Source organism: Streptomyces sp. NPDC057565, from assembly GCF_042801455.1.
GTDB classification, from domain to species: domain Bacteria; phylum Actinomycetota; class Actinomycetes; order Streptomycetales; family Streptomycetaceae; genus Streptomyces; species Streptomyces yanii.
Map to the genome: position 1 here is coordinate 1 of NZ_JBHVFU010000043.1, position 55,603 is coordinate 55,603.

At 69.0% G+C, this 55,603-nt stretch carries 56 protein-coding genes and 5 pseudogenes (1 of these 61 cut by a window edge); 38 read left to right on the forward strand and 23 right to left on the reverse strand.

Annotated elements, in window-relative coordinates; translation table 11 throughout:
- The coding region (locus ACFU8W_RS38995) for a DNA-directed RNA polymerase subunit alpha C-terminal domain-containing protein (protein ID WP_384048120.1) at positions 1–405 on the forward strand (405 nt) is incomplete at its 5' end.
- 748 nt (positions 406–1,153) lie between these two features.
- On the opposite strand, the gene ACFU8W_RS39000 is transcribed toward ACFU8W_RS38995, so the two are convergent.
- Positions 1,154–1,897, reverse strand: a complete 744-nt coding sequence (locus ACFU8W_RS39000) for a helix-turn-helix domain-containing protein (protein ID WP_384048122.1) — start codon at positions 1,895–1,897, stop codon at positions 1,154–1,156.
- A 238-nt stretch (positions 1,898–2,135) separates the two neighbouring features.
- Between ACFU8W_RS39000 and ACFU8W_RS39005 the strand changes: the two genes are divergently transcribed.
- From ACFU8W_RS39005 to ACFU8W_RS39015, 3 genes are read left to right on the forward strand one after another with little or no spacing between them, the layout of a single operon-like run.
- On the forward strand, positions 2,136–2,801 hold the full coding sequence (locus ACFU8W_RS39005; protein ID WP_384048125.1) for a DUF4097 family beta strand repeat-containing protein: 666 nt from the start codon (positions 2,136–2,138) through the stop codon (positions 2,799–2,801).
- Between the two features lie 27 nt (positions 2,802–2,828).
- Positions 2,829–3,809 (forward strand): ATP-binding cassette domain-containing protein, encoded by a 981-nt coding sequence (locus ACFU8W_RS39010; RefSeq protein ID WP_384048128.1) that lies wholly within the window; start codon positions 2,829–2,831, stop codon positions 3,807–3,809.
- Positions 3,806–4,582 carry an ABC transporter permease gene (locus ACFU8W_RS39015; protein WP_384048132.1) on the forward strand — a complete coding sequence of 259 codons (777 nt, stop codon included), beginning with the start codon at positions 3,806–3,808 and terminating at the stop codon, positions 4,580–4,582. Before ACFU8W_RS39010 ends, ACFU8W_RS39015 begins: the two co-directional genes overlap by 4 nt.
- A 289-nt stretch (positions 4,583–4,871) precedes the next feature.
- Here the strand turns inward: ACFU8W_RS39015 and ACFU8W_RS39020 are convergent, their stop codons facing one another.
- Both ACFU8W_RS39020 and ACFU8W_RS39025 read right to left on the reverse strand, forming a co-directional pair.
- Complete coding sequence (locus ACFU8W_RS39020) at positions 4,872–5,519, reverse strand: hypothetical protein (protein WP_384048135.1); 648 nt, start codon at positions 5,517–5,519, stop codon at positions 4,872–4,874.
- 195 nt (positions 5,520–5,714) lie between these two features.
- A complete protein-coding gene (locus ACFU8W_RS39025) occupies positions 5,715–6,125 on the reverse strand; it encodes a hypothetical protein (protein ID WP_384048138.1) in 411 nt (136 codons plus the stop codon).
- Here ACFU8W_RS39025 and ACFU8W_RS39030 point away from each other — a divergent pair.
- Positions 6,103–6,297 (forward strand): annotated as a pseudogene (locus ACFU8W_RS39030) (hypothetical protein); the annotation flags it as partial. The gene ACFU8W_RS39025 and the pseudogene ACFU8W_RS39030 overlap by 23 nt on opposite strands.
- A gap of 74 nt (positions 6,298–6,371) precedes the next feature.
- Here the strand turns inward: ACFU8W_RS39030 and ACFU8W_RS39035 are convergent.
- The 3 genes and pseudogenes from ACFU8W_RS39035 to ACFU8W_RS39045 all read right to left on the reverse strand — a co-directional run.
- Complete coding sequence (locus tag ACFU8W_RS39035; protein WP_384048141.1) at positions 6,372–9,365, reverse strand: carboxypeptidase regulatory-like domain-containing protein; 2,994 nt, start codon at positions 9,363–9,365, stop codon at positions 6,372–6,374.
- Positions 9,366–9,684: 319 nt separating this feature from the next.
- Entirely contained in the window at positions 9,685–10,386 is a 702-nt protein-coding gene (locus ACFU8W_RS39040) for a class I SAM-dependent methyltransferase (protein ID WP_384048144.1), read from the reverse strand.
- 129 nt (positions 10,387–10,515) lie between these two features.
- Positions 10,516–10,755: pseudogene (locus ACFU8W_RS39045) on the reverse strand (AIR synthase-related protein); the annotation flags it as partial.
- A 40-nt stretch (positions 10,756–10,795) separates the two neighbouring features.
- On the opposite strand from ACFU8W_RS39045, the gene ACFU8W_RS39050 reads away from it, so the two are divergent.
- Positions 10,796–10,996 carry a rhodanese-like domain-containing protein gene (locus ACFU8W_RS39050; protein ID WP_384048147.1) on the forward strand — a complete coding sequence of 67 codons (201 nt, stop codon included), beginning with the start codon at positions 10,796–10,798 and terminating at the stop codon, positions 10,994–10,996.
- A 195-nt stretch (positions 10,997–11,191) separates the two neighbouring features.
- On the opposite strand, the gene ACFU8W_RS39055 is transcribed toward ACFU8W_RS39050, so the two are convergent.
- Entirely contained in the window at positions 11,192–11,794 is a 603-nt protein-coding gene (locus ACFU8W_RS39055) for a VWA domain-containing protein (protein ID WP_384048150.1), read from the reverse strand.
- Here ACFU8W_RS39055 and ACFU8W_RS39060 point away from each other — a divergent pair.
- Both ACFU8W_RS39060 and ACFU8W_RS39065 read left to right on the forward strand, forming a co-directional pair.
- Entirely contained in the window at positions 11,793–13,169 is a 1,377-nt protein-coding gene (locus tag ACFU8W_RS39060) for an ATP-binding cassette domain-containing protein (protein ID WP_384048291.1), read from the forward strand. The two genes, ACFU8W_RS39055 and ACFU8W_RS39060, sit on opposite strands and share 2 nt — an antisense overlap.
- Before the next feature lie 288 nt (positions 13,170–13,457).
- The gene (locus ACFU8W_RS39065) at positions 13,458–15,503 is read left to right on the forward strand and encodes a M4 family metallopeptidase (protein ID WP_384048153.1); all 2,046 of its coding nucleotides are present in this window, start codon (positions 13,458–13,460) and stop codon (positions 15,501–15,503) included.
- Between the two features lie 235 nt (positions 15,504–15,738).
- On the opposite strand, the gene ACFU8W_RS39070 is transcribed toward ACFU8W_RS39065, so the two are convergent.
- The 6 genes from ACFU8W_RS39070 to ACFU8W_RS39095 form a co-directional block, all read right to left on the reverse strand.
- Positions 15,739–16,260, reverse strand: coding sequence for an integrase core domain-containing protein (locus tag ACFU8W_RS39070; protein ID WP_384048156.1), 522 nt, complete (start codon positions 16,258–16,260; stop codon positions 15,739–15,741).
- A 58-nt stretch (positions 16,261–16,318) separates the two neighbouring features.
- Positions 16,319–16,714: a hypothetical protein gene (locus tag ACFU8W_RS39075; protein ID WP_384048159.1), complete on the reverse strand. Its 396-nt coding sequence runs from the start codon at positions 16,712–16,714 to the stop codon at positions 16,319–16,321.
- A gap of 32 nt (positions 16,715–16,746) precedes the next feature.
- Positions 16,747–17,415 carry a hypothetical protein gene (locus ACFU8W_RS39080; protein ID WP_384048162.1) on the reverse strand — a complete coding sequence of 223 codons (669 nt, stop codon included), beginning with the start codon at positions 17,413–17,415 and terminating at the stop codon, positions 16,747–16,749.
- Positions 17,412–17,888 carry a hypothetical protein gene (locus ACFU8W_RS39085; protein WP_384048315.1) on the reverse strand — a complete coding sequence of 159 codons (477 nt, stop codon included), beginning with the start codon at positions 17,886–17,888 and terminating at the stop codon, positions 17,412–17,414. Before ACFU8W_RS39085 ends, ACFU8W_RS39080 begins: the two co-directional genes overlap by 4 nt.
- On the reverse strand, positions 17,773–19,380 hold the full coding sequence (locus ACFU8W_RS39090) for a hypothetical protein (RefSeq protein WP_384048165.1): 1,608 nt from the start codon (positions 19,378–19,380) through the stop codon (positions 17,773–17,775). The genes ACFU8W_RS39085 and ACFU8W_RS39090 overlap by 116 nt, the downstream gene beginning before the upstream one ends.
- A gap of 710 nt (positions 19,381–20,090) precedes the next feature.
- Positions 20,091–20,615, reverse strand: coding sequence for a hypothetical protein (locus tag ACFU8W_RS39095; protein WP_384048294.1), 525 nt, complete (start codon positions 20,613–20,615; stop codon positions 20,091–20,093).
- Positions 20,616–20,727: 112 nt separating this feature from the next.
- Here ACFU8W_RS39095 and ACFU8W_RS39100 point away from each other — a divergent pair, with 112 nt between their 5' ends.
- Positions 20,728–22,383, forward strand: coding sequence for an ISL3 family transposase (locus ACFU8W_RS39100; RefSeq protein ID WP_384048297.1), 1,656 nt, complete (start codon positions 20,728–20,730; stop codon positions 22,381–22,383).
- A 30-nt stretch (positions 22,384–22,413) separates the two neighbouring features.
- Here the strand turns inward: ACFU8W_RS39100 and ACFU8W_RS39105 are convergent, their stop codons facing one another.
- Positions 22,414–22,980, reverse strand: coding sequence for a hypothetical protein (locus ACFU8W_RS39105; RefSeq protein ID WP_384048168.1), 567 nt, complete (start codon positions 22,978–22,980; stop codon positions 22,414–22,416).
- A gap of 230 nt (positions 22,981–23,210) precedes the next feature.
- Here ACFU8W_RS39105 and ACFU8W_RS39110 point away from each other — a divergent pair.
- Together ACFU8W_RS39110 and ACFU8W_RS39115 are read left to right on the forward strand one after the other, a co-directional pair.
- Positions 23,211–23,458, forward strand: a pseudogene (locus tag ACFU8W_RS39110) (hypothetical protein); the annotation flags it as partial.
- Positions 23,455–23,604: pseudogene (locus tag ACFU8W_RS39115) on the forward strand (AAA family ATPase); the annotation flags it as partial. The pseudogenes ACFU8W_RS39110 and ACFU8W_RS39115, both read left to right, overlap by 4 nt.
- A 77-nt stretch (positions 23,605–23,681) precedes the next feature.
- Here the strand turns inward: ACFU8W_RS39115 and ACFU8W_RS39120 are convergent.
- Together ACFU8W_RS39120 and ACFU8W_RS39125 are read right to left on the reverse strand one after the other, a co-directional pair.
- Positions 23,682–23,816, reverse strand: a pseudogene (locus ACFU8W_RS39120) (IS630 family transposase); the annotation flags it as partial.
- 49 nt (positions 23,817–23,865) lie between these two features.
- Complete coding sequence (locus tag ACFU8W_RS39125; RefSeq protein WP_384048171.1) at positions 23,866–24,768, reverse strand: hypothetical protein; 903 nt, start codon at positions 24,766–24,768, stop codon at positions 23,866–23,868.
- 102 nt (positions 24,769–24,870) lie between these two features.
- Here ACFU8W_RS39125 and ACFU8W_RS39130 point away from each other — a divergent pair, with 102 nt between their 5' ends.
- From ACFU8W_RS39130 to ACFU8W_RS39155, 6 genes are all read left to right on the forward strand, one after another.
- Positions 24,871–25,233 carry a hypothetical protein gene (locus tag ACFU8W_RS39130; RefSeq protein WP_384048174.1) on the forward strand — a complete coding sequence of 121 codons (363 nt, stop codon included), beginning with the start codon at positions 24,871–24,873 and terminating at the stop codon, positions 25,231–25,233.
- A gap of 150 nt (positions 25,234–25,383) precedes the next feature.
- Positions 25,384–26,337 (forward strand): transposase family protein, encoded by a 954-nt coding sequence (locus ACFU8W_RS39135; RefSeq protein ID WP_384048177.1) that lies wholly within the window; start codon positions 25,384–25,386, stop codon positions 26,335–26,337.
- 72 nt (positions 26,338–26,409) lie between these two features.
- Positions 26,410–27,762, forward strand: coding sequence for a tetratricopeptide repeat protein (locus tag ACFU8W_RS39140; protein ID WP_384048180.1), 1,353 nt, complete (start codon positions 26,410–26,412; stop codon positions 27,760–27,762).
- 123 nt (positions 27,763–27,885) lie between these two features.
- Complete coding sequence (locus ACFU8W_RS39145) at positions 27,886–28,044, forward strand: hypothetical protein (RefSeq protein WP_384048183.1); 159 nt, start codon at positions 27,886–27,888, stop codon at positions 28,042–28,044.
- Positions 28,041–28,223 carry a hypothetical protein gene (locus ACFU8W_RS39150; RefSeq protein ID WP_384048186.1) on the forward strand — a complete coding sequence of 61 codons (183 nt, stop codon included), beginning with the start codon at positions 28,041–28,043 and terminating at the stop codon, positions 28,221–28,223. The genes ACFU8W_RS39145 and ACFU8W_RS39150 overlap by 4 nt, the downstream gene beginning before the upstream one ends.
- An 83-nt stretch (positions 28,224–28,306) precedes the next feature.
- On the forward strand, positions 28,307–28,966 hold the full coding sequence (locus ACFU8W_RS39155) for a histidine phosphatase family protein (RefSeq protein ID WP_384048189.1): 660 nt from the start codon (positions 28,307–28,309) through the stop codon (positions 28,964–28,966).
- Between the two features lie 297 nt (positions 28,967–29,263).
- Here ACFU8W_RS39155 and ACFU8W_RS39160 read toward each other — a convergent pair whose 3' ends face one another.
- A complete protein-coding gene (locus tag ACFU8W_RS39160; protein ID WP_384048192.1) occupies positions 29,264–29,389 on the reverse strand; it encodes a hypothetical protein in 126 nt (41 codons plus the stop codon).
- A 227-nt stretch (positions 29,390–29,616) separates the two neighbouring features.
- Positions 29,617–29,955 carry a winged helix-turn-helix transcriptional regulator gene (locus ACFU8W_RS39165; RefSeq protein ID WP_384048300.1) on the reverse strand — a complete coding sequence of 113 codons (339 nt, stop codon included), beginning with the start codon at positions 29,953–29,955 and terminating at the stop codon, positions 29,617–29,619.
- Between the two features lie 149 nt (positions 29,956–30,104).
- On the opposite strand from ACFU8W_RS39165, the gene ACFU8W_RS39170 reads away from it, so the two are divergent.
- Positions 30,105–30,455, forward strand: coding sequence for a DoxX family protein (locus ACFU8W_RS39170; protein WP_376664839.1), 351 nt, complete (start codon positions 30,105–30,107; stop codon positions 30,453–30,455).
- A gap of 415 nt (positions 30,456–30,870) precedes the next feature.
- Here the strand turns inward: ACFU8W_RS39170 and ACFU8W_RS39175 are convergent, their stop codons facing one another.
- Entirely contained in the window at positions 30,871–31,851 is a 981-nt protein-coding gene (locus tag ACFU8W_RS39175; RefSeq protein WP_384048195.1) for a GlxA family transcriptional regulator, read from the reverse strand.
- Between the two features lie 128 nt (positions 31,852–31,979).
- Here ACFU8W_RS39175 and ACFU8W_RS39180 point away from each other — a divergent pair, with 128 nt between their 5' ends.
- The 4 genes from ACFU8W_RS39180 to ACFU8W_RS39195 all read left to right on the forward strand — a co-directional run bounded on the left by ACFU8W_RS39180 (position 31,980) and on the right by ACFU8W_RS39195 (position 34,905).
- Complete coding sequence (locus tag ACFU8W_RS39180) at positions 31,980–32,945, forward strand: NADP-dependent oxidoreductase (protein WP_376664904.1); 966 nt, start codon at positions 31,980–31,982, stop codon at positions 32,943–32,945.
- Positions 32,946–32,975: 30 nt separating this feature from the next.
- A complete protein-coding gene (locus ACFU8W_RS39185) occupies positions 32,976–33,296 on the forward strand; it encodes an NIPSNAP family protein (protein ID WP_376664841.1) in 321 nt (106 codons plus the stop codon).
- 65 nt (positions 33,297–33,361) lie between these two features.
- Positions 33,362–33,808 carry a heme-binding protein gene (locus ACFU8W_RS39190; RefSeq protein ID WP_384048198.1) on the forward strand — a complete coding sequence of 149 codons (447 nt, stop codon included), beginning with the start codon at positions 33,362–33,364 and terminating at the stop codon, positions 33,806–33,808.
- Positions 33,809–34,230: 422 nt separating this feature from the next.
- Positions 34,231–34,905: an MOSC domain-containing protein gene (locus tag ACFU8W_RS39195; protein WP_376664843.1), complete on the forward strand. Its 675-nt coding sequence runs from the start codon at positions 34,231–34,233 to the stop codon at positions 34,903–34,905.
- Between the two features lie 356 nt (positions 34,906–35,261).
- Here ACFU8W_RS39195 and ACFU8W_RS39200 read toward each other — a convergent pair whose 3' ends face one another.
- Positions 35,262–36,029 (reverse strand): SDR family oxidoreductase, encoded by a 768-nt coding sequence (locus ACFU8W_RS39200; RefSeq protein ID WP_384048203.1) that lies wholly within the window; start codon positions 36,027–36,029, stop codon positions 35,262–35,264.
- Positions 36,030–36,218: 189 nt separating this feature from the next.
- Here ACFU8W_RS39200 and ACFU8W_RS39205 point away from each other — a divergent pair, with 189 nt between their 5' ends.
- Positions 36,219–37,091: a helix-turn-helix transcriptional regulator gene (locus ACFU8W_RS39205; protein WP_384048206.1), complete on the forward strand. Its 873-nt coding sequence runs from the start codon at positions 36,219–36,221 to the stop codon at positions 37,089–37,091.
- A gap of 455 nt (positions 37,092–37,546) precedes the next feature.
- Here ACFU8W_RS39205 and ACFU8W_RS39210 read toward each other — a convergent pair whose 3' ends face one another.
- Positions 37,547–38,533 (reverse strand): SMP-30/gluconolactonase/LRE family protein, encoded by a 987-nt coding sequence (locus ACFU8W_RS39210; RefSeq protein ID WP_384048209.1) that lies wholly within the window; start codon positions 38,531–38,533, stop codon positions 37,547–37,549.
- Between the two features lie 122 nt (positions 38,534–38,655).
- Here ACFU8W_RS39210 and ACFU8W_RS39215 point away from each other — a divergent pair, with 122 nt between their 5' ends.
- The 15 genes from ACFU8W_RS39215 to ACFU8W_RS39285 all read left to right on the forward strand — a co-directional run bounded on the left by ACFU8W_RS39215 (position 38,656) and on the right by ACFU8W_RS39285 (position 53,290).
- Complete coding sequence (locus ACFU8W_RS39215; protein WP_384048211.1) at positions 38,656–39,054, forward strand: hypothetical protein; 399 nt, start codon at positions 38,656–38,658, stop codon at positions 39,052–39,054.
- An 18-nt stretch (positions 39,055–39,072) separates the two neighbouring features.
- Positions 39,073–39,636: a hypothetical protein gene (locus ACFU8W_RS39220; protein ID WP_384048214.1), complete on the forward strand. Its 564-nt coding sequence runs from the start codon at positions 39,073–39,075 to the stop codon at positions 39,634–39,636.
- A gap of 312 nt (positions 39,637–39,948) precedes the next feature.
- A complete protein-coding gene (locus tag ACFU8W_RS39225) occupies positions 39,949–40,992 on the forward strand; it encodes a hypothetical protein (RefSeq protein WP_384048217.1) in 1,044 nt (347 codons plus the stop codon).
- Between the two features lie 586 nt (positions 40,993–41,578).
- Positions 41,579–42,064 carry a DUF4265 domain-containing protein gene (locus tag ACFU8W_RS39230; RefSeq protein ID WP_384048220.1) on the forward strand — a complete coding sequence of 162 codons (486 nt, stop codon included), beginning with the start codon at positions 41,579–41,581 and terminating at the stop codon, positions 42,062–42,064.
- A gap of 247 nt (positions 42,065–42,311) precedes the next feature.
- The gene (locus tag ACFU8W_RS39235; RefSeq protein ID WP_384048303.1) at positions 42,312–42,563 is read left to right on the forward strand and encodes a tetratricopeptide repeat protein; all 252 of its coding nucleotides are present in this window, start codon (positions 42,312–42,314) and stop codon (positions 42,561–42,563) included.
- A gap of 366 nt (positions 42,564–42,929) precedes the next feature.
- A complete protein-coding gene (locus ACFU8W_RS39240; RefSeq protein ID WP_384048224.1) occupies positions 42,930–43,577 on the forward strand; it encodes a hypothetical protein in 648 nt (215 codons plus the stop codon).
- An 11-nt stretch (positions 43,578–43,588) separates the two neighbouring features.
- Positions 43,589–44,530 carry a phosphotransferase gene (locus ACFU8W_RS39245; RefSeq protein WP_384048227.1) on the forward strand — a complete coding sequence of 314 codons (942 nt, stop codon included), beginning with the start codon at positions 43,589–43,591 and terminating at the stop codon, positions 44,528–44,530.
- Positions 44,445–45,620 carry a dTMP kinase gene (gene tmk / locus ACFU8W_RS39250; protein WP_384048230.1) on the forward strand — a complete coding sequence of 392 codons (1,176 nt, stop codon included), beginning with the start codon at positions 44,445–44,447 and terminating at the stop codon, positions 45,618–45,620. The genes ACFU8W_RS39245 and tmk overlap by 86 nt, the downstream gene beginning before the upstream one ends.
- A gap of 92 nt (positions 45,621–45,712) precedes the next feature.
- The gene (locus ACFU8W_RS39255) at positions 45,713–46,090 is read left to right on the forward strand and encodes an NUDIX domain-containing protein (protein WP_384048306.1); all 378 of its coding nucleotides are present in this window, start codon (positions 45,713–45,715) and stop codon (positions 46,088–46,090) included.
- Between the two features lie 241 nt (positions 46,091–46,331).
- On the forward strand, positions 46,332–48,272 hold the full coding sequence (locus tag ACFU8W_RS39260) for an ABC transporter ATP-binding protein (protein ID WP_384048233.1): 1,941 nt from the start codon (positions 46,332–46,334) through the stop codon (positions 48,270–48,272).
- A complete protein-coding gene (locus tag ACFU8W_RS39265; RefSeq protein ID WP_384048237.1) occupies positions 48,269–48,844 on the forward strand; it encodes a class I SAM-dependent methyltransferase in 576 nt (191 codons plus the stop codon). Before ACFU8W_RS39260 ends, ACFU8W_RS39265 begins: the two co-directional genes overlap by 4 nt.
- A 38-nt stretch (positions 48,845–48,882) precedes the next feature.
- Complete coding sequence (locus ACFU8W_RS39270; RefSeq protein WP_384048240.1) at positions 48,883–50,091, forward strand: NUDIX domain-containing protein; 1,209 nt, start codon at positions 48,883–48,885, stop codon at positions 50,089–50,091.
- Positions 50,092–50,266: 175 nt separating this feature from the next.
- On the forward strand, positions 50,267–51,625 hold the full coding sequence (gene fxlM / locus ACFU8W_RS39275; RefSeq protein WP_384048242.1) for a methyltransferase, FxLD system: 1,359 nt from the start codon (positions 50,267–50,269) through the stop codon (positions 51,623–51,625).
- Between the two features lie 207 nt (positions 51,626–51,832).
- Positions 51,833–52,060, forward strand: a complete 228-nt coding sequence (locus ACFU8W_RS39280) for a hypothetical protein (RefSeq protein ID WP_384048245.1) — start codon at positions 51,833–51,835, stop codon at positions 52,058–52,060.
- 60 nt (positions 52,061–52,120) lie between these two features.
- Positions 52,121–53,290: a hypothetical protein gene (locus ACFU8W_RS39285; RefSeq protein WP_384048248.1), complete on the forward strand. Its 1,170-nt coding sequence runs from the start codon at positions 52,121–52,123 to the stop codon at positions 53,288–53,290.
- A gap of 168 nt (positions 53,291–53,458) precedes the next feature.
- Here ACFU8W_RS39285 and ACFU8W_RS39290 read toward each other — a convergent pair whose 3' ends face one another.
- Complete coding sequence (locus tag ACFU8W_RS39290; protein WP_247470271.1) at positions 53,459–53,896, reverse strand: hypothetical protein; 438 nt, start codon at positions 53,894–53,896, stop codon at positions 53,459–53,461.
- Positions 53,893–55,603, reverse strand: partial view of an integrase gene (locus ACFU8W_RS39295; protein WP_384048252.1) — the 3' portion only. It continues 314 nt past the right edge of the window; 1,711 of the gene's 2,025 nt are visible here — the last part of the coding sequence; the start codon falls outside the window, past its right edge; the stop codon is at positions 53,893–53,895. The genes ACFU8W_RS39290 and ACFU8W_RS39295 overlap by 4 nt, the downstream gene beginning before the upstream one ends.

Below are 55,603 nucleotides of genomic sequence, written 5' to 3' on the forward strand. Positions count from 1 at the left end.
CGTGACGCCATGGCGTCGGCCGGTAAGACCCTGGTCGAGCTGTTCGGTCTGGCCCGCGAGCTCAACATCGACGCCGAGGGCATCGACATGGGCCCGTCGCCGACGGACGCCGCGCTCGCCGCCGATCTGGCGCTGCCGATCGAGGAGCTGGAGCTCACGGTCCGCTCGTACAACTGCCTCAAGCGCGAGGGCGTCCACACGGTGGGTGAGCTTCTCGCCCGCTCCGAGGCGGACCTGCTCGACATCCGCAACTTCGGTGCGAAGTCGATCGACGAGGTCAAGGCGAAGCTGGCCAGCATGGGCATGAGCCTCAAGGACAGCCCGCCCGGATTCGACCCGATCGCCGCCGCCTTCGGCGCCGACGACGACGCGGACACGGGCTTCATCGAGACCGAACAGTACTGAACGCTGCGCCGGATCGAGCGGAGCCGGGGGTCGCCTCCCGGACCCCCTCACCGTTGTTCGCACCGTCTACATCTGACTGCCCACACACAAGCGGTCCCTGCCCCCAGGTACTCCTGGGGGACAGGGACCGCTTTTGTGTTGGAGGCTGTCACACCACAGCTGACTCCTGAACACCCGTGCTCTGGTCGTCACCAAGCCTGTCCAGGAGCGGCTCCGCGACCGCAACCAGATCTGGCTGCGAGAGATGAGCGACTAGAGCGTCCATCACCTCGGTCGGTGACGCCGATGGGCTGACCACCAGCTCAGCGCGAACATGCCCCGCTCCCCCACCATTAACGGCGTTACGTAACGTTCGGAGCAGCCGAGCTCGCACTCGTCTGCTCCGGCACTTGGGTATTAACAACGTTCGCGGTTTCTTCGCTGTCCCTCTGAGACTGCACCCGGCGAGTCATCGAGCGGGCACACGAGCGGGCCAGCGCCACCGTGCTGCTCCCCTGCCCCCTGACCGCCTTCGGTGCGACGCCACCCGCCCCGGCGGGCGATGTCCCGGTTGACCGCGCGGTCTTCAACTGACCAGCGCACACCCGAAGCGGCCCCGCCCCAGGGAAAACCCCGGGACCGGGCCGCTTCTCGCGTTGGAGCGTAGGCATGTCAGACCGCACTGGAGTTCGCTGACAGATCTTCGCCTCGTGCCTTCATACACAGAAGGCCGCACTCGCATCCGGAGCGGGCCTTCTGGTACTGCATGTCAGGGCGCCTTGGTAGTGCCGTCTGAGGTTGTTTCGGGTTTGGTGTGGAGGATCTCGCGGGCCTGGTCCGCGGCGCGGGCGATGCTCTCGGAGACGAAGTCGAGGAAGCGGGCGATGTTCTCCAGGCGGGCGGCGGCCGGGGTGTGGGGGCCGAGGATGCCGACGCCCTGCCGTGCAGTCTCGACGAGCTGGGCGGTGGAGCGGGCGCTGGCCATCATCGACTGGTAATAGACGTCGTCGTCGACGACGTAGCGCTCGCGGCGGCGTTCGTCGCGTTCCCTGCGGACCATGCCCTGGCTCTCGAGGAACGCGATCGCTTTCGAGACGGATGCCGGGCTGACCTGGAGGCGCTGGGCGAGTTCGGACGCGGTGAGGCTGCCGGCGTCGGTGAGGGTGAGGCAGGCCATCACCCGGGACATCATCGTGGGCATGCCCGACGCCATGATGACGGTGGTGAACAGTTCCTCGTACTCGCGCACCGCCTCGACGTCGCGCCCGTGGGGCTGCGTGGGCGTCTGCGGGTCCCGGGGCGCGGGCTGCCTGCGGCGGTGGGCGCGGCGTTCGGTGGCGCGGTGGGCCAGGTCGGCGCGGTAGGTGGTGGGGCCGCCGTTGCGCATCACCTCACGCGTGATCGTCGAGGTCGGACGGTCGAGGCGTCGGGCGATCTCGGCGTAGGGGAGGCTGTCGGCCAGCCCCAGCGCGATCTGCTGGCGTTCCTGCTGGGTGAGCCTGCCTCCCGGCATCGCGATCTCCTTGGTGATCCTTCGTCGTGGTCCCTGATCTCCCGACTATAGCGTTCACTTCTCATCCATTGCAATGATCAGAACAGTGATCGTTGCGTTACTCCCGACACTGTTGCAACAGTTTCTCGCTCTCTACCTGCGAGATTGAGGATTCTGTGCAACAGGTGTGTTGTCGGTATCTGGAAAGCAACGTAGCGTTTCCAGCATCAGAAACAGCAGACGAGCACGGGAGAGCACGATGCAGAAGTTCGACACCCCCGCCCCGATCTCCGCAGTCCTGGACATCCCCGCCGGACGCATCCAGTTCATCGCCGCCGACCGTGCCAACACCACCGTCGAGGTCCTGCCCGCCGACCCCTCCAAGGGCCGCGACACCAAGACCGCCGAGCAGACCACCGTCGCCTACGCCGACGGCGTCCTGCGGATCACGGCCTCGGCCCCCGACAGCCAGCTCTTCGGCCCCTCGGGATCCCTGGAGGTCACCGTCCAACTGCCCGCCGGCTCCCACATCGAGGCCAAGGCCGCCAGCGCCGAGCTCCGCGGCGTCGGACGCCTCGGCAACGTCGCCTTCGAAGGCGCGTACCGCCAGATCAAGATCGACGAGGCCGCGAGCGTCCGCCTCACCGCGATCGACGGCGACGTCGAGGTCGGCCGGCTCAGCGGCCCCGCGGAGATCAGCACCACAAGGGGCGACATCCGGATCACCGAGGCCGTGCGCGGCACAGTCGTGCTCCGCACCCAGTCCGGCAACATATCGGTCGCCGCCGCCGCCGGCATCTCAGCCGCCCTGGACGCCGACACCGACTACGGCCGCATCAGCAACGCCCTCAAGAACGATGGCACCGCCGAACTCGACATCCGCGCCACCACCTCCCACGGCGACATCACCGCCCGCAGCCTGTAACCCGCAGCGTCTTAAGGAGTACCCCTCATGACCAACCTGGCCATCGCGGCGAACGGGCTGCACAAGTCGTACGGCGACAAGGTCGTGCTCGACGGCGTCGACCTGGCCGCCCCCGAGGGAACGATCTTCTCCCTGCTCGGCCCGAACGGCGCCGGCAAGACCACCGCCGTCAAGATCCTCTCCACCCTCATCTCCCCCGACCCCGGCTCCGGCGAGATCCGTGTCGGCGGCCACGACCTGGCCACCGCCCCGCAGGCGGTGCGCGCCGCGATCGGCGTCACCGGGCAGTTCTCCGCCGTCGACGGGCTGATCACCGGCGAGGAGAACATGCTCCTCATGGCGGACCTGCACCACCTCTCCAAGCGCGAGGGGCGGCGCACCGCCGCCGAACTGCTGGAGCGCTTCGACCTGGTCGAGGCGGCGAAGAAGCCTGCCTCCACCTACTCCGGTGGCATGAAGCGCCGCCTCGACATCGCCATGACGCTGGTCGGCAACCCGCGGATCATCTTCCTCGACGAGCCGACCACCGGCCTCGACCCGCGCTCCCGCCACAACATGTGGCAGATCATCCGCGAGCTCGTCACGGGCGGCGTCACCGTCTTCCTCACCACCCAGTACCTGGAGGAGGCCGACGAACTCGCCGACCGCATCGCCGTGCTCCACGACGGGAAGATCGCCGCCGAGGGAAGCGCCGACGAGCTCAAGCGGCTGGTCCCCGGCGGACACGTGCGGCTGCGCTTCGCCGACCCGGCCGCGTACCAGAGCGCCGCCTCCGCGCTGCGCGAGGTCACCCGCGACGACGAGGCGCTCGCGCTGCAGATCCCCAGCGACGGCAGCCAGCGCGAGCTGCGCTCCATCCTCGACTGGCTGGACTCCGCCGGCATCGAGGCCGACGAGCTGACCGTGCACACCCCCGACCTCGACGACGTCTTCTTCGCCCTGACCGGCACCGCCCCGCAGCCCGGCCAGTCCAGCCTGCCCAGCCAGCCCAAGGAGGCTGTCCGATGAGCTCCCTCTCCCTCGCCGTACGCGACTCGTCCACGATGCTGCGCCGCAACCTCCTGCACGCGCGGCGCTACCCGTCCCTCACCTTGAACCTGCTGCTCACGCCAGTCATGTTGCTGCTGCTCTTCGTCTACATCTTCGGCGACGCGATGAGCGGCGGCGCGGGCCGCTCCGCCTACATCGCCTACATCGTCCCTGGCATCCTGCTCATGACCATCGGCTCCACCGTCGTCGGCACCGCGGTGTCCGTCTCCAACGACATGACCGAGGGCATCATCGCCCGCTTCCGCACGATGGCCATCCACCGCGGCTCGGTGCTCATCGGCCATGTCGTCGGCAGCGTGCTGCAATCGGTCGCCAGTGTGGTCCTCGTCGGCGCAGTCGCCGTGGCCATCGGCTTCCGCTCCACGGAGGCCACAGCCCTGGAGTGGCTCGCAGCATTCGGACTGCTCGTGCTCTTCGCCCTGGCGCTCACCTGGATCGCCGTCGGCATGGGCCTGATCAGCCCGAACGCCGAGGCCGCCAGCAACAACGCGATGCCGCTGATCCTGCTGCCGCTCCTCTCCAGCGCCTTCGTGCCCATCAACGCGATGCCGGGCTGGTTCCAGCCGATCGCCGAGTACCAGCCGTTCACCCCGGCCATCGAAACCCTGCGCGGTCTGCTGCTCGGCACCGAGATCGGCCACAACGGGTGGCTCGCCATCGTCTGGTGCCTGGGTCTCGCGGTGCTCGGCTACTTCTGGTCGGCCTCGAAGTTCAACAGCGACCCGAAGTAACCGCCGTGACAGCGCGGGCCGCCTCCCGTAACTCGTCCCGCCCCAGGGCGGCGTACTCCGACACCACGCCGGCGGGCGGCGTCCCTCGGCACTCCCGGCCGTCCGCCGACCCCGGGCATGGGCGGCCGGAAGGAGCCATCCGGCGGGCCGAAGCAGAAAGTGCGGCCGACCAGAGTAGTAGGCGAGCGGGGCCCGGCGATTGGAGGCCGCCCGCGCCGGCGGGCGGCGTCCCGATGCATCGCGCGACCTCATCAACCGGGACTACTCCACGGAGACGGCAGGCCGGGAGTCATTGAGAGCGCGCCGACACATCGGCGAACTCGGCCAGGTCGACCGTGCAGTCCGAGAGGCCGCGGACCAGCTGACTGGCGAGCACCCACCGCCCGGCGGGGTCGCCGTACTCGACGACGCCGGACGTCATCGGGCTTCCTGGCAGATAGCGGACTCCGTATATTCCGCTCACGTCCGACGACCCGACCCTTACGGCCACGCACCCAGAGCGCAGGTTGGGGCAGGAGCGGACAGCCTCCCGGGCGCACGGGACACACACCGGCGGGTGCGTCGTCAGTAGACCATTCGGCCAGCCTTCCCAGTCAGTTCGGTGGTCCTCCAGCAGCCAGAGCGTGCCCCGCTCGTCCTGGTCCGCCGGTCCGCCGCAGACCTGGCACAGCAGTCGGCGCATCACGCGCCGCTGCCGCAAGGGATGCACCCTGCCGAACTCCGGGCGCCCGCACCCCTGCTTGGCGGGTGCCCGTAGCCATAGGTAGCCGTCGGCGTCCCGGTCGTACGGGCCCTCGTCCTGGTAGGTGATGCCACCGCGCGGACCGATCACCACAGGGCTGCGGGCCTGCTCCGCCGACCATGACGCGATATACGGAACAACGAGCGGCCGCGGGAAGGACATCACCGGAACCGCCGCGGCTTGCAGTCGTCGCACAGAGGGATCGTCGTCCCCACGACGCTGAGGCTGGGAAGGCTGGTCGTACCGCAGCCGGCGCACCGCCGGCAGAGGCTCTGCCACGCGTCCTTCAGCCGACGCAGCTTCTCGCACGGACCGTCAACACTACAGTCGGCGTGGGTCATCGTGTGGCCCACGTAGGCGCGGTACGCCTCCTCAACACCCACTGTCGCCTTATCCATGACCGTCCTCGTCCGCCTCCGCCGCCAGGCGCTCCCCGAGGGCACGCTGATAACGGCCGTAGGCGACGAGCTGCGAGACCGCGTCCGGGCTGCACAGGGCCCCGGGGCCGTCCATCGGCACACACCAGTAGGACCGGAACTGCTCCGGCTCGGTCCGCTGCGGGCGCGGGACACCGAGGAAGCAACCGGACCCAAAACACTCCGCTTCCGGCACCTGACGGTCGGCCCATTGCGGTAGCCGTGACGCGCTCGCCGGTACGAGGGCGTAGTACCGCTGGGAGGACGTGTCGATGAAAACGGGGCCGTGGACCGCTTCGTCCAGATAGACACCGATGCGCTTGGGGTCCTCAGTGCCAGCGGCAGCCTGCACGATGCCGGCCATGCGCTGGGTGGAGGGGCTCATGGCCGGCACCCCCGACGGCGGCCGCGACCACGGCATGGACGCCCGTACCCGCACCTTCGTGACCCGCACTACGGAAAACCTCCTGCGCGCCTTCGCGGAGGGCCCCGCCGCACACCACCGTCCCGCACCGCGCGCGAACGTCGGCGAGTTGTACAAGAGGCGCGCGGTCTGAACGGCGACCAGCCGTTGAACGCGACGCGGGCCGGTCCCGAGGGACCGGCCCGCGCTGTTTTCACCGGAACTGGGTCACGAGACCTTCTTCAGCGTGAAGTTACCGGTGACGGTGCCCCCCTTCGCGAGCTTCACCGTGGTGGTCACCGGCTGGTAGCCGTCCTTGGACACGATCACCTTGATCGGGTTGAGGCGGCTGTCGAACCACAGGCCGTAGGTGCCGTCCTTGGTCGTCCGCAGGGTGTAGCTCGTCGTCGAGGTGTTGATCTGGATGGTCGCCCCGGCCAGCGGCATGGTGCCACCCTTGCCGTCCTCGCCGAGCACGGTGCCGGCGTACTTGCCCCAGTCCTTCGGCGGGTTGACGTGCATCTTCACGCCGACGTTGGCGACCGAGTATGGGGTGTCGGTCTGGGCGGTCAGCACCGCGGTGTAGTCGCCGGGCTGGGTGACTTCGGCGACCGTGGAGTCCAGGCTGACGGTGATCGTGGTGCTCTCCCCGGGCTGGAGCGTCACCTTGTCCTTGCTCGTGGACAGCCAGGAGACGTCCGAGGACTCGCTGCCCTGGTCGTAGCCGGGCAGCATCTCGACGGTGGACACCGGCGGCGTGCTGCTGCCGAGGGAGCCGCCGATCTTGTAGAAGCCGGTGGCAGCACCCACGCGGTAGACGCTGGTGTTGGCGTTGGGCAGGGCGGACCAGCTGCCGGCAGCCGGGTCGAAGGCGAAGCCCTGGTTGGTGATGGCGGAGCTGTTGTTGACGACACCGCTGGAGATCACCAGCTTGCCGCTGCCCACGCCGTACGCCGAGCCCCACAGGTCGGCGGGCATGTCGGCGATGGGCGACCAGCTGTCGGCGCCCGGATCGTAGACGTAGGCGTGCTTGGTCGAGCTGCTGCCGCCGTTGCCACCGGCGCAGTAGAGCTTGCCGCCGATACCGCCACAGGACTGCCAGGCGATCGGCTCCGGGTAGGAAGCGATCTGGGACCAGCTGTCGGACGACGGGTCGTAGACCGTGACGTCCGTGGTGCCGCAGGTGCTGGTGCAGCCGCCGACGACATACAGCTTGCCGCCGAGCACCGCGCTGCCCGAACCGGCGTACGGCTTGGGTGAGGACGCCTTGGTGGACCAGCTGTTCGAGGCCGGGTCGTAGACCTCCAGCTTGGCGTCGGGGGCACCGCTGGCACCCCAGCCGCCGACCACGTACAGCTTGCCGCCGATGAAGCCGTGGGCCGGATTGCCCTCACGGGTGTCGGCCGCGGAGGCCAGCTTGGTCCAAGTGCCGGCGCCGGGGTCGAGGGCGTACAGCGCGTTGCTGTCCGCGCTGCCGGTGTAGCCGAAGCCGGAGTAGACCTTGCCGTCGTAGACGGCACCGATGTTGTCCTGCACCGCGCCCGGCAGGTTGGCCACCGGCTGCCAGGCGTCACCCGCCGCGTTGGCGGCCGGAGCCGCATCCGCGGTCTTGCCCTTGCTGAGGGCCAGCGGGGAGTAGTCACCCTCCACCAGGTTGAGCGGCGCGCCGCCGTTGACCTGCTGGGTGAAACCGCCCGGCTGCTCGCCCAGGGTGAGGCTGGCAGGTGCCCCGCCAGTGTTCTTCACCGTCAGGTCCTGGGTAGCCTTCGCACCCCAGCCGACCGTCTTGTCGACCGAGTTGGAGGTGAACGCCAGCTTGCCGGCCTTCAGGCCGAAGTCCGCCTTGTTGGTGGTGTCCGCCGCCACGTCCACCGTCTTGTCCACGTCGCCGTAGTGCGACTTGGAGGCGGTGAACTTGTGGCTGCCGGTCTTGGACGTGAACATCCAGTAGAAGCTGCCGCCGAGCGCCGGGTCGTCCGGGGTGGCCGTGGTGGTGGCCTTGTCCTGCGGGGAGTCGGCGTTGACGACAGTGGCGCCGACGACGCCGTCGCCGGTGTTGGCGTCCTTCACCGTACCGGCCACCAGACCACCGTTGACGGGCTCGTAGGTCCGCTTGCCCACGAACACGTTGTCGAGCTCCCACCAGTAGCCGTAGCTACCCGTGAAGTGGAACCGCAGCTGCACGCCGGGCTTCCCGGCGTAGTCGGTCAGCGGAACCTCGACGTGGGCCGGGCCGGTCAGGGTGGTGGTGCGGTTCCAGACGTTGGTCCAGGTCGCACCGCCGTCGGTGGTGACGTCGATGTTGCCGGTCTGGTTGCTGAAGCTCTTGTAGTCGGTGTCGAACTCCAGCTGCGGGCTGTTGTTACCGGTCAGGTCGAAGACCGGGGTGATCAGCGAGCTGTCCTGCTTCTTGCTTGCGCCGATCTTGTCACTGTCGACCATGGCGAAGGCGCCGGAGCCGCCGGTCTTGTTGCCCCGGTTACCGATGTCGGTGAAGGACCAGCCGCCGGTGGTGCCGTCGGCATTGACGATGGTCCAGCCCGCGGGGGCGTCGGTGGTGGAGTCGAAGGGCTCGGTCGAGCCGGACCGCTTGACCTCGTAACCGGGCGCCTTGGCCTCCTGGGCGTCCGCCGGGACCGCGACGTTCACGGTCTGCGCCGCGTTGTCCACGGTCACCTGCTTGGTGACGGCCTTGTAGCCGGGGTACACGGACGTGAAGTTCAGGGTGTAGTCGTTACCCTCAGGAAGGTCGACGCTGTACTCGCCGGTGAACGGGTCGGTGAAGACCGGGGCGCCAGGCACGTCGTTAATGGTGATCTTCGTGTAGAGCGGCCAGCCGTGGCCGGAGCCATCGGTCACCTTACCGGTGACGGTCTGGTGGGGCACCGCGTCCAGCGCGAAGTTGGTCGTGACGGTACCGTCCGCGTCGACGACGACGCCGCGGACCTTCTTGGCCTTGTACCCGTAGCCGTACGCCGCCATGTCATAGGTGCCGGGCGGGATCGTCAGGGTGTAGTGACCCTGGGCGTCGGTGGTCGCCCGGTAGTCACCGGCCACGACGGAGGCGCCGGCGAGCGCCTTACCGGAGCTGTCGGTGACGGCGCCGGTAACCTCGCCGTGCGAGCCGATGGCCGCGGTTGCGGCGGTGCCCTGAGTGACTGCCGTGGCGCTGGTCGCCTGGGCGACGGGGAAACCCAGGACGGCGATGGCCGTCGCGGTCAACGCAGCCAACCGTGCGGAGTTCTTCCGCGCGGCCGGTCTGGAATACCTAGAAGTGCGCAATGTGTGACTCCCATGCTGCTGAGCTGGGGTCGACCCGTGCGCTGGTTCTCGGTCGACAGTGGATGGATTCATCCACCGAGATAACTAATGCATCATGGGCATGTCCTCGACAAGAGGGCCGTGCATGGCAAATGCATGACATGAACCCGCCAACGCGACGCGGAACCACCACAACCTGGTAGGCCGTACCCACAAGCGGCGGAGACTATTCACGCTCTCCTGGTGCAAGAAGTGCCGTCGTGGTCAGCGCGCGGCGGCGCTACCGCGGCCGGGTCTGGGTGCCGCGCCACAGATGGCGGGGAAGTCCGCCCTCCACGAAGGCGTGGACCTCGTTCGATTCCCAGCCGTCGGCGAGGGCGTCGACGAGATCCCGGGCGAAGAAGTGCACCGCGAAGCCACCGTTCTCCCAGATGCCGTCGCCGTGCCCGGTTCCGGCGCCGAAGTGGGCGTCGCCGGTGTGCCGCACGGTGTAGACGAACATGCCACCGGGTCGCAGGACCCGGCGCACCTCGTCGACCAGTGCGTGGATCTCCTCGGTGGACAGGGCCATGCAGAGCAGCATGTGGGCGAAGACCGCGTCCACGGAGGCGTCGGGCAGCGGCAGCGGCTCCCGCACGTCATGCACCGTGGTAGTCACCCGTCCCCGGATCCCCTGGGCGCGGGCGGCGCCCCGCAACTGCGCCAGGCCGATCGGGCTGAAGTCGACGGCCCGGACGGCGAAGCCCTCGCGCGCGAAGTACAGGGCGTCGCGGCCATGCCCGGCGCCCAGGTCCAGGACGTCCGCGGCCCCGGCCGAGCGGAACACCTGTGCGGCGTGGACGGCCGGGTCGGAGGGAGCGTCACCGTACATGCCGGGATGGGCGGCGTAGGTGTCCTGCCAGTGGCGCCGCTGCCCCTCGGCCAGCTTCCCGTCGTCTTCGGCCATGATCACTTCGCTCCCATCGAGCTCTGTGGTCAGCATAGGGTCCGGGATGCCGCCCCCGCCGTCCGCTCTTCCGCCGGGCGCCCGGCACCCCGGGACGGGCGGCGGCGCCGCTGTCCCGCCCAGGGGCCCGGCGGCGCGGGCCGGGCGCCCGCGGCTGGCCAACCCTCAGCAGATCCTCGGCAGTTGCTCCCCGATCGGCAGGTCGACCACCCGTGTGCCGCCCAGGCCGGTGCGAGCCACCACCATGCCCGGATGGTCCGCCACCACCTCTCCGATGACCCTCGCCTCCGTACCCAGCGGGTGTACCCGCATCGCGTCCAGGACGGCGTCGACGTGCTCGCGCGGTACGAACGCCACCAGCTTGCCCTCGTTGGCGACGTACAGGGGGTCCAGACCCAGCACGGCGTACTGGGCCGGCCATATCCCCGGCTCGCTCTCCATCCCGATGGAGGAGCTGGTCGATCGGATCAACGAACTGCCCGAGGACACCGAGATCGTCGTGTACTGCCGTGGCGAGTACTGCGTCCTCGCCTACGACGCGGTGCGCCTGCTGACCGACCGCGGTCGACGCGCGATCCGTCTCGACGACGGCATGCTCGAATGGCGCCTGGCCGAGCTGCCCGTGGACGTCGGAGAGCTGGCATGAGCGGCGGCCCCACCGCCACGCAGCGACCGGTGTGCCGCTGAGACGATGCCGCCGACCGGGCCGACGTTCCGTGCCGGGCGCCGGTCACCGTACGGTGCTGCCTGACGACTCGTCGCCCGCGAGGTCCATCGCGCCCTGACCACCGCACCAACGGAACGAATCACACAGACCGATCTCGCGCCGGCGGCTTGACAGTCAGAGGAACGTCCCCGCACCGCCCGTAGTCCGGCCACCCGCCCCGCGCAGGACGGCCGGGCCCCCACCCGACGGCCACGGCCACCCAGCGAAGGAACACCGTGACGAGCACCGCCCCCGCAACAGCCGGCCTATCGGCCCATCCGCAGGCCCAGCGCCGTACCCTGACCGAGCGGGCTCGGCCAGATCGCGGCCGCCGCACCCGGCGAGGGCTCGACGGTCGCGAAGAACGCCCGCAAGGCGGTCGAGCTTGCGGAGGTAGTCGAAGGCCTTGTTCTCCGGGTCGCCGAAGGCGATGAAGGAGAAGAAGACGGCCGGGTGGTCCTTCGCGGCGGCCGTGAGCGCCTGGGTGGCGGGCGTCTTCGTGTCCGGGGCGCCGTCCGTCTGGAAGATCACCAGGGCGGGCAGGACGGGATCCAAGGACTTCTCGTGGTGGGTGACGACCGCTTCCACCGCCGCGTGGTAGCTGGTGCGGCCCATGCGGCCGAGGGCCGAGTGGAGGCCGTCGATCTTGCTCTCGTGCTCGGTGAGGGTGAGCTCGCCGGTGCCGTCCAGCTCGGTGGAGAAGAAGACGACGTGGACCGTGGCCTCGGGGGGCGCCATGGCCGGCCTGCTGCTCGGCCGCACGGCCCCCGGCTTCGCCCGCCCGCTCGCCGTCCTGCCGACCCTCACCTCACTCGTGCCGGCGGTGCTGGTCGCCGCACGCCAGGGCGGTGGCCGGGTCATCGACACGGCCACCGAGCTCACGCCCACCGGCTCGGTCCCCATCGAACTCGCCCTGCAGATCGACGGCCTCGCCGCCCTCGCCGCCATCCTGGTCGGCGTCGTCGCCACCTGCGTGCAGATCTACTCGACGGGCTATCTCCGCGACGACCCGCGCTACCCCTCGTACGCCGCTCTCGTCTTCCGGCTGGGGGAGCTGCGGACCGCCGCGAGCCGCGAGGCGCTGGAGACCTCCCGGCGAACCCGCTTCTACACGCTGTACCTGCGCACGGTGTTCTTCCCGGTGGTGGAGGCGTCGTACGCCCTGCCCGTGGCGGGGGTGCTGCTGATCGGCGGGGTGCTGCACGCGCACGGGACGGTGAGTCTGGGCGCGGTGGTGGCGTTGTATCTGCGCCAGTTCAGCCAGCCGCTCGACGAGATCCTGGTGCGGGTCGAGCAACTGCAGAGCAGCGGCGCCTCCTTCGCCCGAGTGGAGGGGCTCGCCCGGCTCCCCCGTTCGGTGCCGGAGGGCGAGGGTCCCGCTCCGGCGGACGACCGGATCGATGTGACCGGGGTGCGCTACGCCTACGACCGCGGAGGCGAGGTGCTGCGCGGGGTGGACCTGACCGTGCGGCCCGGGGAGCGACTGGCGGTGGTGGGCCCCTCCGGCGCCGGAAAGACGACGCTGAGCAGGCTGCTGGCGGGCATCGACGCGCCGACCTCGGGTTCGGTGACCGTGGGCGGGGTGCCGGTGGCCGGTCTCGCACCGGAGCGGCCGCGCCGTCAGGTCGTCCTGGTCACCCAGGAGCACCATGTCTTCCTGGGCACGGTACGCGACAATCTGTGGGTCGCCGAGCCGTCCGCCACGGACGAGGAGCCGTGGGCGGCCCTCACCGCCGTCGGCACCGACGACTGGGTGCGCGAGCTGCCCGAGGGTCTGGACACCGCGCTGGGCGAGGGCGGCCACCGTACGGACGGCTCCCAGGCCCAGCAACTGGCCCTGGCCCGGATGGTTCTGGCCGATCCGCACACCCTGATCCTCGACGAGGCGACGGCCCTCCTCGACCCGACTACCGCCCGCCGCACCGAACGCGCACTGACCGCCGTGCTGGAGGGCCGTACCGTCATCGCCATCGCGCACCGCCTGCACACCGCGCACGACGCTGACCGCGTGGCGGTGATGGAGGACGGCCGACTGACCGAGGTCGGGCCGCGCGACAACCTGGTGGCGGCGGACGGGGCGGACGCGGCGCTGTGGCGCTCGTGGCACGGATGACGGACCGGCGGCGCCGACCCACTTCGGTGAACGGTTCGTACAGCGAACATGACCATCCGACCAACGACCGATTCCAGCCAAGTTCTTGATGCGCACCTGACAGTTCACGCGTTCTCCTGTCAGGCTTCCCAAGGTCACTCCACAGCAGCCCCGCTGTGCCACCGCTGTGTCGTGGCTCATCACCTTCGTGCATCTGGTTCCGCGTTCCGCCTTGTTCTGCCCGGACGGTCACCCGCCGTCCGGCCCCCCTTGGCCGCGCGATCCGCGGCCACGCAGAAGGAGACAGTGTTGAGACGCAGTTCCTCTCGCAGACCCACCGCCCACGCCCCCTCCCGTCGTGCCGCGGTGGTCGCCCTCGTCGGCGTCTCCGCCCTGCTGGCCGCCGCCGTCCAGGCGGGCACCGCGAGCGCCGCCCCGGCCGGGCCCGCCCCGTCGAAGATCAACCCCGCCCACACGGCCGTGAAGCTCTCCCCCTCGCAGCGCGCCGAACTGATCCGCATCGCCGACGCGGCGAAGGCCGACACCGCCCGCGACATCGGCCTCGGCGCGCAGGACAAGCTGGTCGTCAGGGACGTCGTCAAGGACGGCGACGGGACCGTCCACACGCGCTACGAGCGCACGTACGCCGGACTCCCCGTCCTCGGCGGCGACATGATCGTCGACACTACTTCGGCCGGGAAGACCAAGCAGGTCATCAGGGGCTCCAAGGCCACCATCAAGGTTGCCTCGCTCGCACCCTCGATCGCCGCCTCGAAGGCGGAACAGCAGGCGCTGGCCGCCGCCAAGGACGCGGGTTCGACGCGGACCGATGCCGACGGCGCCCCCCGCAAGGTGATCTGGGCGGCGAGCGGCACGCCGGTTCTCGCGTACGAGACGGTGGTCGGCGGCCTCCAGGACGACGGCACCCCCAACCAGCTGCATGTCATCACCGACGCCTCCACCGGCAAGGAGCTCTACCGCTACCAGGGCATCCAGACCGGCACCGGCAACACCCGGTACAGCGGGCAGGTCCCCCTGACCACCACGCAGTCGGGGGCGACGTACACGATGACCGACGGCGCGCGCGGCGGCCACAAGACGTACAACCTCAACCACGGCTCGTCCGGAACCGGCACGCTGTTCTCGCAGACGAACGACACCTGGGGCGACGGCACCAACACGAACGCCGCCACCGCGGGCGCGGACGCGCACTACGGCGCCGCCGAGACCTGGGACTTCTACAAGAACACCTTCGGTCGCAGCGGCATCCGCAATGACGGCGTGGGCGCCTACTCCCGCACCCACTACGGCAACAACTACGTCAACGCCTTCTGGGACGACAGCTGCTTCTGCATGACCTACGGCGACGGCTCGGCCAACAACAACCCGCTGACCTCGATGGACGTCGCCGGCCACGAGATGAGCCACGGTGTCACCTCCGCCACCGCGAACCTCACCTACAGCGGCGAGTCCGGCGGGTTGAACGAGGCCACGTCCGACATCTTCGGCACCGGCATGGAGTTCTACGCCAACAACGCCTCGGACCCCGGTGACTACCTCATCGGCGAGAAGATCAACATCAACGGCAACGGCACCCCGCTGCGCTACATGGACAAGCCCAGCAAGGACGGCGCCTCCCTCGACTACTGGACCTCCACCGCCGGAAACAAGGACGTGCACTACTCGTCCGGTATCGCCAACCACTTCTTCTACCTGCTCAGCGAGGGCAGCGGCGCCAAGGTCATCGACGGCGTCAGCTACGACTCGCCCACGGTGGACGGGCTTCCGGTCACCGGCATCGGCCGGGCCAAGGCGCTGCAGATCTGGTACCGGGCGCTGACCACCAAGTGGACCGCCTCCACCAACTACGCCGCGGCCCGCACCGGCACGCTCGCGGCGGCGGGTGAGCTGTACGGCACCTCCAGCCCCGAGTACAACGCGGTGATGGACGCCTGGGCGGCGGTCGCGGTCGGCTCGCGCTCCGGTGGCGGCGGCAACCCCGGCGGCACCGTGTTCGAGAACCAGTCCAACGTGTCGATCCCGGACGCCGGCCCGGCGGTCACCTCGCCGATCACCGTCTCCGGGGTGAGCGGCAACGCCCCGTCGAACCTTCAGGTCACGGTCGACATCGTGCACACCTGGCGAGGTGACCTCCGGATCGACCTGGTCGCCCCGAACGGGACGTCGTACCGCTTGAAGAACAACAGCATCTCCGACTCGGCGGCCGACGTGCACCAGACCTACTCGGTCAACGCGTCCTCCGCCCCGGCCAACGGCACCTGGCAGCTGAAGGTCCAGGACATGTACGCCGGTGACACCGGGTACATCGATGGCTGGAAGTTGACCTTCCCGTAAAACCCTCCGCTAGGTCACTCGAACCTCGAGGACAGGGCGCCGTTCCGGAGATTGCGCATCCGGAACGGCGCCCGTTCATTGCGCCGAAACACAGATCAGGCAGACGACTTTCGGCCAACATCACCTCGGGATCCTGACATGTACGCGACCTTGATGCCACGCTTCCACCGCACGGATCACCCCGTAGCGCTCCAGAATGGCTTCACCGTCTCTGGCCTGATGGTTTGTCGGAAGGTCAGCTTGCGCGGTGGTACTCGTTGATCAGGCCGGCAACGGCTTGCCGACGTTCGGTCCGGGCCGTCGGGAGGGGGATGACATCGGGGTCGTCGTGAGGTGCGAGCTGGTTCCGGCCCTGGTGGGGCCGGTGCCGGTTGAAGTGCTGGGCGTAGTCGTGGAGGATCTTCTCGGCGTGGCCGCGGTCGAAGATCAGGAGCCGGTCGGTGCACTCCTCCCGCACCGAGCGTACGAACCGCTCCGCGTGGGGATTGCAGTTCGGGCTGCGGGGAGGAATCTTGACCACGGTGATGCCCTCGCCGGCGAAGACGGCGTCGAAGGCGTCGGTAAACTTCGCGTCCCGGTCCCGGATCAGGTGGGTGAGGTCGGCGGCGCGGTCGCCGAGCTGCCAGAGCAGCTGCCGGGCCTGCTGGGTGGCCCAGGCGGCGGTGGGGTGGGCGGTGACGCCGAGGACGTGCACGGTGCGGGTGCGCACCTCCATCACGAACAGGGCGTACAGCCGCTGCAGTCCGATGGTGTCCACATGAAAGAAGTCGGTGGCAAGCAGGCCGCCGGCCTGGGCCTTGAGGAAGCAGGTCCACTCACGGCGTGCCGCGCGTCGGCGCGGCGCTGGGCCGAGCCCGGCGGCGCGCAGGACGCGGCGGACGGTCGCCGCGCTGACCTGGTGCCCGAGCCGGCAGTTCGCCGTGCACCCGCCGGAACCCCCACCGGGAGTTCTCGGCACCGAGCCGGATGATCAGGTCGCGCAGCTCGTCGGACAGTGGCGGGCGGCCCGGGGAGGGCGGCTGGGTCCACTTCTGCCTCACGAGGAGCCGGTGCCAGGCCAGCAGGGTGCGCGGGGAGACGATCCGGTGGCCCCGCAGCACCCGGGGCAGGAGCCGGGCGAGCACGGCCAGCAGCGCCCGGTCCGGCCGGCCGGGCTTTGGGGCGGCGACCTGCCGGCGCAACACCGCAACCTCGTGCCGCAAGATCAGCATCTCCACCTCCTTCGCTGCGGAGGATCGACACATCAGAACAAGCCACGCGAAGATCCGCGTGGTGACCAGATAGAGCATCCGTACGAGCACGAGGCCCGATCCTGCCGGACCGCTGGACGGGCGCGTTCCCCGAGGTCAGGCCCGGTGAAGCCATTGTGAAGCGCTACGGGGTTGGCCGCCTCGGTCCGGCGAGCGATTCCCTCGTAGTACTCCAGCTCGTGGAGGATCACGGGCACTGGCTTGCCCATCGCGCTTTCGATGGCGCCGCTGTCGTGGAGGTCGCGAGCGAGCTGGACGCATGCCTGGTTGAAGTTGGCCTCGATCAGTGCGGCGGTCGGCCCGACGGTTGTGATCCAGTCTTCGGAGTGCGTGGGCTCGTCGTACCAAAGTCCGAGTTCGCTGATCCACTGGTGGCGTGTTGCGGCTCCGTCGGGGTCTCGGGTGAGGTCGCCGATGACAGTGAGCTCGTTCTGGAGCCAGAAGGCATAGTTCCAGCGGGCTTCTGCCTCGTCGGAGGCGGCCGCGATGCTGCTTCGGAACTGAGCTTCGGTGTTGTATCCGATGGTCAGGGTGGGCTGTCGTGGGTCGTCCCTCTCGTTGTCGACGAAGAACGAGATGACGTAGATGTCCTCTGCCTCGCCAGCCGAGATCGAGCTGAGCGCTCGTGTGGCAAGGGTGCGGAGGTGGTCCTGGAAGGTCACGGGGCTGGAGCCTTTCGAGTGCGATTGCTGACGTCGGTGGCGTAAGCGGCCCAGTCACCGGCGGCGGCTCGCTGCCACTTGACTGCGACGGTGATGTGGATGCCCAGGGTGCGGGCGAGGACTGCGGCGGGAAGCTCGGTGGCGAGCTGGAACAGCGCGGTCGAGCGGGTCTCATGGAGCCGGATGCCGAGCTTGCGGAGCCTTTCGCCCATGGCCCAGGTGCTGATCGGGCGGCCGGGCTGGCCGCCGGGGAAGAGCCAGGGCGAGTCGGTCTGGGCAAGGACCGCGTGGCTGCGACGAGCGGAGACTTGCTTCAGGGCCAGTTCGGCGACGGGCCCGGGCAGGGCGACCGCGACATCACCGAGGCGGATGCGGACCGCCGTGGCCGCCTCCTCGATGTGACCGGTGGTCAGCCGGGCAATCGTCGCCGGCCGCGGTCGAGCAGTCCAGGAGTCGCCCGTCGGTGGTGCCAATGAGCAGTCGACCGGGTTCGGTAACGGTCAGCGCGGTCGCCACGACGGGTACTCCGGCAACAGTCAGGTGCCGACGCCAGCGGACGTTGCCGTCACGGAGATCGAGTCCGACGATCTCGCCATCGTCGTACGTGACATAGACGGTCTCCATGTCGTGGTCGAGGTCCGTGGCCTTCCGGTCTGTCCGAAAGACCCAAGTGGGCTCTTCACTGGCCACCATGCGCCGTACGACGAACGAGCCGCCGGGCTGCAACCCGTGGCAGTGGTAGACAGTGCCGGCATAAATCAGGTCACCGTCGGCGGTCTCCACGCCGGGGCCGGCGAAGTGTGTCTCACCTGGCTTCCAGGAGTAGGGACACAAATGATCGACCTCAGCTCCCCTCGGCTCACGCGGACGTTCGCCTACCGGTATGGAGCCCAGGTCCGCTGCCGCAAGCCAGGCTTCACCTGGTCCAGGCTTCTGCTCGTCCTTCGTGGAAACGGTTTCCCGAAAGTAGATCCGGCTGCCACGCCGGATACGCAACCTGCTCCGCTTCCCGTTCCGCCCAGCGGGTGCGAGGGCGGGCAGGCCGTCAGCACATCGCACCAGGGACACCGCGTCGGCGGGAGTGAGGTGGTCGAGCTGCGCGCCGTCCTGGAGTGCGAGCCGGACCACGGCCTGAGCGCGCTCCTCCCACGGAGGCCGCACGAGACCAACCCAGGCTGATCGCTCATCTGCGGCGATGACAATGTCACGGCCGCCACCATCGTCGTCCGGGACAGCCCACTGCCGTCGCCCCGAAGGCAGCCAGGACTCCAACTGGACCCCGTCGAGCGTCGCCACGATCCTGCCGTTGGGCAATTCCTCAACCGCGCGGACGTTTCGTCGCGGGTCCCAGTTCGTACTCAGACAGGAGACCGTCCGGCAGGCATCCTCTCGATGGTCGGTTCGCGGGGCCGCTACCCGTGGTCCGGCCAGGTCATATCCGGTGATCGACCGGGGTGGTAGGGCCCTCCAGTCGGGCCGATGCACCACCGCGACGTGCCCTTCGGTCCACGCGTCTTTGTCCTGCCAGTCGTCAGGCGGTGCCATTAGCACGCGTAGTTCCTGTTCGCTGAGCCATTCCAAGCCCAGGACTTGGCGGCCGAGCTCGTGTTCGATGAGCGACGTGGCGCTGCCCGTCTCCAGGTCCAGAAGGAGCAGTTCCCCCTCGAAGAAGTAGCCGCCGTCGTAGTCGCCCGTGCCGACTACAAGGAGGGGGAGCCTGGGGTGGAAAGCCATGGCGTGCACGGGATAGCGCGCACGGAGAAGCGCTCGGCAGGTCAGATCATCGATGCCGTAGACGCCAACCGGCGCAGTACTGCTGAACTCGTGCACGCCCGCCACTGCCACGTGCGTGCCTGCCACCGCTAGCAGGCCGCGGCCCTCGTCATCGACGGCGAGGACGGGATCACCGACCTCGGCGAAGGGACGGTCACCGAGGATTCGGTCGATGCGGAACGAGATGGTCATGGCGGTGATCTTCTCAGCGGCCAGAAGCTGCGTGAAGCCACGAACTTCAAGAAGCCAAACAGAAGAACTTGACGGGGAAGTGCGCTGAGGACTGGATCGCCGCGAACCCGGTTGAGGCCCGCCGCGGCAGGTTCACCTCCGACGTCCAGCCCAAGCGCCAGCGCGCCGACGACCACGCCTGACTCCTCCACCTGGAGGCCCCTATTAGCAGCACACCTCAGCACGAAGTCGATCGCCTTGCCTACCCCGAGCCGCCCGCGTCCCCGCTCTGGCACCGCGACGGCCCAAAAGTTCGGCCGCTCACGCCCGAGCAGCAGCGCCGCAACCGCGAGCTCTTGGTCCTCGCGCAGAAGCGCCCGACCCGACCCCGCTCCCCTCGCTCCACCAACACCCTGGCGGAGGCCAGCTGATGAACCCCCAGACGCACCTCGCGATAGACGGCTACGTCGACGCGATCCCAGCCCCTGGCACCGGCTGGGGCACCGCGACGTTCGACCTGATCCACTCCCCCGCCGACGCGGACCGAATCGCGCCCGACACCCCGGACACCATGTACGCCTGCACCACCGAAGCCCCGGACCTCGCCGTGTCGGCGGTCATGCAATTCCCCAGTCTCGGCCGCTTCAGCGTAATTCCCCACCCGCGCGGTCACGCCATGGGGACAGCGAACGCGGCCGCAGGTCCAAGGACCCGACCGGCAAGCCGAGCGCCTAGCGTCCGGGCCAGTCCACGTTCCACTCCGGCGGCAGGACCGCGTCGCAGAAGACGCAGACGAAGTCCTCCTCTCGCGCGATATTGAGCTGCTGGCAGGCGGGACAGCGTCGGAACACCACCTCATGCGTGAAGCCGGACGGGTGAACGATCCCGGCCTGGTCCAGGGCCTCAGCGAGGGCCGGCCACGAGCTGACGTCCGGACAATAGCCGGTCGACTGATTGCTCACCTCGTTGACCGCCCACCGCCCGGACTCCTCGAGGAAACTGATCTCACCGGCGCACAGGGCCGCTTCCCCACCAGCGCACACCACGTGCTCACTGCGGCGCGGTGCAAGCCGCAGGGCTCCGGTCTGATCGACAACGAAGGTGAAGGGCTCGGACAACTCCTCTGCTGTCTGAGCCGAAGCCCATTCGCCGAAGTCTGCTGGCGAACGCATGCTCTGGCCACCGCCGCCCGGTCGGACGAGACTCCTCAAGTCGGTCGGACCGACATAGCGATAGCTCCACCCCCGCATGGTCATGCTCGCCAACCTAGACGAGCAGGGGCGAGGACCTGGGGAATTACGGGCTCTGTCGGGGATCTTGTGATGTTGTGGGGCTGAGTTGGACAGTCTCCGGTTGTGCGGTTCAGGGGTGTTGGGGCGGTTGTTGCCGCATCTGTCCGGTGTTGTTATCGAGTCGATCAAGCGAACGGCGGGAGTCATCACGCTTCGTGCGGGGTGTCAGACGTCGCCGGGTAGATGCCCGGGATGCGGTATGCCGTCGTGGCGGGTGCACGGCCGGTACGTCCGTCGACTCGGCGACGCGCCCGTCGCGGGCAGCCCGGTGGTGATCGAGCTGACCGTGCGGCGGTTCAAGTGCTTGAGCAGCCGGTGTCCTGCGGTTACGTTCGCCGAGCAGGTCGAGGGGCTGACCAGGCCACATGCCCGGCAGACGCAGGCGCTGCGGTCGATGCTCACCTCGATCGCCCTCTGTCTGGCGGGCCGTCCCGGCGCCCGCCTGGCCGAGACCCCCGGGATCCGCATTGCCAAGGACGCACTGCTGGACCTGCTCCGCTCGGTTCCGCAGCCGCCGGTCGGAGCAGTCAGATTTCTGGGAGTGGACGATTTCGCTCTGCGCAAGGGCGACTCATACGCAACGATCCTGGTTGATCTGGAAGCCCGCCGCCCGGTCGACGTTCTGCCCGGCCGGGACGCCGAGCCGCTGGCCGCATGGCTTCGCCTGCACCCGGAAGTGGAGGTGATCTGCCGGGACCGGGCCGGCGCCTACGCCGAGGGAGCGCGAACTGGTGCCCCGCAGGCGATGCAGGTCGCCGATGCCTGGCATCTGTGGCGGAACATCGCCGAGGCGGTGGAGAGAACGGTCGGATCCCACCACGGGTGCATCCGGGCCGCGTTCGCGGAGGCACCGGTCATGGCGGAGGCGACTGCGGCGGACCCGGTCACGCCGGAGCCGTCCGAGGCGATAGCCGTGCCGTTCGTCCCGCCGGACGGCACACTCGACGTCATGGGCAGGCCACGGCGCCTGGTGGCCCGCACAGCGGAGAGATACGCAGCGGTCCAGGCCCTGCTGGCCGACGGGCAGACCCTGGCGTCGATCGGCCGGACATTGCGACTCGACCCCTCCACCGTCCGCCGCTTCGCCCGAGCCAGCAGCCTGGAGGAACTCCTGGTCAAAGCCACCGGACGGCTATCCGTGCTGGACGAGCACAAGCCCTACCTTCATGCCCGCTGGCTGGAGGGCTGTCACGACATTCCCCAGCTTCACCGGGAACTACGCGAGCGCGGCTTCACCGGGAGCATCCAGTGTCTCCGCCGTTACTTCCGCGCCTTCAGACCTCCCCGCCAACCAGGCCGGAAACAGCAGCCGGTCTCCCAGCCGCAGCCCAAGACGACCCCGAAGCCTCGCCGCGTCGTCCGCTGGATCATGACGAACCCCCAGCACCTCGCTGCCGCCGACGCCGCGGAACTGAAGGAGATCCGCACGGCCTGCCCTCACCTTGACGCCACCGCACGGCACGTCCGCGACTTCGCCGAGATGCTCCACCAGCTCCGCGGAGACCAACTCCCGGGCTGGATGGACCGCGTCCTTGCCGACGACCTCCCAGCCTTGCACTCCCTGGTCAACGGCCTACGACGGGATTTCGACGCCGTCACTGCCGGACTCTCCACACCATGGAGCTCCGGCCAGGTCGAGGGCCACGTCACCCGCGTCAAACTGCTTAAACGCATGGCCTACGGACGAGCCAACCTCGACCTCCTACGCCAACGCGTACTCCTCGCCCCATGACCGTGCGACAGCGCACGTCCACAACACCCTTCAGATGTGGGCAGTGAGGCCGGTGGCAGGGTCGTGGGAGATCAGCGTCGGCATCCCCGGGTCATACTGGACAACCTCGCCGGTCAGCAGGGCTCGTCGTTGACTGGCCGTCGCCACCTCGACCAGGAACCGCAGCACGGAGGCCACCCCCGCCCCGTCAAGGACGTCCTCGGGCCAGACGGAGAACTCGATCTCCTCCTCGTCGTAGGGCAGGGCGAAGAACCACACGGCGCCCAAGCGGGCCCGGAAGGAGAAACTCGTCCCCCGGCCCTCCGGCTCGTCTGCCCAGACGCGGAAGAGGTCGGCGAAGTCCGGACGCACAGGATCGAGCCAGGGGTAGGGGTGCTCCACCTCGGTCTCGTCGGCTACAACACGCAGGCGTTCGAGGACCGCGATCCACTCGCCGCGGGTCGTGTCGAGGACCCGAATGTCCCTCAGGCTGCCGTCGACATGGAAGACATCGCACATCCACGGCTCGGGCAGGCACCGAGCGCGGGTACCGTGCTCACCGGCGTGGACGTCCTCGTGCGTCAACTCGACCCGCCGCCTCGCGTCCATCTCTCCCATGACACCAAGGTAGAACGTCGCTACTGCAGGGAAGGACCTGCCCCGGCCGGTTCAGGGGTGGTGATCGTATATCCCGGGTCCTGCGTCATCACAAGATCCCCGACAGAGCCGAATTACGTGATCGTCGACACGCCGACGTGCTGCTGCGCAAGATCCAGCCTGGCGACCTCCTGCGCGTCACCGGTACCGTCGTCCAGCCCGACGACCCCGAGGCCCCGGCCCGGTTCACCGTCGACGGCCAGGAGCTCGCCGCGATCCTGCGCGAGCTCATCGAGGACACCGACCCGCCCGGTGGCTTCATCCCGTTTCTCGCGCAGTTGGTCACCACCGCCGCGCGGCGAGCCGAGCAGATCGAGCCCGACCGCGACGGCGACGCCTCCTGCCCGCTGCACGAAGCCGCCGCCCTGATCACCGGCAACGCCGGATGCGCCTGATCTGGGCTGCCCGCGCCCTCGAACCGCAAGGGGATCCCGAATGACCGCGCTGCTCGATCTGGAACTCAGCAAGAACGCCCTGGTGGTACTCATCGGGCCCTCCGGTGCCGGGAAGTCGACGCTCGCCCGCACCTGGCCCGCGTCCCAGGTGCTCTCCCCCGACGCTCTGCGCGGCGCGGTGAGCGACGACTTCTCTGTCAAGTTCAGCATATTGAAGGTCTTCAACCCCTGGATGAAGCGCACCCTGTCGCCCTGGTTGGCGTAGTCGGCGGTGGTCAGGAGCTGGCCCGGTGAGCGGCTGCGATAGAAGACGTGGATCTGTCGCCTGTGGGCCGGCCAGGAGATGGCGGTGTTGTCCAGGTGCTGCTTGACGGCGGCTCAGACGCGTTCGACGGGAGTGCCGGGCCTTGCCCCCGAAGAGTGGAATGCGCTCGCCGAGGGCTGGCACTGCTCAACTCCAGCTCGGCGAGGGTCCGTGCGGTGGCTTGTAGGGAACCGGTCGGCCGGTGTGCGCGTCGAGCACAACGCGGTCGCCTACGGGCCGCGCCAGTTTCACAGTCACTTGCTGCAGCCGTGCCTGCTTGGTGCAGTGGCCGCCGTCGTCCTTCCGGTGTTTGACGGAGCCCGAGAGCACCACGCTGCCGCGTGTTTCCAGCACATCCACCACGGGGCCGTCGTCGCAGGCGCCATGGAGGGCAACCACGGTCACCGCACGCCCGTCTGCGGCAATCTGGACCAGCCGGTTAAGCGGATAACCCGGGACGTCGTTGGCCCGCCCGACCGGCGGACGGAGGAGTGGCGAGGGGATGACGGCGGCCTGCTTGAGAGGGGAGGCATAGCCGTCAAGGGTGAACAGCCAGGCTGGGACCACCGCCGGTCCCCGATTGGTGGCCACACTCATCTCACCCAGCTTCGCCCCGGTCACAGTGAGGTGTGGCTTTCCGTCGGTGCGGCCCCCGGCCAGGGTCTTGTACGACTCAGCCGCCCCAGTCAGCGGCCGTGTGAGCGATCTGCCTCCCGCCCAAGTCACCTGGCCGTTCTTCGGCCCAGTGTTGGGCATCGTGCCACGTAGAGCGAGGTTGTGGTCTTGGTAGGCCTGCTTGTCGGCCTGGCTCCGCAGGCCGCCGCGCGGCAGCTGGACCACGTCACCCATGGGGTGGTACCCAGCTCGCCACGCGGCGGCAGCGGTTGATCCGTCCCAGGCTCCGGCGACCTCGCGGGCACGGTGCGCCAGCACCTCCGTGTCACCGCCAGCACCCTTCTGGTCGCCGCAACCGGAGATGGCCCCCAAGCTGGCGGCGGACACAGCCGTCGCAGCGAGCAGGCTCAGCGAGCGCGATGCCCGGATGCGCATGTGGACCTCCGAGAAGATGGTGATGTGGCAGCTGCCCTGTCCCTGTGACGCGGCCGGGGCAGAGCGGGTTCACAGATTGCGGCGGCTCGTTGTCAGTAGACCTTGAGACCGGTCTGGTTCAGCACGGTCTGCACGCGATCCCGGCCCCCCGGCACCGGCTGGGGAACCGTCCGCTTCGACCTGATCCGCTCCCCCGCCGACGCGGACCGGATCGCACCCGACGCCCCTGACACCGTGTACGCCTGCATCACCGGAGACCCGGACCTCGCCGACGTGCTGCTGCGCGAGATCCAGCCCGGCGACCTGCTGCGCGTCACCGGCACCGTCGTCCAGCCCGACGACCCGGGCGCCCCGGCCCGGTTCACCGTCGACGGCCTGGAGGTCCTGGAGGCCGCACCGCTCCCCTGTTATTGGTATCCCCGGCTAATGGAACCTGCGGAATGCGTCCCGAGAGAGACACGCTGACTCACCGACCTCTGCAGATGTCCTCGTCCAGCGGTGGTTCGAGCAGACGGTCGGGAGCGCGGGAAGGCGTGCGGCACGGGCACACAAAGACGGTGCGTGATCCGACCGTTACGACTTGGTGCGCCGTAACGATCGGGCCTCTGCCCGGACATGAAGCAGGCCGTGCGGTTGGGTGATGTTGTGACGCATTACCTGGGCCGCACGGCCTTGTCCAAGCGTATCTTCACCGGGCTCCAGCCGCGGCGACTCGGCAAACTCATCATCGAGTTGACCGGCGTGTGGATGGCCGCCGAGGAGTCCCGGCTGCATGAACGCCGAGGCCACGAGCGTCTACGCGCCGCCGGGGCCGGCCCGGACCATGAGCTGGTGTTCGTCGACCGCGTCATCGTGACTCTGGTGGTCCTGCGCTTCCAGCTCCCGCACGCGGCCCTCGCGGAGCTCTACCGAGTGGACCGTTCCACGGTCACTCGGGCCGTCCGGGAGATCCGACCGCTCCTGGCAGCCCGTGGGTTCGCCGTGCCAGAACGCCCCGACCTGCGGCTTCGCACCCTGGCGGATGTCTTCGCCTACGCGGCGGCCGAGGGCGTTGAGCTGCGTCTGGACGGCACCGAGGTCCAGGTCCGCCGCCCGCGCGCGAACAAGCCCGGACGGCGCGCGTTCGTCTCGGGCAAGAAGAAACAGAACACCAAGAAGGCCACCGTCATCACCGACGGACACGGCCGCACGCTGTGGGTCGGGGCGTTCCGTCCCGGCCGTATGCACGACCAGACGGCGCTGCGGACCGAGGGCATCGCCGACCTGTTCGAGCAGTATCCGCAGGTCAAAGCCAAGGTCGACGCCGGGTACCGGGGTCTCGCCAAGGAGTTCCCCGACCAGGTCCAGGCCCCGCCGCTGAAGCCGAAGAAGGACGCACCGCCCGAGGACATCGCCGCCTGGGAGGAGGCCCGCCACCACCAGTCCTCGGAGCGGATCTGCGTCGAGCATGCCAACGCCGAGCACAAGCAATGGCGCCCGCTCCAGCGGTACATCGGACGTCGCGGGTACTTCGACGAGACCTTCTCGGCCATCGCCGGACTGGTCTCCGACCGCGCCGCCATGCGGTAATCACCCACCAGCCAACCCGCCAGGCCAGCACGCCCCGACCTCAATCGCACACCACGCCGTTAGGGTGCGGCCATGGACGCCGCCGTACTCGACCGCCGGACCCGCATGCACGACGAGTGCATACCGCCGGATCTCGTTGACCGTCTCCTCGCCCTCGGTCACGCCGACGTGGTGCGCGCCCAGGCCTTGGCGGAAGACGGTGACTGGTTCTGCGCCCGCGCCTGGGCGCGCCTGCTGGCTGGCCAGGGCGAGCTGGAGGAGGCCCTCAGGGTGCTGGCCCCGTACGTCGGGACGGGCTGGTGGACGGCGACCGCGGAGGCCGCCCGGCTGCTGGACTCGGGGGGCCGGGGCGAGGAGGCCATTTTCCTCGTCCGTCCCTTCGCACGGGACGGGGAGCGGTTCGCGCTGCACGACCTGGCCCTGCTGCTGGCCCGGCACGGGCGGGGCGAGGAGGCTTACGTACTGCTCCTGCCGCACGTCGCGGACTGGTCCCTCGCCGAGGCCCTGGTCGAGGTGGGTGTTGGGCTGGGCCGGGGCGAAGAGGTTGCGGCGCTGCTGACGGCCCGGATCGCGCCGGGGTGCCCGTGCACGCGGTGCGGCAGCCCGGAGTGCGGCGGGCGGTACCCGGAGCCGTTCAACGCGGTGAATCTGCTGGCGTCCGTTCGCGAGGGGCAGGGCCGCACGGATGAGGCGGTCGAGGTGCTGCGTACGTACGGCTCCACGCCGGTTAACAGCCGTGACCCGCTGGCTGAACTGCTGGTGCGGCATGGCCGGATCGACGAGCTGCGCGCTTACGCGGCCGACGAGGACCGGCCGGAAGCCGTCCGCCACCTGGCGGAACTGCTGGAGGCCCACGGCGACGTGGCGGGCGCGGTCGAGGTGTACCGGCGGCATGCGGAGCACGACGGCTGGCACGCGCCGACACTGCTGGCGCAGCTGCTTGCCAGGCATGGGCGGGGCGCTGAGGCCATCGAGGTGATGCGCGCGCTGGACAGCGCCGATGACTGGGTCGTCGACCTGCTGTGCGGGCTGTTCACCGCCGAGGGCCGCGCCGAGGAGGGCCTCGCCCACCTGGACGCCCTCAAGGCCCGGCGGGGCAAGGAGGAGTGGGAGCTGTTCCGGCTGCGGGGCCCGCTTCTGGCTGCCTGCGGACAGCTCGACGAGGCGGTGGAGGAGGCCCGGGTGCACCCCGAGGGCGGGAGTCCGTACGCGGTGGAGAGCCTGGCCGGCCTGTTGGCCGACGCCGGACGCCCGGAGGAGGCTGTCGCCCTCCTGGACGCGGACCGCCTGGACCACCGACGGACTCTCGGCCCGCTGCTGGTGGAGCTGGGCCGGGTCGAGGAGGCCGTGGCGCTGCTGCGGACGCCGCGCCCCGTCGTACCACTGCCGGAGCCGACGGGCTACAGCGACTGTCCACCCTTCTAGGTAGTCGCTTTCGCATCTTGTCGGGTAAGCCCGTGGTGTCCGGTGCCGAGCGCGGCAAGGCGGAGGTCTCCACGGGGCGTAGTTGGGAACCCCGGCAAGGCAGCCGAAGGTGGTACCGCGCACTTGCTGTACGACCTGGTGCTGGAGCGCTGGGGCAGCTACGTGTCCGTGTTCGACGCCGTGCCGGTGTTCACCATGGACGGGACGTGGGTCGGCGAGGCCGCCAGCCCCGACGCGATCGGCGACCTGATCGAAGCCCACGAGAACGGCGGCATGCGATGACGACTGCCCTCCCCGCGCAGCGCACCGTCCTGGGGCGGTTCCCCGCCGGCCACCCCCGCGGCTCCTGGCCCGCCGACGAATACGCCGCCGTCCAGGGTGCCCAGGGCACCGACGCCCACGTCGTGATGGACCTGGCAAGCGACCAGTTCCTTGTGGTCGCCAACACCACTCCCCAGTAGCCCCTGAACACACAGAGCGCCGTGCCCGCCTCCCGTGCGGGCACGGCGCTGTCTGGCACGGCACCTTCACGGAGAGGATGAAGATGCTTTTCCTCGTTCGCCACGCCGAATCCATTGAGAACGCCACCAAATACACCGGCTTCTACGAGAACCCCCGTCCGTGGACCGGGCCGGCCGCGCATGCCCTGTCCCGGGACGTTGTCGGCCTGACGCCCCGTGGCTTCCTTCAGTGTTTGTGGCTGCGGCAGACGCTGCGGGACCTGACCGGACCCGACCCGGCCATCCGCACCTCGCAGTACCGCCGCGCCTTCGACACTGCCGCGCTTGCTCTGCCCGGCCTGCCCTACGAGGTGACCGTGCTCCTCAACGAGCAGCACTACGGCGCAGCCACCTACATGACCAAACAAGAGCTGCACGCCACCTACCCCGAGGGGACCGAGGACCGGCAGACCCGCAAGCACCTGTGGACGCCCTCCGGCGCCGACGGAGAGTCCCTGGCCTGCGGCGTCCTGCGGCGGGCCACGGCGTTCGTCGACGGCCTGCACACCGCGTTAGCGACGGATGTCGTGGCGTTCACGCACCACACCGCGATCCTCGCGCTGCGCGCCGTCCTGGAGCGCCGGCCGGTGACCGAACTGGTCGACGAGGCCCGCGTGCGCAAGACACCCAACGCCGCCGTCCTGGTCTACGAACAGGTCGACGGCCTGTTCCACGCCCGCGGCACCGCCCAACCGGACTGCTGAGGAGGCCGCGGCCATGAACGTCCTGTACATCAACGGGCCCGTGCAGAACGGCCCCTTCACCATCGCCGAACGGCCGGGCAAGGCGGCCGGTATCCGCGCGGCCGAAGCACTCAACACCCTCCTTGACACCGGGCCGGTCCCGCATCTGTGGAACACCGTCACTCTGGCCGGAGACCTGCGCCACCGTGACGCCCCGACCGGGACACCGTCGGCCGGCAGGAGCGGGAGGAACGCGCGATCGCTGCCAAGTACGCGCCGGGCGCGGCCCCGGCCGGTGGCATTCTCACCGACACCACGTCAGTCGTGGCCGCCCTCGCGCTGGAGATGACCGAACGCCTCCTGCGGGAAGGCGCCCTGGCGGTCGTTCCCACCGCGGTCCATCTCTGCGCCTGCTGCGGTCACATGACCGGCGCCGTCGCCCACGCTTGGAAAGCGTGTTGGGGGCAACCCCTCACGAGTTCGAACTCGTATCCTCCGCCAGTGCCTCGGGTAGTTGTCGCCGGTGCCCTGAGACGAGTCGCGCGGCATCCACGGCGGTACGCAGCGGGTGGTGTCCGGCGACAGGGTGTAGTGACGGCGGCGGCCTGCCCTTCGACTTGCGCTGACCTATTGATCAGAACGGTGCAGATTCTCATCACCAGGAGGTGTCTTCACCAGGTCGTCTGGTCCGCCTCGGCGGTCCTGGCCGCCTCGGCTGCTTCCCGGAAGGTGACGACCGCTTCGCCGTTCTCCCGCGCCCATGCGGTGAGCATCCTGATGGGCTGCTCCAGGGTTCGCCCGAGATCGGTCAGGCTGTACTCCACGCGCGGCGGCGCCTCGGCGTACGCCTGCCGCTCGACGAGTCCGTTGGCTTGGAGCCGGCGCAGCGTCTGGGTCAGTACCTTGCGCGAGATGCCACCGCTCAGCTCGACCAGCTCGCCGTGACGCAACGGGCCGTCGGTCAGCGCGAAGAGCGTGACCATGGACCACTTGCTGGCGATGATCTCCATGGCCAGGAGAGCGGGGCAGTCGGCGAGGAAGGCAATTCCGGGTCGCAGGGTCACGCCCCGAAGGTTACCTGGAGGTACCTGACGGCCGACTAACGTCGTCGAGGTGCGCACGCCCCTTACTCGCATCTCGCATGATTGAGGTTTCATCCGTGTTCGTCTCCCTCGCCGTCGTCACCGTGTTCATGTCGGCGGTCCTCCTGGTATCGGCCGGGGCCAAGTCTCTGCGGACACGGCACATCACCGAGCAGATGTCCGCCCTCGGAGTGCCGCAGAGCATGATGGCTTTCCTGATCTGCGCCCAGATCGCGGGCGCGGCCGGTGCGATCGCCGGGCTCTGGTGGGGGCCCATCGGAATCGCCGCCGCGATCGGCCTGGCGCTTTATTTCGCCGGGGCGGTCGTCTCCCACCTGCGCGTCGGCGACCACAAGGGCGCACCTCCGGCGGCAGTCCTCACCGTGGCCTCCGTCGCCCTGATCGTGCTGCGCGCCGCCACCCTCTGATCCGCTGTGACGAGTGGACCGGGCGGCACGGATCGGCGGTCGCATCCGCTGCCCAGGCACCGGTGGCGCCTCGTGGTCGTCGGTCGGCACCGCCGTGCCGATCCGAACCGCCTGCCTCCTGTGACGATGCGTCCCTGCACCACGGCCTCTAAAGGCACGTCCGCCGGCCCGTGGGTGCACGTACAGATGTCCGCCTTGTCCGGCGAAGTACTTGAACTGGAACTGGGAGACGAGGTGGGTCGTGGGCCGCATGTGGACCGAACCGTCGCACGTGCGTGCTGCGGACGTCCCACCGCCTCCGCGCTGAGAGCAGCGCCAGCGGCCCCTGACCTGGGTTTCCAGGTCAGGGGCCGCTCTCGTTACCAGTAACGGCGACCGGTTGGGGCGTTGCCCCGACCATGACCCGGCTGGGTGGTCACTGTGCCGTCATCGGCTCTGGTGCGTTGTGGGCGCGACGGTAGGCCAGTGGTGACAGGCCCAGATACGTGTGGAAGTGCTTGCGCAGGGCGACGGGGTCGCCGAAGCCGCAGGCGGTGGCGATCCGTGCGACGGTGAGGTCGGTGGACTCCAGCAGCAGACGCGCGTGGGCCAGCCGCCGCTGCGCCAGCCACTTCAGCGGGCTGCTGCCCACCTCGCTGCGGAACCGCCGGGTGAAGGTGCGCACGCTCATGTGCGCGTGCCGGGCCATGTCCTCCAGGGTGATCGGCTCGGCCAGCCGGTCCAGCGCCCACTGGCGGGTCGCCGAAGTAGATCGGTCGGTGTCCTGCGGAACCGGGTGCTCAATGAACTGCGCCTGCCCGCCCTCGCGCCACGGCGCCACCACGCAGCGCCGTGCGGCGGCCGAGGCCACCGCCGCGCCGTGGTCCAGACGAACCAGGTGCAGGCACAGGTCGATGCCGGCCGCTCCGCCGGCGGACGTCAGGATGCGTCCGTTGTCGACGAACAGCACGTCCGGATCGACCTCGACGTCGGGGAACAGTCGTGCCAGCGCGTCACACAGCGCCCAGTGCGTGGTGGCCCGCCGACCGTCCAGCAGACCGGCCGCCGCGAGCAGGAAGGCCGAGGTGCACAGGCTGACGATGCGGGTGCGCGGCCCTATCCGGTCCAGCGTCGCGGCGAGTTCCTCGGGGAGTGCGCCGGTCGCGAGCAGGTGCTCGGTGGGCTCCTGAGTGGCGAGAACGACGGTGTCCGCGGTCTGCAGCGCCGACTCGTCGTGGTCGACGACGAGTTGGTAGTCCTCGTGCGTACGTACCGGCCGGCCGCCGAGGGAGCAGGTGCTGACGGAGTACAAGGGGGTCCCGTCCGGCTCGCGGGCCTCGTTGAACACCCGGGCCGGGATGCCCAGGTCCAGCGGCAGGACTCCGTCGAGGGCGAGAACGGCAACACGATGCGGCATGGCTGGAATGGTACGACAGATGGCTTCCCGGCCACTCACCCGCCCTTGCGAGCACACGCGAGTCTTGTTTTCACCGGGACCGCAGTCCCGGCCCGAGCAAGAGCGATACGTACATGAGCGAGGACAACATGAGCGAGAACACCATGCGGGCAGTCACCATCCGGGAGTTCGGCGGGCCGGAGGTGCTGACCGTCGAGGAGGTTGCGCGCCCGGTACCGCTGCCGACCGAGGTACTGGTGCGGGTGCACGCCGCCGGCGTCAACCCGGTGGACTGGAAGACCCGCGAGGGCCAGGGAATGGCGGGGCTGCAGACGTTCCCGCTGATCCTGGGCTGGGACGTCTCCGGTGTCGTCGAGGAGGTCGGCTTCGGCGTCACCACGCTGAAGGTCGGCGACGAGGTGTACGGCATGCCGTGGTTCCCGCGCGCCGCCGGCGGCTACGCCGAGTATGTGACCGCGCCGGCCCGCCAGTGGGCCCGCAAGCCGGCCACTCTGGACCATGTGCACGCGGCCGCCGTGCCGCTGGCGGCGCTGACCGCCTGGCAGACCGTGGTCGACACCGCCCACGTCCAGGCCGGCCAACGCGTCCTGATCACGGCCGCCGCCGGCGGAGTGGGCCACTTCGCGGTCCAGTTCGCCCGGCACCTGGGCGCCCACGTGATCGCCACCGCCAGCGCCGCCCGCCACCCCTGGCTCAAGGAACTCGGCGCCGACGAGACCATCGACTACACCACCACCCGCTTCGAGGACGCCACCAAGGACGTCGACGTCGTCATCGACCTGGTGGGCGACGCCCACGACCAGACCAGCACCCGCTCGCTCAAGGTCCTGCGCCCGGGCGGCCTGCTGGTCGCCGTCCCGTCAGGTGTCTCCCCGGAACTGGCCCAGGCCGCCGAGGCGGCCGGCGTGCGCTTCACCGCGTACCTGGTCGAGCCGGACGGCGAGGCACTGACCACGATCGCCGACCTGATCGACGAGGGCGAGGTCGCCGTCGAGGTCGAGGAAACCTTCCCGCTCGAGCAGGTCGCCGCGGCCCACGCCCGCGTCGAGGCCGGCCGCACCCGCGGCAAGGTCGTCCTCACCGTCACCGACTGACCACCCCTGCAAGCAGTTCGGAGCAACAGCATGTACTACGAGATCCGCCGCTACCAGGCCCAGCCCGGACGCCGCGCGGAGTGGGTGCGTTACATGGAGGACGTGGTCATCCCGTTCCAGACCTCGCTGGGCATGGACGTGACCGCCTCCTTCGTCGATGCCCAGGACGAGGACGGCTACGTGTGGATCCGCCGGTTCGAGGACGAGGCCCACAGCCAGGCCCTGTACGCAGCCGTCTACCAGCACGACCGCTGGAAGAACGAGATCGGACCGACCGTCTACGACCTGCTGATCCCCGAGAAGACCGTCGTCACCCCCGTGGTCCCCACCCCCGCCTCACCCCTGCGGTGACCCGGCTCACGGCCGCTTCATCCGCTTCATCCCCCACCCCACAGCACGGCAGCAAAGGCACCCTCATGAGCACCGACACACTCCAGAAGTCCGCCCCCGCCTCGTCGGTCACCCAGGCCGCCGCCAGCGCACTCATCGCGGCGGTCCACGCCGCCGCTGCCCGGATCGGCTTCACGGCGGCCGTCGCCGTCACTGACCAGGGCGGACATCTGAAGGCGTTCGACCGGGCCGAAGACGCGCCCTTCCTCACCGCCGAGGTCGCCGTCGACAAGGCCTGGACCGCGGCCTCCTTCCGTATCCCCACCCACACGTGGAACGACTTGCTCGCCACCCCGCAGATCGCGCCGCTGGGCGGCCACCCCCGGGTGATGGCCGTCGGCGGCGGCTACCCGATCATCGAGAACGGCCGGTACATCGGGGGACTGGGAATCTCCGGCGGCGACTACGCGCAGGACCAGCAGGCCGCCGAGGAAGCCCTCGCCGCCCTCGGGTTCGAACTGCCCGGCCACTGACCGGCCACCGGAGTGTCGGCCGGTGGCTTGGCCGACCGGCGCCAGCCAAGCCACCGGCCGACACCTGCACGATGAGGACCCGCGCCGCTGAACCGTCCCCGCCCAAGGTTGCAGTCCGGGTTGCATTCATCCTCGGCCAGGTCCGTTCACGGGACCGGAGCCACGCGCTCTTCATGAGCGCTGACACCGTGAAGGAGTCGACTCCCGCCTCCTCGGTCGCTGCACGGCGGCCGCCGCCGTCACCGAACAGGGCATGCGTCAGGCGTCATTCGACCACCCAGCCCGAGGGCCCACAAGCGCGCGGTCACCGCACGGGGCCCTCGGCATGCCCGACGTCCGACGGCAGCCCCACGGCCCGCGAGACAGGGATCACCGCAGGTCAGCAGCAACGAACCACAACTGAGAGGCTAGGCTTGACAGCTATGGGAGTCGTGGAATCCGTCAACATCGGCAGCAGCCGGGTCACCGCACACTCGAGTGCCGGACGCACCGGCATCGACAAACGGCCCGTCTCCCATCCGGTCGCCGTGTCGGCGCCCGGCCCCCGAGGGACAAGCGGGATGGCCGGTGATTCCGTCTGCGACGCACGCTTCCACGGCGGCGATCACCAGGCCGTCTACGCCTACGCCCGCGAGGAGCTGGACCTGTGGGAGCAGGAGCTCGGACGGGAGCTCCCCGCCGGGGTGTTCGGCGAGAACCTCACCACACGCGGGCTGGACGTCTCCGGCACCGTCATCGGCGAGCGCTGGCGGGTGGGCGACGTGGTGGTGCTGGAGGCGTCGGCTACCCGGATCCCCTGCCGCACCTTCGCCGGCTGGCTGGGGCAGGAGTCCTGGATCAAGCGGTTTAGCCGGCGCGCCCTGCCCGGGGTGTACTTCCGGGTGGTCGTGCCTGGGCACGTCGCGGCCGGGGACCGTGTGACGCTGCTGTCGCGGCCGGACCACGGGGTGACGTCGGCGATGGTGCTGCGCGCACTGACCGGTGAGCGCGAGCTGCTGCCGCGCCTGCTGGAGGCCGACGCGCTTTCCCCGTCGCAGAGCGAGTCGGCCCGCAAGCGGCTGGGCCTGCCGGCTCGGGCCGGCTCCGTTCCGTCGTAGGACCGCTGACCGGCCACCCGCGCCGTCCACCGCGGCCGGCCGGACCCCCTTCGCCCGTGCGGCCGACGGGGGCCGGCGGCCGGACGGGCGAGAGCGCCGTGTGTGGTGCCGGGACTTCGGCACGTGGGCACGACAGCCGAAGGGCCCGGCCCGCCGGACCTCAGCCCTCTGATCGGTGGACAGAGCGGCGGCCGGCGGGCGGGTCTCGACGTCGAGGGACTCCACGACGAGTGGGCCCATGCGGTCCGTGCGCCGGCTGACTGCGGCCACGTCGTAACCCCCGCCGGCCGGGTACTACCGGGTGAAGGTTCTGCCGGTTCCCGATGGGGCCCCGGTGACCAGCGCGATCCCGTTGTTCACCGCTGTCCCTGCCGGCTCGGGAGCATCGCGAGGGCCTTGGAACGCTGGGCGACGAGGTCGTCGTAGGTGCCGTCGCGCTCGGCCCAGCGGTGCATGAGGACGCGATCGACGAGGATCTCGCGCGGAGTGGGCTCGGTTCCCAGCAGGTCCATCACCTCGGTGGCGAAGTCGTCGAGCGGCAGCGCGTGCGGGTTCACCTGCTCCTGGCCCGCTGTGGCCACGGCCGGGGGGACGAGCTCGACGACGTCGACACCGGTGCCGTCGAGCTGCGCGCGCAGCGCCTCGGAGTAGGCGTGCACCGCGGCCTTCGAGGCGGCGTAGCTGGGCATGGGCGGGAAGGGCAGGAAGGCGATGCCGGAGGTGACGGTGATGAAGGTGCCGGCACCCCGCCGGACCAGGTGCGGGGTGAAGGCGTCGATGACCCGGATGGTGCCGAGCAGGTTGGTGTCGATCGTCGTTGCTGCCGCCTCGAAGTGCGCCGGGTCGCGCAGGTCCTCCAGGACCATGACGCCCGACATCGTCACCACGGTGTCCAGCTCGGGGTAGCGGGCGAGCACGGTGTCACGGAAAGATGCGACGGAGACACTGTCGGTGACGTCGACGCCGATCGTGCCGAAGCCTTCTTCGGCGAGTTCCGAGAGTGCCTCCGGGCTGCGGCCGCCAACGGCCACGGTGCTGCCCGCTGCGGCGAACCGGCGGGCCAGCTCTCGCCCGATACCCGAGGTTCCGCCGACGATGAGAACGGTGCGGTTGGAGAGATCCACGAGATCTTCCCTTCAGTGCAGGGCGCCGCCGGCGTTCAGGCCCGCAGCGCAGACAGTGTCGCTCTCTGCCTCATTCGAAACAGTGCTCCCGCAGTCTTGACGGCATCCCCCGGGTGTGACAGGACCCCCATCCTCCCTGGTCCTGCCAGGGCCCCCTCTGAGGCACGCGCACCGCATTACGGTGTCGGTATGAAGGATGAGGAAGCCGGCAACCGGCTCGGCAGCTACCTACGTGCCCGGCGTGAGCTGGTCACCCCAGCACAGGCAGGACTCCCGCCCGGCGGCAACCGACGCGTGCCCGGCCTGCGCCGTGAGGAAGTCGCCCTGCTCGCCGGGATCAGTCCTGACTACTACCTGCGCCTGGAACGGGGCCGTGACAAGAACCCCTCACCGCAGGTCCTCGAATCACTCGCGCGCGTCCTGCGGCTCGACGACGTCGAACGGGCGTATCTGCTCGGCCTCGCGGCGGCACGCCCCAGGGTGCCGCGCCGCAAGCGGCCCGAGCACGTACCGGCGCGGGTGCACGAGTTGCTCGCCCACCTTCAGATACCCGCGTTCGTCGAAGGGCGCGCGTTCGACGTCCTGGCCTCCAACCCCATGGCCGTCGCACTCTCCCCCCGCCTGCGGCCCGGCCAGAACCGGCTGCGTTCTCTGCTCCTTGATCCCGAGGAACAAGCCTTCCACCAGGACTGGGCGAGAGCCACCGCCGATTTCATCGCCGCCCTGCGCACCACTATCGGGGACGACACCGACAACCCCCGGTTCGTCGAGCTCGTCGGAGAACTCGCACTGTCCAGTCAGCGGTTCCGCACCCTGTGGGCGCGCCACGACGTCCGCAGTCTCGACGGAGGCACGACCACGGTCCACCACCCCCTCGTCGGTGAACTACGCCTCCACCGGGACAAACTCGCCATCGACGATGTCATCCTCGTCGTCTACTACCCCGACAAGGACAGCGACAGCGACGAGAAACTGCGGCTCCTCGCCGCACTCTCACACACCGACTCCGCCGGCACCCCCCACGACAGACCGGCGGATGACCCGCTGTCGAAGGCACCCTGACGAACAGCCGCCGTCTCCGCGTCGCGACCAGAACGCCCGCCCCGGCCGCACCGCCGGACGACCTCCGCACCTTCACGTGTATGCAGTCGATGAAGAGGACCGGGTAGACCGCTTGAGTTCTATCGGTGGTTACGAACGCCCCGATGAAGGGATGTTCGGATGCCGAGGTACGCCCCCAACAAGATGCCGACTTCGATCAAGAAGCGTTTCTTCCTCAACCGCCTCGGACGAGACGATCACGTCGTTCATCAGGTGCTACTTCCATGATCGGGAGTTACACCGTTGACCGTACACACCCGTTCCTGGTGGCCGACGCGGTCGCCGACTTCTCCCTCGATCGCCGATCACTGCGACAACTGCCGCGCTCGGTCGGCGTGCGGACGGCACGCCGACGCCGCCCCCCGGCGAGGCTGGGGAGCGGCGAAGTGTGCGGCCGTGGCTCCGGCGCTGCACGGTCAGCTGCCCTGCAACCCCGCGAGGTTGATCCGGCCACCCTGCAGCTGCGCGTGGTGCGGGGCGGCAAGCGATGCGTCGGTGATGTACAGCTCGGTGCCGCGCACGGCGGTGGCGGTGGGGCTGGCCAGCCCGTCGGCCTCAGTGAGCACGGTGACCTTCGTACCATTCGGGTAGACCATGTCCACCTTGTTCTGCGTGTTCACCGCGGCGAACACAATGTCGGAGCGGGAGGACAGGAAGTTGAAGTCGTCAATGCCCACCTCACCACCGGTCACCTGATGGATGCGGCCCGACTTCCCGGCAGCAGTCACGGGAACCCGCAGCAGGGTGCCCTTGTTGAAGTTCGTGACCCACACCGCCCCGTTGTGGTAGCGCAACCCGTTGACGCCTATCGGCACCGAAGCCGTCGGGACCGGCGCGAGAGCCTGGTCAGTCAGCCACGTCCTGGCTTGGCCCCCTGCGACCGGGACGGCCCAGATCGTGCCCTTGTAGCTGTCGGAGACGTAGAGTATGCGTCCGGCAGGGTCGATCGCGAGCCCGTTCGGCAGGCCGTCCGCGGGCAGGGCCGCGACGCGGCTGGGGTGGCCGCCCGGGGGCAGCTTCCACACTCCTGCGCGCGAGGCGTCCTTGGACCACACGTTGTAGTAGATGGTCCCGTCGCTGCCACGGGTGCTCCCGGTGAAGCCGTCACCGAGGACGCCGGTCACCAGCACAGTCCTGTGCTGCCCGTTGGCGCTCAGGCGGACGAGCTCCGGCCGCTCGCCGGCGTAGCTGCCCAGCATGGAGACAGTGAGCGTGCTGTCCGGGTTGACGGTGATGTTCTCCGGCACCTCCCCGGCGGACCAGTCGAACGGGGCGACGGTCTTGACGGCAGTGACGACCGGCTTGGGGTGTTCCCGCCCCGCGGCGGCCGACGCGTAGGGGGCCGACACGAAGACGGCCGCTGCGGCAGCTACGGCCGCAGCGAGGTTGAGTCTCTTGCTCATGGGTTGGGTTCTTTCTCTTGCTCTTTGCGCGGCGGGGACCGCGTCCCCGCTGCACAAAGAGTGGCGTGTGCCAGCCGGGGCGGGTGAGTGGCCGGAGGGCCACCTGTCGCACCATTCGGGCCATGTCGCATCGTGTCGCTGTTCTCGCCCTCGACGGAGTCCTGCCGCTGGACCTGGGCATCCCGGCCCGGGTGTTCAACGAGGTCCGTGATCCGGACGGGACCCCTCTGTACTCCGTTGTCACCTGCTCCCTCGGCGGCCAGCCGGTGCGCACGCACGAGGACTACCGACTCGTCGTCGACCACGACGAGTCGGTGCTGGAGAGCGCCGACACCATCGTCCTCGCCACGCAGGAGCCCGGCGAGCACCCGCTCGCGACCGGCGCGCTCCCCGAGGAATTCACCGCGGCGCTGGACCCTGTCTTCATGCCGTGGCCAAGGCGGGATCACCCGAACCAGGAACCAAGGGCGAACACGCGTCCAACTCCCAAGCGCCGGTCACGGTTTGCGGATCGCTTCTGAGTCCGGACCGACCGGGATATGGGCGACGGAGGGGCCGGCCGTACCGGTGATGAGCGTGACGACGACCGAGGACAGCGGTTCAGCGATGCGGTTGACAGCGAACACGACGACCGTTTCGCAGCCGTGGCCTTTAGCTCTGCAGTGATCGTTGCCCTACTTCAGATCCGCGAGAACAGGAGGCTTGAAGAGCGGAAGCGGCATGTCCAGCTGCTCGTCGACGCATGTCAAGACGCGTGGCGTGGACTCATCGAGCACAGCCAGAGTGAGATTGCGCTGCGCTCCGCAGGCCTGACGGAAGAGAGAAGGCGAGCCCTGGAGGAGCAACAGACCAATGCCCTGGGGCTCTGGATCTCGGCCAAGTTCCGGCTGGCCATGTACGGAGACGAGAAGATCGGCTCGCTCATGGCTGAGCTCGAGCAGAGAGGAGGCTTCAGCACCGACGATCCCCGCTCGGTGTACAGCCTTGCCCGCGTCTTCGCGCACATCAGAGCCGAGGTTGGGCGCGACGACGGATTGCGTCCGGCGGATCTGCACAGAGTCATGGTTGGAAACCGTGTCCCGCTGCCACCAGGTACGGAGTAAGCCGATGACGCTCATCGTGAGCGGCAGCAACGCGTGGTCCACGCCCCTAGCCGAGCCCGGCTCTATTCTCTGACATCCGTAGCTGACATCAACGGCAGCGAGGTGGCTCCGGCCGACTTCAGGCGTTTGTACAGTCGTCGCGACGGCCGAGCAAGACGCCCCATAGATCGAACTCCTAAAGCGGTGCTCGTTCGGAGCTAGTACGGTCCTGGGCATGGAGCCGTGGCGTGTTGAAGCATTGATCGACCTCCTTTTCGACCGTGCCGCCGAAGCCGATGCGCTAGCCGATGCCGCCACGATCGAGGTGAGGCGATGACCAGCGCGGTGCGCACCAACCGATACGAGGGGTCCTGCTTCCGATGCCAGGGAACGGTGCCTCCCGATTCTGGAGTGTTGTTGCGGAGCCGATCGGGCTCCTGGGTGGTCTACCACCCGGAGCACGCGCCGGACCAGCTTGAGCCGGGCGGCGTCACCTCGGATGTCTCCGCGATGCGGACGAACCTGCGCGAGGGCGAGTGTGAGGCCTGCGGCGTTCTGGTGCCGGCAGGGCTCGGGGTGCTGGTGTCCACTCAGTTTGGGGGCTGGGAGGTGTACCACCCGGAACACATCCGTGAGGCCGCGCCTCCGGCACGCGGTCGGCACTCGGGCTGGCATCGTCGACGTCTCATGGCCGTGGACATTGCCACCACCGGGAACCGGTACGGCGTCGACCGGATCCTGGGCGCGGGGCTACGCACCACCGACGGAACAGGTCGGTACTGGTTGATTGACCCTGGCCCGGGCCGGCTGTCCGTCGCACCTCGCAAGCGCCACGGCATCACAGTGGAGCAGGCACGGGCTGAGGGAAGACCTGCCGCTCAAGCCTTGAATGAGGTGGCAAACGTACTTGCCAGCCACTTGGCAACCAAAGAGCCGCTGGTGGCATGGCATACTCCCTTCGTTCTGACCACCCTGGAAGCCGAGCTGCTACGGCACGATCTCGCGCCCCTCGCCGATCGCGTCCCCAACGGGCTGACGCCGATCTGCGATCCTCTCGTATTGGACCGGCACGCTGACCCCTTTCGCTCTGGCGGGCGTGCGCTAGAGACCGTAACCGAGTGGTATGGCATCGTGCACGATTGTCCTGGTGATCCGCGGAGTGACGCCGAAGCCGCACTCGTTCTCGCCTACGTCATTGGGGCCTGCTATCCGCCCATCGGAAGGCTGTCGCGGCCGGCCCTGCACCGCGAACAGGTTCAATGGCATGGGCAGCACGTCCAGGAGGCCGAGGCACGGAAGCCTGGCAGGGAGAAAGACACACATTGGCCCCTTGGAACAGTCCAGGCGCTGCCTTGGCAAGATCACGACGCTTCATAGGGCAGCGCCTAGGCGCGACCATGACGTCTTGACCCGCCGTAGTAACCACGCCGACGCCTGCAAGGCGGCCCATGCCGTACAGCAACTACTACGGCCGTTTTCGACTGTCATCAACTCCCAGAAGCCGACTGAACAACCCGACAAACCTCAGCAACCGCATCGCCCGTAGTTCGGGACGAAGTGGCAGCCCGACGCGTCATAGCGCGCACCAGATGCGCACCGGAACGTGCGGTCAGCCACGGTCAACGACGGCAATGCAGTGCCCGAACTTGAAGAATTCGACGGCCAGTTCTCGCGGGTCAGTGCCCAGGTTGCTGCTGAAGTACCGGTGATTCCCAAGCTGAGGGCTCCGGGGAGCGTCGTCACGGGCCGGCCGCCACGGGTTGCTCTGGTCGACGCACACCCCGACAGCCTGGCTGAGGCCGGTGGGGGGCAGCGAGGCATACGCGTGCGTGGTCGGTCGGCCCACCCGCCGTCGTGGCTGACTGTCGTCGGCAGAGGCACGAGCGAAGTTGGATCAGGCTTCCCGCGGCATGCCCAGACCCCCGCCTGTGTCGAGCAAGGAGGGGCTGTGCATGCTGTGCCCATGACGAACCCCGAAGGCCCTTACATCAAGGTGCACTTCCGACTCGAGATCGAAGAGGACTGGCCCCCGGCGTCGGTGGGAAGCCTCTGGGCCGTCGACCAGGGCGACGGCACTGCGCGGCTCGACAACATCCCGTGGTTCGTTCGCGGTATCGCCTGCGGGGACATCCTGGCTACCGGGCCCGACGAGGAAGGCGTGCGCTGGGCCGGCGAGGTGGTTCGGCGTTCGGAGAACTGCACCATCCGCCTCATCGTGTTCCGTGACGGCGGCTCGGGGCCTGCACGGCAGAGCGTGATCAACGCGTTTCACGAACTTGGAGTCGACGGCGAGGGCATAGAACGGTTCGGCATGGTCGCCCTGGACGTCCCGCCCACCGCTGATCTCGCCAAAGTACAAAGGCTGCTCAATCACGGCGTGGCCAAGGAGTGGTGGGACATGGAAGAGGGCTGCATCACTGCGCAATGGCGGGCCGCTTCCGCCAGCTGACGCCGCTCATGTGACCCATGGCTGGGCCGTCCCTGGGCCGTCCGAGGTCGCTCGGCAGTAGCCAAAGACGACCAACGACGACCAGACACGCGAGCCCACCGCTCTTGAACAGGGAAATCCCAGCTCCCCGAGATCCCCGACAAGACCCAGGGCGAGAAGACAGGTCATGGACGCCGATTGAGGTCTGCCATGCATAGCGGTACAGCTCCATGTGCTGGCTTATCGGGATTGTGGGTTCGTGCGGTGGGTGGAGTTGTCTGCGTGCCAGCATGGTCGGTCTGAGGTTTGGGGTCTGATCGAGGCCCTCGACCTGCGCGAACAGGTCCTAGCCGACTACGAGCGGGTCCTGGGCACCGACCACCCCGACACCCTCACTGCCCGCAGCAACCTCGCCCTTGCCCACAAGGCAGCCGCAGCCGTACAGCAACCAGATACAGCACCCTTGCCAACCGTCCCCGGTCCTCAACCCCCCTCAGACACTTCCGAGCAACCGGCATGACCGTCCCCGACCGATCTCTGTAGAGCTACGGATCAGAAGGCCGTAGATCACGGCACTGGCGGCGAAATTGGGCCAGCATCCACGGGGCAAGGGGCTCTTCTCCACCGCCGGCCACCACTGATGGCAGCAAACAAAGCCTCGAGACACAGGAACGACTGACACGAAGTGTCGTTGTCCTGGTCTTTGTCCAGTGCACTGACGGACACCTCAGTTCATCGCCGTACGCGCACCCCGCCTGACCTGCCGCGTGAACCCCTGCGGACACCTCCGTACGGTCATGCGGACAGTTGCCGGGCGTGCGGGCACCAGGGCTCCCGGCCTCACACCCGGAGGTTGCTGGTCTGGGACCGGCTCCCAGGCACATCAGTGCTCGCACGTGATGACTTCCACGCCCACCGGGCCCGGCCACCGGGACATCTGCTGACCATCGCCCAGAACGTTCCTCAGCGGCTGATCCTGTCCCGTACCCGCGACCGCGGCATCAGCCTCGCGCCGCTCGGGCTCGACAACCTGGTCCTGGACCCGCGGGCCGGTGTGCACATCGCCGTGCTGGCCGCTGCTGCCCGGTCGAACGCTGGGCAGCCGGTGATGACGGTCACCGAGAACGCAGCGGCGAACGTCGCCGCGTACGGGGCCCTGTTCCGGCGGGACAACGGAACGTGGCTGCGGTACGCGCTGCACGGGCGCATCCCCTACGACGACACCGCGGCGTTGCAGCGGCTGTGCGAGGTGCACCGTGTCAGCCCAGCGCTACGAGAGCTGTTCCTCACCTGGTTCCTGCCCCTGTGCTCACTGCACATCCGGGCGGGCATCACTGCGGCACAGCTCCCGGGGCTGCTGAAATTCTGGCGCCGCGCCCACCTGGCCCGGCCGGACATACCCGGGAGTGACGTCCTCGCCGAACTGCGGCACCGTGTCGCGGCGGGTGATATGCGCTGGGTGATGGACGTCCGAACCCTGCCCCGGGCCATCCCCGAGTACCCGGTCACCCACGGTTCCGCAGAGGAGCCGTAAGGAGCGAGCTGATGTACGAGAACAACTGGCGGTTCGTCAAGAAGCGGACCGCCGCCGACGGCGCGGTGTACGTCTCCGCCGACAAAACGCGGTACCGGCGCACCAGCAGATCCGACCTCCAAGCGGAGGCAGAATTCCAGCGCCGGATCACGGACCTTAACTACCCGGTCCCGCACGTCCTGGAGGAGGGCACCACTGACGACGGCCACTACTACGTCGTGGAGGAGTCGCTGGGCGACCAGACCCTGCACGACCGGGCGGTGGCGTCACTGGACGGCGGCCACACCCTGCCCGACGACGTCACCGACACCGCCGCGCACGTCGCCGCCCGACTGCTGCACGCCCAGGCCGCCCACCTCGTCCAGCCCACGCCAGGCACACTGCGGCAGTGGCTGGACAGCGCCGGGTTCACCCAGAACGTCTTCCAGGAGAACCCCGACCTGGACAACACCCGGACGCACGCCGCGCTCGATCACGCGCTGGACCACCTCGGCACGGTTCCGCTGGTGCGGGGACACCTCGACTACGGCCTGCCCAACGTCCTGCCGGCCGGGGTCATCGACTGGCAGCACCACGGCCTAGTGCCACTGGGATACGACGTCCTCCCGGCCCTGGAAATCATCGCCTTCAAGGGCGGCAACAAGGGCTACACCGCCAGCCCCGGCCAGCGGCGCCGCTACCTCGCCGCGCTGGACGACGCGAGCCTGAACGCAACCGGACAGCCGGTCAGCCAAAACCTGGGCGCATACCTGCTCGTCAAGGCCTCGTTCTTCCTCGCCCTGATGCGGCCCACCGACCCCTCCCGTACGGACAAGCACCTGAAGTGGCAGTACCGCCGTCACCTCTTCACGAAGGGACTCGAGCAGTATGAGCGCACCGGGACGGTCGATACCGCCCTCTTCCCCGGCCTCGAAGAGTTCGCCGCTGGGCACTGCGCTGGCGACCATCCGTGACCGCGACTACCTCCTGGACCGCGCCGGGGTGATCTTCAAAGGCATCGGCGATGTCCATCCAGGCACGCACTTCCTGGGATACGTCAAGTACTACCCGGACGCCCGCGGCGACCGGGTCCTGTTCGGCCGGACGTACCGGCAGAACAGCGTCGTGTCCAAAGCGTTCGGGATCCTCGCCGACCGGCCCGAGTGCTACCTCTACTCCCCCGCCGTGGGGTGCGTCATCACCGGCGTGCCCCGCGAGGACATCGTCACCCACTACTCCTGCCGCCAGACCCTCGCCGCACTGCACCAGACCCCCGCCCTCCTGGGCCAAACGGAGGTCAGCGAGGACCTGCTCACCATCATCAACTGGATCGTCGCGGCTGGCGCCGCGGACGTCATCGGCGTAACCGGGTCCTTCCTGGTCGGCGCCTGCAACGCGCGAGCAGCACCAGCGCAACCAGAAGACCCAGGAGGCTGCGTCATGACACTGGAACGCGGACGGTTCGTTACGCTCGATGGCCCCAGCGGCGTCGGGAAGTCCACCACCATCCAAGCCCTGCGCGACGAACTGTTCAACCGGGGCATCGCCGTCCGTCAGACGCTGGAACCCACCACCAGGGACATCGGTCGCTTCATCAGCGCGCACTTCAGCCACATCCGCAGCCACGCCCTGGCCTGCCTGGTCGCGGCGGACCGGTACGAGCACGTCGAGCACGAGATCGAGCCCTGGCTGAGCGCTGGCGACACCGTAGTCACCGACCGGTACCTCGCCTCAACGCTCGTCATGCAGCAGCTCGACGGCGTGCCGCTGAAGTTCTTGCTCGACCTGAACGCACACGTCCTGATGCCCGACCTGGCCGTCATCCTGACTGCGCACCCCAGCCTCATCGCCGAGCGAATAGCCGCACGCGGCCCCCGCAACCGTTTCCACCACGACCCGACCGTGCCCGGCCGCGAAGTCGACCTCTACGACGAGACCGCCCAGACGCTCATGACGGCCAACGTCAAGGTGTTGGTCGCGAATACCAGCGACGCCACCCCATCGGAGGCTACTGCCACAATCGCCGACGCAATCCCCGAGTCGCCGGTAGCGTCGGCTGCCTGAACGCCACCAAACAACCTCTCAGGGACCATGACACCGCCACTCGCAGAACCGTCATCGATACCCACGTCATCCTCCGTGAGGGCGACAAGCTGCTGTTCTCCCAGCGCGGCGGACCGTACGGCTACGGCCGCTGGCACATGCCGTCCGGCAAGCTCGACCGGGGCGAACCCCTGAGCGTCGGGGCCGCGCGGGAGCTGCAGGAGGAAACAGGCGTCACCGTCGATCCGGAACATCTGCGACTGGTGCACATCGTGCACCACAAGCAAAGCGACACCGTGGAACGGATCGGGTTCTTCTTCGAGGCCACCCAGTGGAGCGGGGAGCCCGTCAACAAGGAGCCTGAGAAGTGCCTCGGCCTGGAGTGGTTCAGCGTGCACGAACTGCCCAAGGACATCATCGAGTACCCCAAGGAAGGGCTTCTCGGCTATCTGCAAGAGGCCGGCACTCTGGCAGAGCACGGCTGGAAGTAGCCCCTAAGCGCGACGCGTACCTCGGCCCCGGGCCCCGCGGTAAATACCGGGCCAGAGCAGACAGCACCACCGCAGCTTCCGCCTGCTCCTGGCTGGCCACCGCGCGGGGCTACCCGGCAGTGCGATCAGGGCCGTGGCGCTGCCCAGCTGCGCGCTCTCCGAGCAGCGCCTCAAGCACCCCGTGATCGCCCCGGACCGCACCCCACAGCCGCGGCCTTGCTTCCGAGGAAGGAAACCGGCCTTGACGGAGACCACGAGCAAGCTCCACGACGAGAACGGCGAAGACGGCGATGCCTCCACGACACACCTCATCGAGGAGACCCTGACGTTCGACCACCCAGGCGGGGACAGCCTGGAACTCGCCGACCTGCTGACCGGACGCAGCATGGCCCGCCGTCTCCCCTCTTTGATTCGACGGACCTTCTCCCTGGCATGGGAGGTCGACCCCCGGGCAGTCGCGGTCTTGCTCGCCTGCCAAATCGTCTCCGGAGTGGCGGGGGCACTCGGCCTGTTCGCCACCACCCAGGCGTTCTCCGCGCTCATCGCGACGGCCCAGGACACGAGTCGACTGAGCGGGGCGATCCCGGCCGTGTCCGTTCTTGCCGGGACTACCGGCCTGCGGGCGCTGCTCGGCATCGCGATCCAGGCACTGTCCAACCGGCTGTCGCCACGGATCTGCCGTGAGGCGGAGTTCCGGATGCTGGAGGCAGCCACCAACGCCGAGCAGGCTGCCTACGATCACCCGGGGTTCAACGACCGTTTTGATGCAGCCGAGCGAGGCGTCGACGTCAGCCGCGACATGATCGGCCAGTCCCAGAACTACGTCTCCTCCCTCGCCACCCTCCTCGGGGCAGCCGTGGTGCTGGCCAGCCTGTACCCCCTCCTGCTTCCGCTGCTCGTGCTGGCCGCCGTACCGCAGGCCATCGCCGGCATCCGGGGCGAACGCATCACTTACCTGGCGACGGTCGCCACCCACAAAGACCGTCGCGTGATGTACATGCTCCGCTGGCACCTGATCGCGAAGGACCAGTCCGACCAGGTCCGCACCGACACCCTGGCCCCCTACCTCCTGAAGAAGTACCGGGCGAGCGCGGAGCGTGTGGAGGCCACCAGCAACGCCGCCACCTGGAAGCGAGCCAAGGTCACTCTCGTGGGCGCCACTGCGACCGGGCTCGGGTCGGCGGTCGTATGGGGCGCGGTCCTCCTGCTGCTGGGATCCGGCCGGATCTCCGCCGCAGCAACCGGCACCGCCGTGTTCGCCCTGCGCTCTGCCGCCACCGGGCTGCAAGGACTCGTCGGATACGGCCGGGACCTGCTCCGCACCGGGCTGTACCTCGACGACTGGGAACGGTTCGTCAACGAGGCAGCCGGTCAGCGCCTGGACCGAGGCACCCTCGCACCTAACCGGCCCAAGCACATCGCTCTTCGACAAGTCACCTTCCGCTACCCGGAAGCCACACAGGACACCCTGCACGCCGTCGACTTCGACGTCCGCCAGGGCGAGATCGTGGCCGTGATCGGAGAGAACGGGTCCGGCAAGAGCACCCTGATGAAGCTGCTGTCCGGCCTCAACCTGGCCACCAACGGCACCGTCACCTGGGACGGCGTCAACATCACCGACCTAGACCCGCACGCGATGTGGCGGCAGACCTCGGTGGTCCCGCAGGACTTCGCCCGCTGGCCCATGACCGCACGCGAGAACATCACCCTGGGCCAACCGCGACCGGAGGGGGACCGGGCCGTCCTTCGCGCAGCCGAGGCCAGCGGCGCCGACGACGTCCTCACCACCCTGCGGTCCGGACTGAACACCCTGCTGGCCCGGGAGTGGTGGGGCGGGGTGGCACTCTCCCCAGGGCAATGGCAGCGCATCGCGGTGGCCCGAGCAGCACACCGCGACGCGGGCCTGCTCGTCATGGACGAGCCGACCTCCGACCTCGACCCCAGAGCCGAGCACCGCATCTTCACCGGACTTCGCCACCTGGCCGGCGACCGAGCTGTCGTCCTGGTCACCCACAACCTCGCCAATACCTCCGTCGCCGACCGCGTCGTGGTGATGGACGCAGGTCGTGTCGTGCAGAACGGCACCTTCCACGAGCTGATCAACCAGCCAGGTCTCATGCAGGACCTGTGGCGCCTGCAACAGGACCGCGATGCCTACCGGCCCGAAGGAGGACGCACATGATCCCCTCCTCGCGGGCCTACTGGGAGCCACTGTGGTCAAACGGCCGCCGCTACCGTCAGCTCACCACCGCCGAGACCGCACTGCTGGCCGAGCACCTCGGCCCCGGCAACGGGCGCCCGGCGCTCGACATCGGCAGCGGCGACGGTGCCCTCGCCCGTCACCTCCACCACCAGCTCGGCTACCGCACCACCGGCATCGACTGCGCCCCCAGTGCCGTCGCCCTCGCCGCCGCCCAAGACATCGCCTCTGGCACCAACCCGACCTGGCGATGCGGGGACATCACCAGCGGCAACCTCGACGCCTTGCCGGACCCGGCGTACGCAGCCATCACCTGCCGCCTGGTCTACCGGTGGATGGATGACAAGCCCTTCTTCCTCGACCGCGTGCGCCAGCTGCTCGCACCCGGCGGTTGCTTCTGGGTCGTCACCGAGATCGCAGGCCGACGCAAGAACACTGACCGCCTCAAGGGCCTCGGGATTACCGCCGCCGAAGCCGAGACCCTCACCGCCGACTGGTCAGTCGTTCGAATCGCCGACCTCGACGTACTCCGCTGCTACGCACTGCGCCCCTGAAGCCCGCCAGCAACTACCCACCAATATCGGAGAGCCCAGTGAGTGCATCCCCGGCGAACGAACAGAGCTGGACCATTTACGGCCAGAGGCAACTGGACCACGGCTACACACCGCCTGTTCCGGAACGGATCGACTGGGGGTTTTGGCCCGCTGTCGGCCCCGGCGCCGAGCTCCTCGGCTCCATCGACGGCAAGCGAGTGCTCGACATCGGATCCGGGCCCGGCCACCACGCCGTCCACCTGGCCCGAAAACACGGTGCCCTCGTGGACGGGATCGACCTGTCACCCACCCAGCACCAACGCGCTCTGCAGGCTCACGGCACCGAACCCGGAGTGCACTTCGTATGCGCGGACGTCGTCCAGCACCTGCGCCACACCGATCCCTACGACGCCGCCTACGGCATCCGCACCTTCGGCTGCATCGACCCACACCACCTGCTCCCGGCCCTTCGGGACAGCCTCGTCGAGAACGCACCCCTTGTATTCTCCGCCTTGCACACCGACGCAGAGGGCCGCCAACCCTCCAACACTGTGGCTCCGCGCCAGCAGGTCATCCGGCTCCGGAACGAGGAACCCATCCCCACACAGATGTGGGTGCTCACACCCCAACTGTGGGAGGACCTGCTCACCAATCACGGCTTCACCGTCGAGGCGGTGGACCTATTGCGGGCGCCCGAAGACGACAACCCTGTCGTGATCCAGCTCATCCGAGCCAGACGCCAGCCGCGCAGACAACCGCCCCGCGCCTCCAGCCGACCCCGTACGAACCGGCCACCGGCCCCGCACGCGGCCGTCGGTGTCGGTGCGATCCTCCTCAGCGAGCAGCAAGTGCTTCTGGGGCGCCATCGACACGGCACCCTCGAACTGCCCGGCGGAACCGTCGAGGCCGGGGAGTCCTTCGAAGATGCGGTAATCCGCGAACTCAGCGAGGAGACCGGACTGATTGCCCGCCCTGACGACGTCAGGCTCCTGGGAACGCTCGTCGACCACGTCGGCGGCGTCGTGCGGGTCACGGTGGGCGCCCTGGTGCATGCCTGGCAGGGCCAGCCGACCACGCAGCCGGACGAGAGCGTCGGCGACTGGGCCTGGTACCCCCTGGACCAGCTGCCCGACGGGCTGTTTGTGTGCAGCGCGCAGATCCTCACCGCTTGGCGATCCGACATGCCCATCGACCACGCCCCAGCGCACTTCACGCCCTTCGCCTACGGCACTCCTCACTCCACGCCCCCGGTGGACGGCCTCACGTGACAGACGCCGCAGATTCGAGCCTGTGGCGGCACCGGGATTTCCGCCCCGCACGCGGCCGGTACGCCGCCATGTTCGACACGCAAGCTGCCCAGTACGCCCCCACTGCCAGCATCCGGAACCCCACGTCACCCACCGTCGCGGATCCCGCGTGACCCGCTCAACCGAAAGGCCCGCCGTGACGACACCCCCCACCACCGACCTCGACGAAGCACGCGCCCTGCGCCACCAGCTGGCCGACCATCTCGCCGAGGCGGGTCACATCCGAAGCCCCGGGGTCGACGAGGCCCTGCGTACCGTGCCCCGGCACGCCTTCGCCCCCGAAGTGCCGGTCCAGAAGGCGTACGCCAACGACATCGTCGCCACCCGCCACAGCGACGACGGCGGCATCATCAGCTCCATCTCCGCACCCTGGCTGCAGGCCGACATGCTCGAAGCCGCCCGCATCCAGCCCGGCCACCGCGTCCTGGAGATCGGCTCCGGCGGCTACAACGCCGCCCTCATCGCCGAACTCGTCGGCCCCACTGGCAGCGTCACCACCCTCGACATCGACCCGGCCGTCACCGACCGCGCCACCCGCTTCCTGGCCCAGACCGGATACGACCACGTCCACGTGGTCACCGCGGACGCCGAGCACCTGCCCGCCGGCATCGTGCCGGACGGCGGCTTCGACGCCATCCTGGTCACCGTCGAAACCTGGGACCTGCCCTGGATCGATGCTCTCACCGACGGCGGACGCCTCGTCGCACCGCTTCGCCTGCACGGGTACCACTGGGCGATCGGCTTCACCAAGCGCGACGGAGCCCTGCTCAGCGACGAGCCGCTCATCGTCTGCGGCTTCGTCGCCATGCAGGGCGACGGCGCCTGGAACGCGAACCAGCGCACCGTTCCCGGCACCGGCGTCCACCTGTCCTGGGAAGACCGCACCCCCATGCCGGTCGACCAGCTCGCGCCCGCCCTCACCCGCGAGCCGTCCGTGGCGCACACCCATGTCACCATCGGCGGCCAAGAGCCCTTCGACACCCTCACCCTCTACCTGGCCGGCGCCCTGCCCGGCTTCTGCCGCCTGTCAGTCGACCCCGACGGCGACAACGAGGTCCTGAACCCGCCGCCCAAGCACTGGCCCGCCGCCGCGATCGTCCGCGGTGCCTCCCTCGCGCAGCTGGCCACCGAACGCCTCTCCGGCTGCGACGACGGCAACGACCTGTACGAGTTCGTCGTCCACGGCTACGGCCCCCACGGCCACCTGGCCGCGAAGGAGATGGCCGAGCAGGTCCAGCACTGGCAGCGCAACCACCGCGCCGCCATCTGCCCGCGCATCACCATCCACCCCCTGGACAACAACAGCCCCACGCCCGCGACCGGTGCTCCGCACGTGTTCGTCAAGAAGCACACCCTCGTCGCGATCGACTGGCCGACGATTCCCGGTACCGCGGCCCTGCTTACTGACGACGACGGCCGCTACCTGCTCCACCTTCGCTCGGCAAACAAGCCGATCTGGCGCCCTGGACGCTGGGCCCTTCTCGGTGTTCATTAGGCAAGTGCGTTGTCGGGCAACGAGGTGTCGGCTTGCTTGGAACACGCCTCGGGAGTGGTGAGCTCGCATGTTGAGGTGTCGTGTATTCCAGCTCAGAGCGCCCCGATCGGTCGCTTTGGGTCATGCGGGCGGTGTCCAGGGTCCGGCCCGGAGTGAGTATGTTCGTCCGATGGCGCGTTCGAAGCGCCTCGGGAGGGGAGAGTGCCGGTGGACGTCGTCGCGATTATGGAAGCACTGGCTGAACAGGGCGTAACGGTGCTGTTCAAGGCCGACGCTGAGCGGATGGCAGAGAGGGGCAAGCCTTGGACCTTCGTCGCCAGTGGAGCGCCGTTGCACGAGGACGTCCTTGTGCGAACCGATGCCGCGTCTGTGGAGCAATGCCTCGCAGTGTGCTTGCCCCGCCTGCGTGAGCTGGGCTTTTCGTTCCCTGAGTGAGAGAGCGGGTGTGACCGAACCGCCGCCCTGGATGTCAGTGGCGGCTGCTTACATGAGCCCATGGACACCGTGCACACGACCGCCGCCCTCCTCCCGGACCCCGCCGAGCTCCGCGCGCACCTGCGCGCGCTGGCCGTGCTGGACCAGGCGATCTGCCGCGACCCGCGGTTCTCCCGCTACTCCTTCTCCAGCACCTGGGGGCCTGGGACGGAGGCGGCCCTGATGGACAACGGCTCGGGTGACGACTTCTCCGTCCTCTTCACCCCGGCCGGTGTGCTCGTCCGCGGCTTCGACCACGAGTCGGAGATGAGCCCGTACGGCACGGATGACGAACAGGTCTGGCCCGGTGTCATCGACGAGGTGCCCGCCGCGCTGCGCCCGCTCTTGGACGACCCGGCTTTCGTCGACGAGGGCCTCGGCGCCCCGCGGGTCACCGCCTGCCTGTGGTGGGAGACCGGCGGCAGCGCCTGGCGCACCGGCTCGGGCATCGAGTTCCCCTCGGGCAACCCGGACCCGGACGGCTCCGGACACCTCTTCCGCCTCCTCACCGATCGCTCCCCCGAGGCCGTCCAGGCGCACTTCGAGGAGGACTACGGGCGGCCCGTCCCCCTCGACACCGTCCGCCACGTCCTCGCAGGCCACGCCCTGACCCCTGAAGCCGCCCGCGGCCTCAACCCGGCCGCCCTCTCCGACGAGGCCCTGCTCCGCCGGATCGCCGCCGAGCCCGAAATCGAGGCGTACCTCGCTGGCGACGGCGAGTTCGACCTCACGCGGACCGACCCCATCGAGTCGATCGCCCTGCCGGCCGGTCTCCCGGTGGAGCCCGTGGCCGGCTGCAACGCGGGAGGCACCCACTACCTCTGCGGCCCGGCCGGCTCCGACCGCGTCCGCCCCGTCCTCTACACCGACTCCGAGGGCCAGGCCTCCCTCATCGCGGAGTCCCTCGCCGAGGCCCTGACCCTGGCCATCGTCCTCCCCTCCTGGCACGACGCCCTGGCCGGCTTCCGTCCCCCCGCGCTCAACGCCGACTACCTTGAGGACAACCCGGACCACCCCGAGGTCCGCGACCGCCTCCTCGCCGCCCTCCGCCTCCCCCCGGCCACCGAGCCCGAGGTCCTGGCCCGCCTCCTCACCACGGCCGCCCGCACCGTCCCGGACGGCTTCCTCCCTTCGGTCGAGGGCGAGGAGGACGCGGCCTTCGAACCGATGCTCCGTCTGCCGGCCGAGTAGGACAGCCCCGCCGCGCGCCGCCTTCCGGACCCGACGCACCGCTACGGCGAAGCCACCATGGGCTTGTGGCGGAGGGCGTTGGCCGGGCATACCACCTTGGCTGCGGCGACCCCGCTGTACCGATGTTCCCCGAGGCCGGAACACGTGCCAGCCCTCCCGGGGCGGACCTCATCCGGACCGGTTCCGCCGACGTGCGGCGGGAAGGCGGGTGATGGTCCCTGACTGTTCAAGTTGCTCCCGGGCGTGCGCGAGCTCCAAGTCGAGCTCGGCGACGATCCGGCGCAACGCGGCGCTGACGGCTTGCTCGTTTGCGAGCTTTTTCGTGACGGCAGCCAGCTTCTCTTTCACCTCGCCGTACCGGTCGGCGAGTTCTTGCATGGCGGCCGGGGTGGCGTTCTGAGCTTTGACGCGGGCTTGGAACTCCTCGATGAGGTCTCTGTGGTCGCCGTAGGCGACGTCTCGTCTCAGGTTGGACTCGCGCAGCAGCTCGGTGGCCGTGAGCCTCCCGGTTTCCGAACGCAGTGGGGTGCCGGCAAGGAGACGGTTTGCGGCACTCCGCAACGCTGCCCGCTCGGCTTCCCGGTCTCGAACGCGTCGATTCGTCATGCGATGCCCCTTCCGTCTTCCGTCGCACTGTCGCGGTGGCGCTCGATGATGGTCAGGTGCTGAGCGGCCTGGGCGGCAGCCCGGTCCCGACGCGGCTGGGGCGCCAGTGGGTCCGCGGCGTCTGCTTGCAGCTGGACGAGTTCCTGTTGCAGCTCGGTGATGTCGCGGTCGGTGTACGCGAGATTCGCGCACGTTGATCGGCAGTCGGCTTCATCTGGGGCGTCAGCGCCGGGCAGGCCAAGGGCGAGCTTCGCCTTGCGGCAGGCAGCCGTCGCGGCCCGCCACACACAGGTCATGCCCTGGCCGTGGTAAACAGCTGGGTCGGCTTGTTCGAGGAGCCGCTCGGCGTTGCGTACCCGCGCCACGGCACGTCCGGCGAAGGGAGCGGATTGTGTGACGCGGTCACGGTATTCCTGGGCGGAGGGCCCGCTGACGTGCTCACCGTACTCAAGGCGGCGTGCGTCCTCCTCGATCTGGTCGATGATCAATTCGAGTTTCTCCACAGCGACGTCCTGGAGCCACGCGGGGTCCTCGTTGCCGGCATAGCTGAGCGTTACTTTCGTATCCACGTGTCCGTACTGCAGCGCGGCCGCGATCAGCCCTCGTGGTCTGCGGACGATGAACCGGGCCAGGGTCCGGCGGAAGCGGGTTGCGTAGATGCGGCCGGAGGGGTCGGCCGGGATGGCGTCGGCACCGTCCGCTCGCCGGAAGCCGGAATTGATCCAGGAGATCAGGTCCTGGATGTCGTCGTTCATGGTCGTGCCCTTGCGGGCGTTGGCGCTGGACGGACGCTCGTGGTGGGCGGAGACGAGGCTGGACGGGAAGAGCAGGGGGAGCTCGTGCAGGCTCTCGGCAAGTGCGATGGCCGCGTGAACGACGTCCACCACGACCCACGGTCTCAGGGGCTCCGTGAGGTCCGGGCTGTCCGGTGCACGGTCGAAGCCCTTGCCGCGGTAGCCGTTGACCTGCAGTTCACCTGTCTCCTCATCGTGGGTGCGGCATCCGCGGCGCAGGTTGAGTACCTCTCCTGGGCGCATGCCGGAGAGGTAGCAGATGGCTGTGAACAGGGCAGCACTGAGCAGCCGCACCATGGTCGGGAGTTCGCTGACATCGATCGGGGTCGATCGCCAGGGTGTGCCGTTGACATGGCCGGTGATCTTTCCGACGCCCACCGCGGGACTGATCGGCAGACCGCTGAGGGCGAAGAGCCGCCTCTGCCCCGGGGTGAGGCGGCTGCGCTGGTCCTTCCGGATGCCGACGAGCCGAAGGACGTGGTTGCCGGCCAGCTCCAGGCCGTGCTCACCCACCTGACCTGGTAGGGCGATGTTGTTCTCCCTGCAGTGTTCGATGTGGGCGAGGAACCGCTGCTGCGTTGGTCCGGTGTACTTCGTCTGTGAGGGATGCTCGCCGGCTTCGAGCTGCTGGTACTCGCGCCAGGCGTCCCGGATGTCGGGGCCGATCTGTTCGATCATCACCAGCACCCAGGCCAACAGCGCCTCCATGGTCGCGTCCGAGATGCGCGGGGTCTTATTCACCGACCGCTTCCTCACCACCGCGCCGACGACTTCGTTGGCAGTTTGGCCGGGCCAGGGGAAGTCACAGCCGAGACGGCCTTCAGCGGGGAGGTGGTCGCGGAAGAGCCACAGGATGCGCACCGCGCCGATCAGGTCAGCTTTCCGGCCGTCAGTGCGGTCGAGGTCGAGGACG

Excerpts from the sequence above, each read along its gene's own strand:
- ACFU8W_RS39050 (WP_384048147.1), top strand. The coding sequence starts at position 10,796 with ATGGAGGAGCTGGTCGATCGGATCAACGAACTGCCCGAGGACACCGAG.
- ACFU8W_RS39165 (WP_384048300.1), bottom strand. The coding sequence starts at position 29,955 with ATGGAGATCATCGCCAGCAAGTGGTCCATGGTCACGCTCTTCGCGCTG.
- ACFU8W_RS39060 (WP_384048291.1), top strand. The coding sequence starts at position 11,793 with ATGGCCGGCCTGCTGCTCGGCCGCACGGCCCCCGGCTTCGCCCGCCCG.
- ACFU8W_RS39205 (WP_384048206.1), top strand. The coding sequence starts at position 36,219 with ATGAAGGATGAGGAAGCCGGCAACCGGCTCGGCAGCTACCTACGTGCC.
- ACFU8W_RS39090 (WP_384048165.1), bottom strand. The coding sequence starts at position 19,380 with ATGACCATCTCGTTCCGCATCGACCGAATCCTCGGTGACCGTCCCTTC.
- ACFU8W_RS39015 (WP_384048132.1), top strand. The coding sequence starts at position 3,806 with ATGAGCTCCCTCTCCCTCGCCGTACGCGACTCGTCCACGATGCTGCGC.
- ACFU8W_RS39185 (WP_376664841.1), top strand. The coding sequence starts at position 32,976 with ATGTACTACGAGATCCGCCGCTACCAGGCCCAGCCCGGACGCCGCGCG.
- ACFU8W_RS39010 (WP_384048128.1), top strand. The coding sequence starts at position 2,829 with ATGACCAACCTGGCCATCGCGGCGAACGGGCTGCACAAGTCGTACGGC.
- ACFU8W_RS39265 (WP_384048237.1), top strand. The coding sequence starts at position 48,269 with ATGATCCCCTCCTCGCGGGCCTACTGGGAGCCACTGTGGTCAAACGGC.
- ACFU8W_RS39180 (WP_376664904.1), top strand. The coding sequence starts at position 31,980 with ATGAGCGAGAACACCATGCGGGCAGTCACCATCCGGGAGTTCGGCGGG.
- ACFU8W_RS39290 (WP_247470271.1), bottom strand. The coding sequence starts at position 53,896 with ATGACGAATCGACGCGTTCGAGACCGGGAAGCCGAGCGGGCAGCGTTG.
- ACFU8W_RS39195 (WP_376664843.1), top strand. The coding sequence starts at position 34,231 with ATGGGAGTCGTGGAATCCGTCAACATCGGCAGCAGCCGGGTCACCGCA.
- ACFU8W_RS39075 (WP_384048159.1), bottom strand. The coding sequence starts at position 16,714 with ATGCTGATCTTGCGGCACGAGGTTGCGGTGTTGCGCCGGCAGGTCGCC.
- ACFU8W_RS39040 (WP_384048144.1), bottom strand. The coding sequence starts at position 10,386 with ATGCTGACCACAGAGCTCGATGGGAGCGAAGTGATCATGGCCGAAGAC.
- ACFU8W_RS39000 (WP_384048122.1), bottom strand. The coding sequence starts at position 1,897 with ATGCCGGGAGGCAGGCTCACCCAGCAGGAACGCCAGCAGATCGCGCTG.
- ACFU8W_RS39175 (WP_384048195.1), bottom strand. The coding sequence starts at position 31,851 with ATGCCGCATCGTGTTGCCGTTCTCGCCCTCGACGGAGTCCTGCCGCTG.
- ACFU8W_RS39190 (WP_384048198.1), top strand. The coding sequence starts at position 33,362 with ATGAGCACCGACACACTCCAGAAGTCCGCCCCCGCCTCGTCGGTCACC.
- ACFU8W_RS39140 (WP_384048180.1), top strand. The coding sequence starts at position 26,410 with ATGGACGCCGCCGTACTCGACCGCCGGACCCGCATGCACGACGAGTGC.
- ACFU8W_RS39135 (WP_384048177.1), top strand. The coding sequence starts at position 25,384 with ATGAAGCAGGCCGTGCGGTTGGGTGATGTTGTGACGCATTACCTGGGC.
- ACFU8W_RS39285 (WP_384048248.1), top strand. The coding sequence starts at position 52,121 with ATGGACACCGTGCACACGACCGCCGCCCTCCTCCCGGACCCCGCCGAG.
- ACFU8W_RS39095 (WP_384048294.1), bottom strand. The coding sequence starts at position 20,615 with ATGACCATGCGGGGGTGGAGCTATCGCTATGTCGGTCCGACCGACTTG.
- ACFU8W_RS39125 (WP_384048171.1), bottom strand. The coding sequence starts at position 24,768 with ATGCGCATCCGGGCATCGCGCTCGCTGAGCCTGCTCGCTGCGACGGCT.
- ACFU8W_RS39225 (WP_384048217.1), top strand. The coding sequence starts at position 39,949 with ATGACCAGCGCGGTGCGCACCAACCGATACGAGGGGTCCTGCTTCCGA.
- ACFU8W_RS39105 (WP_384048168.1), bottom strand. The coding sequence starts at position 22,980 with ATGGGAGAGATGGACGCGAGGCGGCGGGTCGAGTTGACGCACGAGGAC.
- ACFU8W_RS39155 (WP_384048189.1), top strand. The coding sequence starts at position 28,307 with ATGCTTTTCCTCGTTCGCCACGCCGAATCCATTGAGAACGCCACCAAA.
- ACFU8W_RS39025 (WP_384048138.1), bottom strand. The coding sequence starts at position 6,125 with ATGAGCCCCTCCACCCAGCGCATGGCCGGCATCGTGCAGGCTGCCGCT.
- ACFU8W_RS39210 (WP_384048209.1), bottom strand. The coding sequence starts at position 38,533 with ATGAGCAAGAGACTCAACCTCGCTGCGGCCGTAGCTGCCGCAGCGGCC.
- ACFU8W_RS39005 (WP_384048125.1), top strand. The coding sequence starts at position 2,136 with ATGCAGAAGTTCGACACCCCCGCCCCGATCTCCGCAGTCCTGGACATC.
- ACFU8W_RS39055 (WP_384048150.1), bottom strand. The coding sequence starts at position 11,794 with ATGGCGCCCCCCGAGGCCACGGTCCACGTCGTCTTCTTCTCCACCGAG.
- ACFU8W_RS39245 (WP_384048227.1), top strand. The coding sequence starts at position 43,589 with ATGTACGAGAACAACTGGCGGTTCGTCAAGAAGCGGACCGCCGCCGAC.
- ACFU8W_RS39150 (WP_384048186.1), top strand. The coding sequence starts at position 28,041 with ATGACGACTGCCCTCCCCGCGCAGCGCACCGTCCTGGGGCGGTTCCCC.
- ACFU8W_RS39220 (WP_384048214.1), top strand. The coding sequence starts at position 39,073 with ATGGGCGACGGAGGGGCCGGCCGTACCGGTGATGAGCGTGACGACGAC.
- tmk (WP_384048230.1), top strand. The coding sequence starts at position 44,445 with ATGAGCGCACCGGGACGGTCGATACCGCCCTCTTCCCCGGCCTCGAAG.
- ACFU8W_RS39230 (WP_384048220.1), top strand. The coding sequence starts at position 41,579 with ATGACGAACCCCGAAGGCCCTTACATCAAGGTGCACTTCCGACTCGAG.
- ACFU8W_RS39215 (WP_384048211.1), top strand. The coding sequence starts at position 38,656 with ATGTCGCATCGTGTCGCTGTTCTCGCCCTCGACGGAGTCCTGCCGCTG.